Source organism: Paenibacillus thiaminolyticus (assembly GCF_007066085.1).
Lineage (GTDB): Bacteria > Bacillota > Bacilli > Paenibacillales > Paenibacillaceae > Paenibacillus_B > Paenibacillus_B thiaminolyticus.
Window position 1 is genome coordinate 6,179,557 of the sequence record NZ_CP041405.1, and the last position, 57,671, is coordinate 6,237,227.

Below are 57,671 nucleotides of genomic sequence, written 5' to 3' on the forward strand. Positions count from 1 at the left end.
CTCGGATCTCATTACGCGTCGCAAAAAGATTGACGAAGCGTTCTATGAAGAGCTGGAAGAGATTCTGATCGGGGCGGACGTCGGCGTTACGACCGTCATGAACCTGATTGACGATCTGCGCGTCGAAGTGCGCCAGCGCAAAATCGAGGACGCAGCGGAACTGCAGCCCGTCCTGTCCGAGAAGCTGATCGGGCTGCTGCGCGGCGACGAATCGAACAAGCTGACGATGAATCCGAACGGAATGACCGTCATTTTGTTCGTCGGGGTGAACGGCGTCGGCAAGACGACGACGATTGGGAAGCTGGCCTACCGCTTCAAGCAGGAAGGCAAGTCTGTGCTGCTTGCGGCGGGAGATACGTTCCGCGCCGGAGCGATTGAGCAGCTGGAAGTATGGGGACAGCGCGTCGGCGTAGATGTCATCAAGCAGCAGGCCGGCTCGGATCCGGCCGCGGTCATGTATGACGCCGTCCAGGCCGCGAAGCAGCGCAATGTCGATGTGCTGCTGTGTGACACTGCCGGCCGTCTGCAGAACAAGACGAACCTGATGGAAGAGCTGAACAAAATTTTCCGCGTCATCCGCCGCGAGATTCCAGATGCGCCGCATGAAGTGCTCATGGTGCTTGATGCGACGACAGGCCAGAATGCGCTCAGCCAGGCGAAGCTGTTCGGCGAGAAGAGCGGCGTCACCGGCCTTGTGCTCACGAAGCTGGACGGAACCGCCAAAGGCGGCATCGTCATCGCGATCCGCCAGGAACTGAGCCTGCCGGTCAAGCTCGTAGGCTTGGGCGAGAAGATGGAGGACCTGGAGGAATTCGATTCCGAACAGTTCGTTCACGCCCTGTTCGCCGGGCTAATCCAGGAGGCAGAAGAGCAAGAGGCGGAGGAGCAGCAATAAAAATAATGCGCATGCAAGGTGCATAGAGCAAATCAAAGCGATTCCGAAGACGTCCCGGCAAGGGACGTCTTTTTGTGTATCAACAACAGTGACCGTATAACTATTTCAACCCGTAGATGGGCACTCTCTCGCCACATACGCGCACTCTCCCAACGGCCAAGAACGTAAATATGTGCTAAGCCGCTTATGCCACCCATTTAGTCAGGGGAGGTCTACGTGTCATGCCGCTTATGCGTACTCTCCCAATCGGTCAGGAGGGGTATATGTGTCACGCTACTTATGCGCACTCTCCCATTTGTTCAGGAAGGTCTACGTGTCATGCCGCCTATGCGCACTCTCCCGATCAGTCAGGAACGGTATATGTTTCACGCCATTTATGCGTATTCTCCCGATGGGTCAGGAACGGTATATTTGTGATTCCGCTTACGTGAACCCTCCCATTTAGTCAGAAAAGATCTGCGTGGCTTTCCGCCAACGTGGTTCCCCCAAGTCCTCCCCAAAGAGAAAATGCAGCCCTGGACGGAAATCTGAGCCGAAGGGAGATCGCTTCAATGAATATCCGAAGGGCTATTCTGAGTGAATGGGAGAATGGTGAAAAGAGCATTAGAGGTAGGAAACTGCCCAGGCGGCAGGCCGCTGAAATGAGTAGCCGTGGACGGAAATCTGAGCCGAAGGGAGATTACGACGAAGGATATCTGACGGAGCAGTAATGCTGCAAATTTGTAAGATTGGTTGGACGTTAGGCGGAATATGTTGTGATATGATTGGGGGGAAGAATGAGGAAAGCTGGTGCTGGCATTGAGAATATTGCGTGGTCTTGTTAATCTCATTATTATTATTGTACTTTGGGCGATCCTTAAGAATATTTGGGAGCCTGCTGCTTATATATTTGTGCCATTGTTTGCCGTTGTGATGTTCTCCGGGCTGAACAACAGAACGGAGCAGGGCAACGAAGCAGGGCGGCACGATGAACAGGCGGAAGCTCTGAATGAATGGGACGGGCATGGTAATGACGGAGATGAGTACGATGTAGATGAGTACGGTGAGGATGATGATGAAGAGGACGAAGAAGATGAGGAGTATGACGAACTTGTCGAGGATGCTGCGGTCATCGTAGCACAGGCGGGCTATGCTTCCCTGGAACTGTTGGAGGCCGAGCTTGACATTCACGAGGAAGATGCCGAGTACATACTGAATGAATTGGAGGAGTATGGAATTGTTGATGAAGCTTCAAGCGACAGTTCTGTACGGAAGGTGCTCCTGACACCGGCGGGTGTTCAGGCACTCGTGAACTCATGGCATGAGTATGAGGATGATGAGGAGGAATATGAAGGTGACAATGGAGACGACGAGGACGAGGCGGGTTGGCATAGCTTGAGAGATGAACGGGTGAAGAATGCGGCGGCGGTCGTGGTGGACACGGGCTATGCCTCGGCATACCTGCTGCAGTCTCACCTTGCTGTCGATACAGAGCGAGCGACGGAATTGCTTCATATTTTGGAGGCTTGTCATATCGTCGGTCCAGCAGATGGACATCGCACCGAGCGAAGCGTGCTTGTGACTCCTGCGTGGATGGAACGAGAGCTTGGGGAGGTATACGAGGAAAAGGAAGCGAAGAATGGGATAGCAGGATTGCTTCAGCAGCTCGACGCTCTTCATGGCATGGACGCGGCCAAGCTACATATCCGACAGTTGGTTGATGTCCTGTCAGAGATGAACGAGCGGGAGGACCGCGGGTTCGATACCTATGAACTGCGGATGAATATGATTTTTGCGGGTCTGCCAGGCATGGGTCAGATGACGATCGCGCGTATTGTCGGCAAAATCTTATATGAGATGGACATTCTCTATGAGGGGGACGTTGTGGTGGTTCCTTTCTGCGAACTGCTAGGGTCAGATCCGTTCACAACCTCTGCACAGGTTCACGATGCTCTTGAAGGGGCTTCCGGCAACGTTGTTGTCATTCCCGATTTATACCGGCTGTCTGAGCCTGGTGCGCCGGAACAAGGCAGTGAGGCGATCCATGCTCTATTAAGCTATCTGGATCAGTGCAACGAGGAGATCGTTGTCATTTTGAGCGGGGCGCCGAATAGACTTAATAGTTTATTGGACAAATATATCGGGATCCGCACCTTTTTCCCGTATTTGATTCCGTTTTTGCGAACGGCTACGACAGCGGGCGGGAACATTGCGGATGCGACGGACGAACATTTTTACCAGTTTGAACGTCCTTCCTTGTCAGAAGAACGAGTCGTACCCGAGATGCCGGCTTTAGTCTCACCGCCACGGGAGGATGAGGGAACGAAGACTGTTGCTCCGCAATGCGAATCGGTTCAGCAGAATGAAGTAAGACTTGAGCAGGATGGGGTTCCGCATAGCGAGGTAAGACTTGAGCAGGACGGGGTTCGGCAGAACGAGGTAAGACTTGGGCAGGATGGGGTTCGGCAGAACGAGGTAAGACTTGAACCAGATGTGGTTCAGGCAGAACGGTTCGACTGGGAGGCGGAGCTGAGCCGTATCGAAGAGCTGCATGGACAGCGCGCCACGCTGGCAGAGTGGGAGGAGCAGCTCCATGCCTACCACGAGCGTAAGGCCAAAGGCATGTATGCGGATGCCCCTCCGGCCTGCTTCGTGTTCAAGGGGGGCACGGAGTCGGGCAGGGCATCGCTGGCTCAATGGCTGGCTGGCCTGTATAAGCATTATGGCATTGTAGCCCAGGGACATGTCGTAACCGCGGAGCTGCGGGACATACGTTCAATGCAGGAGCTTAATGAACAGCTTCAGAACCGTCTGCAGCAAGCGGAGGGAGGATTGCTTGTCGTCCATATCCACGAACTGGGCTCGGCCGCCGATCGGGTACAAGCGGAGCGGGCAGTGGCGGATGCGCTGATGAAGGCGACCGATAAGATGAACGCAGACAAGGTCATCGTCATTGAAGGGTCAGAAGAAGAAGTGAAGGCGTTCCTCGATGTCAGCTCGGTGCTGCGTATGCGGTTCTCCAAGCAGATCGAGCTGGAGCGGGTTGCTGCTGGCAAGGCTTAATAATCGTATTCAGGTGTAAGAAGGAAGAGCCGTTGAGGACAATATCTCGATGGCTCTTTGGCCTGCCCACGAGTTGCTGAATGCGAGGAGGCCGGCAAGCAAGATACAGTCTGCTCGCTTGATGCTGTACTCCGTTGCATTCTGAATGAAGGTAAAATGAATTTATTTAGTTTGTTGGTCATAGTTCCAATTGACTATATAGCCAAGCCGTTTGGTATAATTAACCGGTAAACATATGGAGGGATCCTTAAAAAGGGGGAGAAACATGAACCGGTTGCGAATGATGAAAAAGATGATGTGCGCCGTGCTCGTCTTGCTGATTATGGCACAAGCGATACCGCTAACGGCAGGAAAGGCCAAAGCGGAAGCGGCGCCGAGCGTGACAGTCCGGAAGGTGGTGACTGGGGACCAGCAGTCGTTTGCGCTGGATACAGATGGGCACTTGTGGGCATGGGGGGCCTACGACAACTTTATGTTCGGCGGCATTTCGATGCCGAAGGTGATGGAGCTGCCGTTCGATGGCACGCGGATTAAAGATATTGCGAGCGGTTATAACTTCGTCTTCGCGCTGCTGGAAGACGGAACTGTCTGGATTCGCGGCGAAGGGAGCAAGTCCAAGCAATTCGAGCAGGTGCCGGGTCTGAACGGCCTTGCATCCATTGATACGACGGCTTACTATGCATATGGGCTGGGAGCGGACGGCAAGCTGTGGCAATGGAGCGGTTATTCGCCTACATACGGCGTGTCCAATCCTCCGCAGGCGAGAACGGATGTCCAGGACATCGTCCAAGTGACGGGTGGATATATCGTCAAGGAGGACGGGACGGTGTGGAATCTTGGGTTTGGAAGCGAAGAGCCGTTGACCCAAGTCCAAGGATTGACTGACGTTGAGCGGATAGCGGTAGGCAATATCGACCAGACCGGTTATGCACTGCGCAAGGACGGCAGCGTATGGGGCTGGGGGAACCGCAAGCTGGACAAGATGAATTTGCCAGCGCTGCAGACCGATTATAAGCGTTTTTTCGAAGCGGTTCCAATCGATGGGCTGGAACACATCAAGGCCATTGCCGCGGGTTATCATCATTTTCTCGCGTTGACTGAGGATGGCACGGTCTGGGCGTGGGGACAAAATGAGAGCGGCCAGCTCGGCAACGGCAGCACGGCCAATAGCGGCGTTCCCGTGCAGGTGAAGGGGCTCCGCAATGTCACTTCGATTTCTAGCGGATATCAGGTTGATCATTCCTTCGCCATACTCGCCGATCAGACGGTATGGAGCTGGGGAGGCAACAATGAGCGCGAGACGGGAACGCAGGAAGAGGCGAAGGCGGTTACCGTTCCGCGGCAAGTGAAGTTCACTCCGGTCGCAGGGAAGGGCGATGAGAAGTTCACGATTACGCAGATTGGACAAGGCGCGACCAGGGTAGATACGGCGGATAGCAACGCTCAAGGCATGATCATTGCCGCCACGAAGACTCAGCTCTTGGTGTCTACGAACTATGGCGAGACGTGGAGCAGGAAGCCGCATCCTGTGAAGGATTCTTTTTATACGGTTAAGCATGCCGGCAGCAACTTCTACTATTGGACGTATAACACGAAGAAGCCGCAGTTGCTGATGTCCCGGGATGGGACGAAATGGAGCCCGGTTGCGGTGGAGGGCCCGGATGGAGCACTTACCGTAAGAAATATTATGCTGCTACATAAGCAATATGTGCTGCTTGCCAGCTATGACGGGCAAGAGAAAACGTATATATTCACTTCCGGAGACGGAATTAGCTGGAAGCAGACCGGCATTTTGCCTGCGGATGAAATTTATGAGGTGGCTTGGAACGGCAAGCGATACACCGCATTTGGCGGAGGCCATCTCTATTACGGTGCGGCGAAGAGCCGCAATCAGTTCGTCGTCATTCCGAGTGAACAGCGGGCGGGAGAACTGATTATTTACACATCCGACGATTTAAAGCAATGGACGCAGCAATCCGGGTCCGTCAAATCGCTGAAGTATACATTCGTAGTGAACGGAAAGCCAAGAAATAACTATTATGTCAGCATGGCTGAGCCGGTAAGCAACGGCACGATAACGCTAATGGATGCCTATGGCAATATGTTGACGTCGAAGGACGGAATTTCGTTCACGCAGCGGCCAGCGGCGAGCGTGTTCAAGAGTATGTACGGAAACGGGCCGATTTTGTCGAACGGCAAGCAATATCTTATCTATATCAGCCGCTGGCGGGATGAAGGCGTGGTTCTCACCTCGACCGACAAGGTGACTTGGACTGAGCGGAAGATTGCGAATATTCCTTTGGCGATGACCGTACTGAAATCAGGCAAGAAATTTATCGGATTCGGGGACGGCGGACTGATCGCCGTATCGAGCGACGGCTTGAATTGGAAGATAAAGCAGGGTCCGGCGCCAACGCAGTTCACCAACGAAATTGTTAAAGCGAATGGCCGTTATGTCGCGGTCGGGTCGGAATTTTTGCACAGTGTGCCGGGGATTCTGACGAGCAAGGACGGGACTGCCTGGACACAGGTGTTGAAGTCGGAACGCAATCAGAGCGGATATCAGGATGACATTCAGTCGGTGGAGTGGAACGGAAAAATATTCGCAGCCGTCGGCGGAGCCTATACGTATACGTCGAGCAACGGGACAATCTGGTCCAAACGTGCTTCCGTCCAAGGAATGAACTTGCAAAAGGTGATCTGGACTGGCAAAACGTTCGTCGCTCTGGGCCGATCGCTGGACCAGAAGCAGTACGCGCTATATACATCCGCGAACGGCGTCAACTGGAAAGCAAGCTACCGCACTTCGAATCCGCTTCTCGATATCGCCGTCCATAACGGGACGGTCGTGGCGGTAGGAGCGAAGAAAAATAAAGCCATGGCAATGAGCAGCAAGGATTTGACGAACTGGAAGGAAGCCTTATTCACGCTTGGCAAGGACAACAAGTCATGGAATGCAATGATGAAGAACTCTTTGTACGATTATGCCGGGGAGTCTACATTTACAAGCGTGCAGTGGGTGAACGGGCAGTTCCTGATTGCGTCCGACAAAATATACGGTTCGAAGGACGGCGTGAACTGGTCGGCCATTACGGGTACCTACGATGAGTATATGCAGGGGAATTCGGTCTGGTCGAGCAGCGGGCGCATTTTGTGGACAGGGCAAGATTACTATTACTACAAAAATAACATTATCGGGGTATCGAAAGATTTAAAGCAGTGGCAGTTCTATCAGTTCGATGAACTAAGCGGACTGAACCATATGATCTGGACCGGGGCCGATCTGCTTGGCTCTGGGCAAGACGGATTGCTGGCAAGAATGAAGCCGAAGAAAAAGTAAATCCGCCCTTCCCGTGCACGGGAACTGGCATGCTGCGATAAGACTGCCAACTGATCATCATCGGCGGGCCGGCGTCTTATGCTTCAACGGCTTGATATTCGCTTCCTAATCTTGTATGCTAAAGGTACCTTATAGGAATGGGGAGCTTTTGATGTCGGTGTTTTGTTCTTAACCAACCGAATTGGATAATGTGAATTCCGTCGTGTGCATGCCGCAACAGAGCCGATCTGTGGCATCTGTTTGTGATGCGCGAATGGAATGTCTCACACGTGTTAAGAACAAAGGCCATCCACTTGAATTCCATCGATTGCGATCAGCCGTGCTCTTGAGCGCGGCTTTTGTTATGCATGGCCAGCCGGCTGGCGTATCCGGGATCCGTGAACGATCCTGGGCAGGACTGAAGCGCGGACGCGATCAGTCTGCACGGATACGTCTGCAGCTGGGCGACAGGCTTGGGAGTATTGCCAGTCCTGTAAACATATGCGGGCAAGGCGCACCCCGTTGCGCAGGCTCCCGAGCAGCAACGATCGCTACGAAGATGATAGGGCAGAAGATGGACGTATGTTCATGTTCTGCCCTTTTTGGCATTGAAGCAGTCATGGCCTTGTTCTATCTTATCAAGCGATGAAGCGAGGTAGACTTTTCCATGAAAACCCTATTCGATACGATCCATGAAAACATACGCCTTGATGAAGGCACGCATGTCATTGAGCAGATGCTTATCGCCTGTTATATGAAGCCGGGCATTGCTACGAAAGAATTGGCCCGGCGCACGATGCTGCCGGTTCCGCTTGCGACGGCCGCCAAGAAGGAGCTTATTCGCGCCGGCCTGCTCCGGCAGGACAGAGGAGTGCGCTGCACGCCTGCAGGCGATGCCTGGGTTGAGCAGGAGTGGGATTATGACGGGCTCGATATCGCCCTGTACCGTGCCTTGCTCAAGGACGATACGGCCTGGCGGACCGTATTGGCCGACTGGTGGAATGAGTGGAGGGGCATTTATGAAGCCCGGCCGCAAGCGGACGTGCAAATCGATCAATCGAAATGCACGATGGAGACCAGTCTGAAGCGAGCGATGCTGTGCTTGCGCGAGCACGCGTTGATCGGCAAGCGAGTGCTCTGTATCGGCGACGATGATCTGGTCAGCATTTCGCTAGGCCTGCTGCTGAAGCGGCTGTTCCCGGGGAGAAGCAGTCTGAGGGGCGGGATTCATGTCGTCGATATCGACGAGCGCTTTTTACAATATATTCACGATGTCGCGAAGCGGGAGCGGCTTCCGATAGTATGCCATCATGCGGATCTCCGCCAGCCGCTGCCGGAGGAGCTGCACGGCCGCTTCGATTGCTTTCTCACGGATCCGCCGTATACGATGCAGGGCATGAGCTTGTTCCTGTCCAGGGGCATCAGTGCCCTCAAGCGGAAAATAGGGCTCCCTATATTCCTGTCATTCGCGCATAAGCCACCCGGCTTCACGCTGGCGATGCAGCAGGAGTTCATTCGCATGGGGGTGATGGCGCAGGAGATTATCCCGCATTTCAATGAATATGAAGGAGCGCAAATGATTGGCGGCCGCGGGCAAATGATCGTGCTGAAGTCGACGGAGCGGACCGCTCCGGGCCAAGAGGAACGCTATGAAGGAGCGATATACACCGGTGAATTTAGGCGGACGGAGCGTCTGTACCGCTGCAAGCAGTGCTTCGGTACGGTTAGGGTCGGCCAGGATTTGGAGATTGGCACGATTGAACAGTTGAAGCAGCGCGGCTGCTCCCGCTGCGGGGGCTTCATCTTCGAGCTTGTGGAAAAAAAGCAGTGCGGGAGGGAGCCGCACCGCCCGCAGCCCATCAGCGGCAACACGGATAGTTGAACGCGGAGAAAAAAGAACACCGGTCTGCCCGGGCAAGGGCAGACCGGTGTCCCTATGAGGCTCACACGCCGACGGTGTCCCGTTGCCGGACCGCACATGGCTGGTCCGGCGACGAGGCGGCGCCGGATAAGGCGGCGCACTCCCTGAACGCGAAATGCCTGCACCCTTGACAGCGTGCCATACTGATGCGCGTCAGGGCGTAGTCGATGGCGGCGCCCGTCCGATCGAAGAAATGGTCGGCCCCGATACGATCGGCCAGTCCGGTCCGGGACAGCAGCGTCTGCGGCTGGTCATGGATGCCGGTCACGAGCACGATGCCGCCTTGATGCTGCACGCGGCCGACGAGAGCCGACAGATTCGATTCGGCGGTGGTATCCATGTACGGGACGCGGCCCATGCGCAAAATCAGCACGAGCGGGGTGTCTGCGGACTGATCCGCCAGCGACTGCTCGAATGACTGGGCCGCTCCGAAGAATAGCGGACCTTCGACCGTGAACATGCTGATTTGCGGACAATGCCGGCCGTCCTTCACGATTCGGGAAGAGACCTTGGCCTTCCGGTCGGCCGGATCGGGCAGCACTTTGGCGACCTTGACGCCTTCGCTCATCCGCTTCACGAACAGCACGACGGCCAGCACGAGCCCGGCCTGCACCGCCACTGTCAGGTTGAAGAAGACGGTCAGCAGGAAGGTGACGGCCAATATGAGCGAATCAGCGGTTCGGGTCCGCAAAATATGCAGAAAAGCTTTGCGCTCGCTCATGTTCCAGGCGACGACCATCAGAATCGGCGCCATAGCGGCAAGCGGAATATTCGAGGCATACGGCGCGAAGAACAGCAGCACCAGCAGCACGACAAGCGCATGCACGACCCCTGACACGGGAGAGACGGCTCCGTTCCGGATATTGGTCGCCGTCCGGGCGATCGCTCCGGTCGCGGGAATGCCGCCGAACAACGGCGTGATCATGTTGGCGATGCCCTGCCCGACGAGCTCGCGGTTGCTCTTGTGCCGATCGCCCGTCATGCCGTCGGCGACGACAGCTGACAGGAGCGATTCAATGCCGCCGAGCATCGCGATAACGAAGGCGGGCTGCAGCAGATGGACGACGCGATCCCAACTGATTGCCGGCACCCGGAATTCGGGCAAGCCGGCCGGAATGTCACCGAAGGTTGAGCCGATCGTTGCCACTTGGCCAGGGAAGAACCAGGCGGCAGCCAAGCTGGAGATGAGCAGTCCGATCAGCGATCCGGGAATGCGGGGCAGCCATCTCGGCGTAATTAGCAGAACGGCAAGGCAGAGAGCGGCGGTCACAACGCTATATAAATTGAGCGACGGCAGCTGCAGGACAAGGGCGCGCATGTCGGCGATGAAGCCGCCCTGCTTGTCAACGTGCACACCGAGAAAATCAGCGATCTGCCCCGTAAAGATGATGACCGCGATCCCGGAGGTGAAGCCGATCGTGACCGGCCGCGGGATGAAGCGGATGACGGCTCCGAAGCGGAACAGACCCATCAGCACCAGCATGAGTCCAGCCATGAAGCCGGCGATGAGCAGGTTTTCGTATCCATATTGCAGGACGATGGCGAACAAAATCGGAATGAACGCGCCCGTCGGCCCCCCGATCTGGAAGCGCGAACCGCCTAGCAGCGAAATAAGCAGGCCCGCTACGATCGTCGTATAGAGCCCGTACTCCGGCTTGACGCCCGAAGCAATGGCAAACGCCATCCCTAGCGGAATGGCGACAATGCCGACAATGCTTCCAGAAATCATATCTTTCTTCAGTGACTGCACGGTATATCCGGCATAACGTCCGCGCAACAACGGTTTCATTCACTTTCCCACCATTTCTAAATATCTGATTATTTGAATATACAAAAAATCATATATTTCATTTCCGCTTCTGTCAAAGCCGGTGTAGCGCCGTGTATGGCGGCCAGAAAGGGAAAAGAGAGGAAACCCGAGTCCGTTACTCGAATCCCTCTCTTTTATGAAGATTCTTGCTTTTTGATGTTTTGCAGCATCGAAATCGAGTTGACAAGATGATTGTCGAAGATGCGCTTCGCCACCTGGAGCAGATCCTTAATCATCGGATCGCGCAGAGAATAAATAACCGAGGTTCCATCCTTAACGCCGTAGACGACGTTCTTGCCGCGCAGGACGGCCAACTGCTGCGAGACAGCCGATCCTTCGATGCCGAGGATCGACTGGATTTCGTTCACCGTCTTGTCTCCCTCGCATAGAACCTCCAATATTTTGATTCTCAAGGGGTGTGCCAACGCTTTGAAAAACTCGGCTTTGAACTGTTGAATGTCCGGATACATGGCGTACTCCCTTTGTCATGGAAAGAGTAGATATAGAATAGTGTACCACAAAACGGACGCTTCTGGAAAATGGAGGCCCAGGTGCGGGCGGCTTCCTCAGGAAGAGAGCGGAGGAGACTCATGGCCCTCTGCCGCCGCATGCTTCTTCTTCAAAATGAACCCGGTGCTCGCCGAGAGCAAGTACATTGTCCCGCCAACGATGTATACCGCCTGCGGTCCCCACATATCGGCCACCGTCCCGGCGAACAGCACCGACACCCCGAACAGGACATAGGTAATCGTGCTCTGCGCCGCGAATACACTCGGCTGCTCGGCGAGCGGGGTGTATTGTTGGACATAGGTCCGCTGGGCGATATCGCGCAGCTGGTACAACGGGCCCATCAGCAGGACGATGGCCAGTGCGATGAAGGCTTGCGTATTGAACGCGTAGCCGTAGGCGAACAGACTCACGCCGAAGGAGCCGACAATAATGGCGCTCACGAGATGGCGGTGGATAAGGGCAGACAGCTTGAGCGTAATCAGCCCGCCGATAATGGTGCCTGCATAGTAGGCGGCATTAATATAGCCCCACCACGCTTCATCCTTCTGCAGCACTTCCTGCGCGAAGACGAGTGTGACGCCGCCAATCCAGATGCCGCCTGCGATTCCTTCGATGATATCCATCCACGTAATGATCCGCATCTGCGGATGGGTGAACAGAAAGGTCCAGCCGGCCAGCATGGAGCGGGATGCTGTGGCCTTCCGTTCGATCTGTTCCTGATGGGACAGGCGGACGAGGAAGAGGCAGCCGAGGAGCAGCAGCCCGGAGGACAGCTGCAGCACAAGCGAGTGGCCGAGCTTGGCGACGAGAATGCCGCCGGCGGTCCAGCCGAGCAGCGACAGCATCTGCATACTGGTGGAGACGAGGCTGTTCGCCTGCACGCGCTTGTCCTCTTCGACAAGGCGCGGATAGAGCGCATTGGCCGCGGCGGATGCGCAGCCTTCAACATAGCCGATTAGCACGATGCCGCCGAACGCATAGCCGAGAAATGCCGGCGCAGGCAGAATTGATGATAAAGGCGCCAGAGAGAAGGCGACAAGTCCGGACAGCGCGCATTGGAGCAGCAGGAAGAGCCGCGTCACGTTGGCGACCGTCAGCTTCGTGTACCAGAACGGCAGCGAGAAGCTGCTCGACAGCACGGCGATGGAGCGGACGAAGGAGACCGCTCCGGCGAAGGCCGCCGAGCCGGTTAATTGGTATACGGCGGCGATCAAAGTCATCATATAGAGCGAGCCGGCCAGATTGGCAAACGATCGGCTCGATAATAGCGAGTAAAAGGAACGATTCAAGCAAACACCTCATTGCATCGGCGGTTCGCACGGAAGCTGGGGACCGGCCTTGGCGAATACCTCGTTAAAGTAATTTTTTCCTATTATACCATGTTGGAATAAGAATGCTACTTATTTTTTTATAATAATTATTCTACTTTACTGGCCTCTCTCCGTTTTTTTCTATGAACTGTCTTTCCTTTATTCGATGTTCCTGATATATTAAACCATAAATCATAATATAATTTTGAAAAAAAATTTCAGAATGCATTTGCTTGAAGCGATCAGATCATCTGAATAGTATGCCTGCTCGAGGACATCACCAACAGGAGGGAAATACGATGATATTGAACGAAGTGCGGCAAGAGCTGCTTCGGCTGCTTGGCCCGGAACGCTTCCGCGACGATATGGAAGCGCTTATCACGCATTCGTATGATGCGACACCGATGCTTCAGACGATGCCGGATGCGGTCGTCTACCCGGAATCAACGCAGGACGTGCAGCATATTCTCCGGCTGGCGAATGAGCACCGCATTCCGATTGTTCCGCGGGGAGCGGCCAGCAATCTTTGCGGCGGCACGGTACCGGTATCCGGAGGCATCGTCGTGGCGATGACCCGGATGAACCAGCTGCTGGAGCTCGACACCGACAATCTGACGGCCACGTTCCAGCCGGGGCTGAATACGAAGCAGTTCCACCGCGAGGTGGAGAGGAAGGGGCTGTTCTATCCGCCCGATCCGAGCAGTATGGTGATCTCGACCTTGGGCGGCAACATTATGGAGGGCGCCGGCGGCTTGCGCGGCTTGAAGTACGGCACGACCAAGGACTATGTCATCGGTCTGGAGGCGGTTCTTCCTTCCGGTGAGGTCATCCGGACGGGCGGCAAGCTGTACAAGGACGTTGCCGGCTACGATTTGACGAAGCTGCTCGTCGGGTCCGAAGGGACGCTCGCCATCGTAACGGAGGCGACGGTGAAGCTTATCCCTGCACCCAAAGTGAGACAGACGATGCTGGTTGCTTTTGAAGACATTTATGCGGCCGCGCGCTCCGTCTCGCGGATTGTGGGCGCCGGCATCATTCCCGCGACGCTGGAGTTCATGGATCAGCCGACGATACGGGTCGTGGAGGAATACAATCATATCGGCCTGCCGACGGATATGGAAGCGGTGCTCTTGATTGAGCAGGACGGGCAGGAGCAGCTTGGCGTCGGGAAGGATATGGAGGCCATCGCCTCGATATGCCGGGAGGAAGGAGCGGCCCGCATCGATATGGCGCGGGATGAGCATGAGGCGGAGCAACTGATGAAGGCGAGGCGCAGCGCGCTGTCGACCTTGGCGCGCATCCGGCCGACAACGATATTGGAGGATGCGACGGTGCCCCGTTCCCGCATCGCGGATATGGTTTTGGCCATTAATCGGATCGCGGCCGAATACGAGCTGAATATTTGCACGTTCGGTCATGCCGGGGACGGAAATTTACATCCAACCTGTACGACAGATGCGAGAGACAGCGCGGAGATCGAACGGGTGGAGCAGGCGTTCGCCGATATTTTCGAGGAGGCGATTCGGCTTGGCGGCACAATCACCGGCGAGCACGGCGTCGGCACGGTCAAGGCGCCATATCTGGAATGGAAGGTCGGAGAGGCGGGCATCGCCGTCATGAAAGGCATTAAGCAGACGTTCGATCCGAACGGCATCATGAATCCGGGCAAAATCTTCGCCAAGCCCGCACGCAAAAGGCTGGTGATTGCACGATGAGCACCGGCAGCATGACCAACAGCGAGAACAATAAGGTGAATAATAGTATGCAAAACAGCATGCATAGCAGCATGAACGGCAGCATGAACGGCATCCGGGACAAAGAAAGCGGGAAAGGTACGGCGGGCGCTCTGCAGCAGCAGCTGGTTCAGGCGCTCGATTACGAGCAGCTGATGAACTGCATGCGCTGCGGATTTTGCCAGCCGTCCTGTCCGACGTTCCGGGAGACCGGCCTGGAGGCCGCTTCTCCGCGCGGGCGTATCGCCCTCATGAAGGCGGTGGCGGACGGGCTGATGGAGCCGGACGCCGCGTTCAAGCAGCAGATGGATCTGTGCCTGGGCTGCCGTGCCTGCGAGCCGGTATGCCCCTCCGACGTCAAATATGGCCAGCTGCTGGAGCAGACGCGGGAAGTTTTGTTCGAGCATACGGACCCGCAGCCCGGAGCGGTACCGCTGCGCCGCCTGCATAAGCTGGCGAAGCCGGTCTTCAAGCGCCACAACCGCTTGCGGCTGATGAGCACGATACTGCAAGCGTACCAGCGCTCCGGTCTGCAGCGGCTGGCGCGGCGGGGCCGCATGCTGCGCTGGCTTCCGCAGCATATGCAGACGATGGAGCGGATTATGCCCCGGGTCGACAGCCGCGGCGTCGTGAAGCGGACCGGCGGGCGCCGGTTCCCTGCGAAGGGCGAACGCATCGGCACGGTCGGGCTGTTCCGCGGCTGCATTATGGACGTTCTGTTCACGGAGACGAATGTCAAGACGGTTCGTCTGTTGACGGAGTCCGGCTATGATGTCGTCATTCCGGAGGAGCAGTCCTGCTGCGGCGCCTTGTTCTCCCATAGCGGCAACCGGAGGACGGCGCTGGAGTTCGCCATGCAGAATGTGAAGGCGTTCCGGGAAGCGGGCGTGGATTACATCGCTATCAATGCAGGCGGCTGCGGGGCGACGCTGATCGAATATGATCATTTATTGGCGGATGAAGCGGAATGGGCTGAGCCGGCGCGCCAGTTTTCCAAGCAAGTGAAGGATATTAGCGAGCTGCTCCTGCGCTCGGGCCGCTGGAACGATCTGGCGGTACCGGCCAAGCGATCCCCGGCTGCGGATTCTAGCTCTTCCATCACGGTCACGTATCAAGATTCATGCCATCTCCGCAATGTGATGCGGGCCGGCGACAGTCCGCGCCGCTTGCTGTGCATGATTCCGGATACGAAGTTCGTAGAGCTGGAAGGGGCGGAGATCTGCTGCGGTTCGGCAGGCATTTATAATCTGGTGCAGCCGCAGATGGCGAACGATATTCTCGATGCCCGAATGGACGCGGTGGACCAGACGCAGGCATCCGTTATCTTGACAAGCAACCCGGGCTGTCTGCTGCAGATGAAGGCGGGAGTGGAACGGGAGCAAGCCCATGACCGGATTCAAGTTATGCATATCATCGATTATTTTGCGGAAAAAGTGTTGAAATAATATTTTATATTTTTATAGGCGGGAGGAATGTAGATGAATGTCATTCCATTGCAGGCCGAGTGGCTGGGTCCGATGCTTGACTTATGGAACCGGGAATTGGGCGGGCATTTTCCGATGCGGGAAGAGCTGCTTCGACAAAATACGTTTGAAGATGTCAATGTCTATGTGCCGGGCTCATGGCTGGCTCACAGCCCGGATGGAACGCTGCTTGGCTTCGTCGTAGCGAAGACATGGCGGGAAGAAGATCGCGGCATGAAGCTAGGGGAAGGCGGGGGCTGGATTCAGGCCTTGGTCGTTCGTTCCGAGGCGAGGGGCCGGGGGCTGGGAAGCCGGCTGCTGGCGCTGGCGGAAGAAGCGCTGCAAGCGGCCGGGGCGGATAAGGTCTTTATGGGACGGGATCCGTGGCATTATTTCCCCGGAGTTCCGGCAGCGCTCGCATCAGCCCGCCCATGGCTGGAGTGGAGAGGCTACCGCTTTTTATATGAAGTGCATGATCTGTATGCAAGTGTTACGGATGAACCAGCCCTTCGGCCGGCCTATTCGGGGGGCGCGCAGGCGAGATTGCTGGAATGTAGCGATCGGGAAGAAATGCTGCGTTTTTTCCATAGATGCTTCCCCGGCCGCTGGTATTATGAGGCGCTGTGCTATTGGGAGCGCGGAGGGCAAGGCCGGGAATTCCTTGGCCTGTTCACGGAGAGCGGAGAGATGATCGGCTTCTGCCGCGTCAATGACGAAGCTTCCCCGTATATCGCGCAGAATACGTATTGGGCTCCGCTCGTCCCGGAGCCGCTCGGCGGAATCGGTCCGCTCGGCGTGGACAGCCGTTATCGCGGCAAAGGCTACGGGCTGGCCCTGGTAGAGGAAGGCATCGCCGAATTGGAGGCGCGCGGGATGAAGCATCTCGTCATCGACTGGACGGAGCTCGTTGATTTTTATGCCAAGCTAGGCTTTCAGCCGTGGAAGAGCTACGATTTGATGGCGAAGTCGTGGAGCAGAGATGCGTAGAGGCGGGCGCTCCTGATGGGACAAGAAGCGGAAGCGGCCAGCAAGTGATCGCTCCAGGCGATGCATGGCAGCATGCCCGGCCACTCCAGCATTCCTGGGCATGTGGCGGTCGGGCGGGCCCGCGGGCGGCCCGTCCCTTTGCCAGCCGCACTATGAGATTATTTTCACTTGAGACTTATCTGGGGCGGACCTGATCTCGATTGCGCACGCGGCCTTCGATCGCCGCAGCTTCGCCCTGCCGTACAGATACGAATGGCATTTGGCCGTCCCGCACGGTAAGATAGAAGACATCAGGATGCGATAGCAGGCACGGACAAGCATCCGAACGCGTGTCCGCGCGGAACGAAAGGAACGAAGGGGGAACCAACCATGTTTGCTTCACCGACGAAAGGCGGCCTGATCATGCTGTCCGATATGCTGGGCAAGCTGCCTCCGTCCGAGAAGAAAATCGCGTCGTATATTTTGGCGCATCCCGAAGAGGCGATCTCGCTGACCGCTTCCGAGCTGGGAGAGAAATGCCATGCCAGCAGCGCCGCCGTCATCCGCTTATGCAAATCGCTGAAGTTAAAGGGCTTCCAGGAATTGAAGCTGCGCATCGTCGGAGATTTGAATAAGTCGGAGAGCGAAGGGTACCGCGACATTAGGCCGAATGAGCGGGTCGACACGGTATTGGCGACCATGACGAACAACAGCATTCAGGCGCTGCGGGAGACATCTGAGCTTGTCAATCTTCACGATATGGCCGCGGTGGCCGAGCTGTTGATCCGGGCGCGGAACATTCTTTTCTTCGGCGTGGGGGCATCGTCGATTATCGGCATGGATGCGCAGCAGAAATTTCTCCGGATTAACAAGCCGGCCACCGCGTTTACGGACCTGCATGTGGCTGCGATGAATATCGCGAACATGACGGAGGAAGATGTCGTGTTCGGCATTTCCTATTCCGGAGAGACCCTGGAAGTGGTTGATCTGCTGAAGCTGGCCAATGCGAAAGGCTGCCAGACGGTCAGCCTGACCCGCTACGGAGATTCGCCGGCCGCGGCGGAAGCGGGCATCAACCTGTATATCTCGGCGACGAAGGAAGCGACATTCCGCAGCGCCGCGACGTCTTCCCGGCTTGCCCAGCTGCACATCATCGATGTGCTGTTCATGTGCGTCGCCTCCCATCAATATGAAGAGACCGTGCAATACTTGGATCAGACGCGGGAAGCGATTCGCTTCATCAAAGATCGCCACGGTTAATTTCAAGGACAATCCGATACTCCGGGCAACGGCCCCTCCCGTGACTTCATGCCGCAGGAGGGGCTGCGCGATCCGGGGCTTCCGCACCGCCGCCGACCGCCTGCATATAATGTAATCCGCCCAGATGATGCTGGCGGCAGGCAGAACACGGCAAGGAGGGAACCCGAATGATGGATCGGCCGTCGCTGATGAAGCGAAGAGACGAAAGGGCGAGCGCTTATTCGCACGGCATCGGAATGATATGCAGTCTCGGCGCGTTGGCTCTGCTGATGGAGGCGGGGATAATCCATGGGACGGTATGGCATATCGTCAGCGCGGGCGTGTATGGGCTGACGCTCGTGATGATGTTCTCCATATCGACGTTCATGCACAGCGCCCCCGAAGGGAAGCGCAAGGCATGGCTGACGATGGCGGATCATATGTCCATTTATGTATTCATTGGCGGGAACTACACGCCGTTTCTGCTTGTGTACATGCGGAATGAATTCGGCTGGCAGCTGCTGGGGGCCATCTGGGGGACGGCGATTGCTGGCATTATTTTGAAGCGATACTATACGGGACGGTACATGTGGCTCTCGACGATCGGTTATCTCGCGATGGGCTGGCTCATCGTCGTGGCCTGGCCGGAACTGTCTGCCGTTCTGTCGCCGGCCGGTCTTGTCCTGCTCGTAGGCGGAGGAATCAGCTATTCGGCGGGGATCGTATTTTTCGTATGGAGAAAGCTTCCCTATCACCATGCAATCTGGCATCTGTTCGTGCTGGCGGGAGCGGGACTGCATTTCGTATGCATTTACCGTTATGTTATGCTCGGATGACATATAAGGAGGTGCGCCATGCCCCGCAGGAATGCAGCCGGCATGACGCCTCTCTCCATAGCGAATATTACAGATGGCGCTCGGCGTAAATGCGCATGGCGTCGCGCAGCGTCTCCGCCAGAGCGGGATGAAATCTGTCGTACAGCTTGCGGAAATCGGCGTGGTCCACGTACAATTCACCCAGGCCGGTATAGACCTCCCGCGTTGGGGTGTAGAAGCGGTTCACCCATTGGAAGTGCTCGGCGATAACCTCCTGAATTGGGTCGCTGTCCGGCGAACAGCCCTCGCGAATGTGGGCGGCGATGCGCTCGTGTATACGCTCGGATTCGTGCTGCACGTCCTGCCAGTCGCTGCGCGACCAGGCGTTAGTGCGCGCCTCGCTCTCCCGGATATGGCGCTCGGCGCCCGCCCCGTATTTCTCCTTCAACTCCTCTACATACTTCTCTTGCCTGCTTCGGTCAAATCCGTCGAACCATTGCTCTGCGTTCATGGCTTGTTCTCCTTCCGTCTCGTGTATCGTGCGATCCAGCGTGGCGACCAGACGCTGCAGCCGATCGATTCGCCCGATCAGCAACTGGCGGTGCTGCTGGAGGGCTGCCTTCTGATCGAAGGTATCCGAGTGCATCAAGGCCTGAATGTCCGTCAAGGGGAGGTCCAGCTCTCGGAAAAACAAAATATGCTGCAGCTGCCGCAGCTGATCGTCTTCATAATAACGGTAGCCGTTCTCTCCGATATAGGCCGGCTTCAGCAATCCGATCTGATCGTAATACCGCAATGTCCGGATCGTGACGCCAGACAGCTTCGATACTTCATTCACGGTGTAGGCCATCCATTCATCGCCCCCTTCATGCCTGCGTCTTCGAGTTCAAGTGTTCAAGCAACCTTCTTGGTGCCGAAGCCCCGCTTTTTTGAACACGCTCATTATAAAGGGTGACGTAACGTTACGGTCAATATGCAAAAAAGAAATATTCGAATGTTAAGGTCGAACCCTTGACATGGCCACCGGATTCGGATATGATTAGGAACGTTGATGGGCTGTAAAGGTTTTTTCCTTGACGAAAGGAGTGGCCCGGATGAACGAGGAACATGTTCTGGAGAAGACGAACCGCGTTAATATGTTGTTCGATTTCTACGAACCTCTCTTGACGGAGAAGCAGCAGACGTTCCTGAAATGTTATTTTCAAGACGATTTTTCACTAGGCGAGATCGCCGCTGAATTCGGCATTAGCCGCCAGGCGGTATATGAACATATTAAGCGGGCGGAGCAGACGCTCGGCTCCTATGAGAGCAAGCTTGGATTGGTAGCGAAGTATGAACGCCGGAAGCAGCTGCTGGATGCGCTGCGCGACGAATTGAATGAGATAATGGGTATGCCCGACCCGCAGCGTGCGGAACTGCAGAAGATTATCCGTGAACTGCAGGCGTTGGATTAAGGGAACGGGGTGAATAGGAATGGCATTTGAAGGACTAACGAGCCGGCTGCAGAATGTGTTCGGCAAGCTGCGCGGCAAGGGAAAAGTAACCGAGGACGACGTCAATGAAGCGATGCGCGAGGTGCGCCTCGCGCTGCTGGAGGCCGATGTTAACTTCAAGGTCGTCAAGGAATTCATCACTAAGGTGAAGGAGAAGGCGGTCGGCCAGGAAGTGATGAAGAGCTTCACGCCGGGCATGGTCATCGTTGACATCGTTAACAAGGAACTGACCGAGCTGATGGGCGGGACGGCCGCCAAGCTGGCCAAGGCGAACAAGCCGCCGACGGTCATCATGATGGCCGGCTTGCAAGGCGCCGGGAAGACGACGACGTCCGGGAAGCTGGCGAAGCTGCTGCAGAAGCAGAACCATAAGCCGCTGCTGGTTGCGGCCGACATTTATCGGCCAGCCGCCATCAAGCAGCTGGAGGTGCTGGGCGCGCAGATCAATGTGCCGGTCTTCTCCCTGGGCGATCAGGTCAGCCCGGTAGAGATTGCGCGCCAGGCGATGGAGCATGCGCGCGCCAATCACCTGGACTATGTCATCGTCGATACGGCGGGCCGCTTGCATATCGATGAAGCGCTGATGGAGGAACTAAAGCAGATTCACGAGACGGTGAATCCGGACGAAGTTCTGCTCGTCGTCGATGCGATGACCGGTCAGGATGCGGTCAATGTCGCGGAGAGCTTCAACCAGCAGCTGGCGCTTACCGGCGTCGTGCTGACGAAGCTGGATGGCGATACGCGCGGCGGTGCGGCGCTGTCGGTCAAGGCCGTGACAGGCTGTCCGATCAAGTTCGCCGCTCTCGGCGAGAAGATCGATGCGCTTGAGCCGTTCCATCCGGAGCGGATGGCGTCCCGGATTCTCGGCATGGGGGACATGCTGTCGCTCATCGAGAAGGCGCAGGCGAATATCGATGCGGACAAGGCGAAGGAAATGGAGATGAAGATGCGCAATGCCGCATTTACATTTGACGATTTCCTTGAGCAGATGCAGCAAGTGAAGCAGCTTGGGCCAATTGATCAGATTTTGGACATGATTCCGGGCATGAACAAGATGAAGCAGACGGCCAATCTGAAGGTGGATGAGCGCCAGATGGGCCGGATCGAGGCGATTGTGCGCTCGATGACGAATGAGGAGCGGCAAGATCCCGATCTAATCAATCACAGCCGCCGCAAGCGGATTGCTGCCGGCAGCGGAACATCGCTAGCCGATGTCAACCGGCTGATTAAGCAGTTCGACGAGATGCGCCGGATGATGAAGCAGTTCACCGAGATGATGGGGCCGAAAGGTCCGAAGATGATGAAGAATTTGAAGAGCAAGGCCGGCAAAGGAATGAGATTTCCTTTCCGCTGATGCATAGGGCCGGTTCCCCATAACGAGCCGAATTCCGTTAAGGAGGTGAAAGTCGTGGCAGTACGTATCCGTCTGAAACGTATCGGTGCTCACAAAGCTCCGTTCTATCGTGTCGTTGTATCTGACTCCCGCTCTCCGCGTGATGGTCGATTCATCGAGGAAATTGGTTACTACAATCCGGTAGCTCAACCGGCAGTCGTTAACATCGACGAAGAAAAAGCGTTGAAATGGCTGCAAACAGGGGCACAAGCTTCTGACACCGTTCGCAACTTGCTTAGCCAAGCTGGCGTCATGAAGAAGTTCCATGAGCAAAAATACCAGAAGTAATCTAACCGTTCGGAGGGTCGCGAATGGAAGAGTTAGTGTATGTTATCGCACGCGCTTTGGTCGATCATCCGGAGGAGGTCCGTGTGAAGGCCGTGGAGAAAGACCATATCATCGTATATGAGCTTCACGTCCATCCTGACGATGTCGGGAAGGTTATCGGGAAGCAAGGTCGCATTGCCAAGGCGCTTCGCACGGTCGTCACATCGGCAGCCGTTACGATTCCGAAACGGGTTGCCGTAGACATTATTTCTTAATCATGACGAAACGGGTTAGGATGAGATCCTAACCCTTTTTCGTATAGATGAAGCAATTGTGATACACTTATAATGCATGTTCAAAAATAATTCTTGTGAACTACCTTTAGGCAGACCCGTAATAGCAGGAGGATCGAGACGTGATGTCTGAACAATTGTATACCGTCGGCAAGCTGGTCAATACCCAGGGCATTCGCGGCGATGTCAAAATATTGGCGAGCACCGACTTCCCGGAAGAGCGGTTCGCTTCGGGCAGCGAGCTGATTCTGCAGCACCCTGAGACGAAGGAGTCGCTTACGGTCACCGTGGAACGCGCGCGGCCGCAGAAAAATGTCTACATTGTAAAATTTAAAAATTTCGACAACATCAATGACGTGGAACGCTATAAGGGCTGGAATCTCTATGTTACCGCCGAACAGCAGAAGGAACTGCCGGAGAATGAATACTACCACCATGAGATTATCGGCTGCCGTGTCGTAACCGATGAGGAGACAGAGCTGGGCGTGATTAGCGAGATTCTGGCGCCGGGCGCGAATGATGTCTGGGTCGTTCAGCCCGCGAAGGGCAAGCCAATTCTGCTTCCGGCTATTCCGGATGTCATCCTCGATGTCGATATTCCCGGCAAGCTGGTGAAGGTCCATCTGATGGAGGGGCTTCTGTAATGCGGATTGATGTATTGACGATCTTCCCGGAGATGTGCGAGGGCGTATTCCGTTCCAGCATATTGGGGAAGGCGCAGGAAAAAGGGCTCGTCACCTTGAATGCAGTCAATTTCCGGGACTATTCCGAGAACAAACATCAGACCGTGGACGATTACCCTTACGGCGGCGGCGGGGGCATGGTGCTCAAGCCGGAGCCGATCTTCGCGGCCGTCGAAGCCATGATCGCGCAGCAGACGGAGGCGGAGCGGATACAGCTTCGGGAGGAAGGGCACACCCCGGCGGCGGACGACTCGGATGTCCCGAGTGTTCCAAATAGTACTGACGGGCTCAATGGCCCGAACAGACTGGAGCGGAAGCGGCCGCGGGTCATCTTGATGTGTCCGCAGGGCGAGCCGTTCACCCAGGCAAAGGCGGAGGAACTGGCGCAGGAATCGCATCTCATTTTGGTCTGCGGCCACTATGAAGGCTACGATGAGCGAATCCGCGAGCACCTCGTTACCGACGAGTTGTCGATTGGCGATTATGTACTGACTGGCGGCGAGCTGCCCGCGATGGTCGTTACCGACTCAGTCGTGCGGTTGCTCCCGGGCGTGCTGGGCAATGAATCATCAGCGGTGACAGATTCGTTCAGCACCGGCCTGTTAGAATATCCGCATTATACGCGGCCGGCCGATTTCCGCGGCTGGACAGTGCCGGATGTGCTCTTAAGCGGCCACCATGCGAAGGTGGAGCAGTGGCGCAAAGAGCAGTCTCTGCGGCGCACCGTGGAACGGCGTCCGGATCTGCTCGAGTCCATCGAGCTCAATGAGACAGATCGCAAGCTGCTGGAGCGCATCATCGCGGAACGGCAAGCGAATGAAGCAACTAAGGATTAGCGCAGAAGAGCACTTCCCCGGGATGCAATGTCATTAAGATAAGGCGTGGAAACCATAATCAAGCACAAGAGCAGGTTATCGAAAAGATAGCCCGCTCTTTTTTTGAAAGAAAATCAAGACTTAACAGGTAGATGGATATGTGTGGCGAAGACCCTTGAAACACGAGGAGGCCACGTCCATGAATGAGTATGCGAATTCGCTAAAAAAAACGCTGACATCCCTCATACGAGAAATGGCAGCCGCACCAGCTCCTTATGTCAAAAACCCTGAAAAAGATTTTACCCGAAAGAAAAAGCTGCCCTTTGAAACGGTGATGCAACTCCTGATCTCCATGGGGGGCAACAGCATATATAAGGAACTTTGGAATCACAAGGCTATGACGTAAACACCGCAACCACTTCCGCTTTTGTCCAACAGAGGAATAAAGTGCTGCCGTCTGCTGTGGAATTCTTGTTTCACGCATTTACGCAATCGGTTACGGATATCAAGGACTACCGAGGGTATCGGCTACTTGCCGTTGACGGTTCGGATTTGCATATCGCAACTGACTCTGCGGACACGGACACCTATTTTCAAAGTCAACCGAACACGAAAGGCTATAACCTTCTGCATTTGAACGCTGCCTATGACTTGTGCAACAGACTGTACGTGGATGCCATTGTTCAGCCACGAAGGTTGTGCAACGAGGGAAGGGCGCTGGCTGCTATGGTTCACCGTTCTCCAATCAAGGGCAAAACCATTGTGATTGCCGATAGAGGTTATGAAAGTTACAACAATTTCGCGCATCTTGAACGCAAAGGGTGGAACTATGTCATACGGGTAAAGGATTTGGATTCCAATGGTATTCTTTCGGGCTTGCGTTTGCCCTCTAGCGGAGAGTTTGATAGGAACGTTCATCTGACACTCACCAAAAAACAAACCAAAGAGGTCAAGGCTAATCCCGAGATTTACAAGTTCGTTCCTTCCACGTCTACCTTTGATTTTTTGGATTTGCATGAGAACTTGTTTTATCCGATTTCCTTTCGGGTGGTTCGTTTCGTCCTGCCGAGTGGCGCTTTTGAGACCGTCATTACGAATCTTACCGCCACGGATTTCCCACCGGGTGAAATCATGTCAATGTATAACATGCGATGGGGCATTGAAACCTCATTCCGGGCATTAAAGTACACTGTCGGTCTGACGAATTTTCATGCAAAGAAACGAGAGTCCATCACCCAGGAGATATTCGCAAGAATGATCCTGTACAATTTCGCTGAAATGATGACCTCGCACGTCGTCATTTCCCAAATGGAGAAACGGCACCCCTATCAAGTTAACTTCACGGTTGCCGTTCACGTGTGTAGACACTTCCTGCGCTCAAGGGACGATGAACCCCCGCCTGATGTTGAAGCGCTGATTCGCAAAAACATTTTGCCGATTCGACCCATTCGCCCAGGGCAGCAGAATACGCGCAAAATACGCTACAAATCAGTGGTTAGCTTCGTCTATAGAGTAGCATAATTTGTTTCATATGAACATTTTTTTAAGCGGATCTTCCCTCCGCTTTGTTTGCCGTGCACTTTTTTCCTTGCTTGTATAAAAAAAGAAACGGCACAGGGTCTTTCCCATGCCGTTTTAGATTCCTATGTTTTCGGCTCTTGTCTTTGAGCTAAACTTAATGACATTGCCCCGGGATGTGCTCTTTTTGCATAATATTGGATTCAGGAGTGCAGCATGCAGGAAAAGCCCGTGAACCAAGGCATAGGCCGTAGTTCATGGGCTAGGGTGTGGGAGTAAAAATTGCGGCTCGTCCGTCTTAAGCCACGAATTTCTGCAGCAGATCAATCAACGGAGGAATAACCGCCCCAAGGAATTCCAATACTGCGATGAAGATTGTCATATCAATCACTCCCCGATAATTTCCAAGAAACAGTAACGTTCCTTGTACTTTCTATATCGGCAAACTGTCTCTATTTTTGAACAATTGTTACGGGGGAAATGAAAAAAATTGCGTTGAGAGAGTTGCGGCTGGAGTAGATCCGCGTGTATTTGGATGGAAGGAGGCTGTGCAAGCGCTTAAGAACGGTTTTGGTCTGTACGATAAGCGGTTATTCAATTAATCTATTTCGTAAAAGAGGGCCATAAATGATGAGAAGAAGAAGATGGGGCTTGTGGATCACTTTACTTATCGTGAGTCTTATTGTTATCTACGTATATTTGAAAGGCTTTACTCTATTATTGCTTCCAAAAGGGGAGTTAATTGCCGCTTCGGATTCCCCCGGTAACACGTATACACTGAACGTTTACCTGGTAAATGCAGGTGGCGCTACCGGAGGCTTTGCTATTCGGGGGGAGTTGCTAAACAATAAGAAGGGAACTCATAAAAACATTTACTGGCAATATCGAGAGGAAAAAGCAAAGGTTGAATGGATTGATGAAGCAATCTAATCATTAATGGAAAGAAGTTAAATGTAGAGCAGGACATCTATGATTACAGATATGACGAGAAGCAATAGCTACCGAGATTTGACGGACTGAAGTTCGAAGGATGAAAAACAGATTTTCTTTCTTCGAAGTTTGCGAATACATTGGCCAATGAGGACCATAAATCATGAAGAAAAGAAGATGGGGTCTTTGGATCTCTTTATTTGTCGTATGTTTCATAGCTATTTATATATACCTCAGCAGTTTTACTCTACTGATATTACCACAAGGCGACTTCATTGTGACTTCCACCTCGCCTGACAATACGTATACGCTGAACGCCTATCTCATCGATACGGGAGGGGCTCTCGGAGCATTTGCCATTCGCGGTGAACTGTTGAACAACCTAAAAGGAACCCGTAAAAATATATATTGGGATTACCGCGTAGAAAAGGCAAATATGCGATGGCTCGATGACACTCATCTTGTCATCAACGGGAAGACATTGAATGTTGAGAAAGAAACCTACGATTTCAGAAAATACAGAAAACAACCTCCCAAGTAGTTACATAGCGCAAAAGACAGACCGCTGGAGAACGTCTCCAGCGGTCTTCTTTTACTCGGCATCCTCCAGCGTTAGCTCGATAACGGTATTGAAGTCGTCCGGCAACTGGGCCGTTGGAATATTGACGAACAGATAATCCGGGTAGTCGACCGCATTCCACGGCGTCTGAATGTTGACCTCGGCTCCGTCGGCGAGCAAGCGCGCTTCCTTCACGCGTCCATTCAAGCCTTGCAGCGCGATCGGCCCGATTCCCCGGTCCAAAATATGAGCGTACAGCTTATTGCCTTTTTGCGTGTACCGTCCCCATTCCGGCTTGCTCAACGCAGCTGCTCCACAGCCGTAAATGCTGTCGCCGTTCGCGCGCATCCAGGCTCCGACTTCGCCCAGCACGTCAAGCGATAGCTGCGGTATCTCGCCCTTCGCATTCGGCCCGACATTCAACAGCATGTTCCCGTTCTTGCTCACGCATTCGACGAGGCCGCGGACCACCTGCTTCGGTGTCTTGTAGTCGCGGTCATGCGCGTGGTAGCCCCAATGATGATTCAGCGTAATGCACGCCTCCCACGGAAGCGGCTTCCCGTCTTCGTTGACGATCCCATGCGGCGGAAGCAGCTGCTCCGGCGAAGCGAAGTCGCCCGCATAGATTTCCGGCTCGCGGGCCTTGATGTTGCCGCCCAACCGATTGTCAATCAACACATTCGGCTGCAACTCGCGAATCATCTTCACCAGCTCGGTCGCCTTCCATTTTTCCCCGGTCATATCCTCGTAAGAGAAATCGAACCAGAGCACGTCGATCGTCCCATAGTTGGTTAGCAGCTCCTTCACCTGGCCGTGCATATAGTCAAGATAGCGGTTGAAGTCCTGCGGGCGGTCCTTGAATTCCGCGTTGTCCCGCATCGGATGCTGGCGATCGCCATAGGCCGGATAGTCCGGATGATGCCAGTCGATAATCGAGTAATAGAAGCCGACCTTGAGTCCTTCGGCCCGGAAAGCGTCTGCATATTCGCGAATCAGATCGCGGCCCGCCGGCGTATTCGTCGCTTTATAGTCAGTCAAGGCGCTGTCGAACAGACAGAAGCCGTCATGGTGCTTGGTCGTCATGACCGCATATTTCATGCCTGCGGCTTTGGCGGCCTTGGCCCATGCCTTCGGATCATAATTCACCGGATTGAAGCTGTTGAAATATTTCTCATAATCCTCGACCGGGATGCGCTCGAAGCTGCGAACCCATTCGCCCCGGGCGGGAATCGCATATAATCCCCAATGGATAAACATGCCGAAGCGATCGTGATTGAACCATTGTATACGCTGCTCGCGTGCGGTTAACGTCATCGTTGTTCTCTCCTTTGCCTTCATTTGTCCCCATTGTACGATGGAGCGGTTATAATGAAGATAGAGAGAATTCATTCGTTTTTGGACAAAATTAAGATTATGGAATGGAGCATGCGAGCATGGGGAAGCCGGAGCTGCTGCAGCGCTATCTGGCCAATGTGCGGCTGAGCGTGACCGACGCATACTACGCGAAATGCAATCCCGGCTGGCGCGAAACCGACTTCGTGCCGGAGTTCAACCGGATGTATCTGATACGAGACGGAGAAGGGCGAATCGAGATCGATGGAACCGCATATTATCCCGGGCCTGGCCACATGGTCATTATGCCCGCCCGCGTTATCCAGTCCTATGGAACGATAAGCGCCGATACATACGAGAAATATTGGTGCCACTTCACGGCCCTGATCGGCGAGCGCCATTTGTTCCAGTCGATGCGGATTCCGTATTGCCTTACGCTGCCGGATGACGTGTTCCGTGAGGCGGAGAGACATTTCCACCGGCTCATTCGGTGTCATGCGCGCGGAGATTGGACGGCGGATCTGAACAAGCAGGCGATGCTGATCGAGCTGCTCAGCCTGTATTTCCGGACGGCAGGGCTGGAACGCATCGATCTGCCTTCGTCCCAGGCGCTGGACAAGTTGAATGTGGCCCTGCAGATGATGCACGAGCATCTGTCGGAGCGGCTGAATGTGCAGCAGCTGGCGGAGCGGGTCCATTTTCACCCGAATTACTTCATTACCTTATTCCGGGAGCATATGGGAGAGTCGCCGGTTCAATATATGAATCGGATGAAAATCGAGCGGGCGAAGCACTTGCTGCTGACGACGGCGTTGACGGTGACCGAAGTGGCCGAAGCGGTTGGCCTGGATGTATATTATTTCTCTCGTTTGTTCAAAAATAGTACCGGATTCAATCCAACGTCGTTCAAAGCGGCGCATAAGACGGAGGCGAAGTGAGAGATGATGGCGGATACAGAGAGCAAGATGCGGCTGTTTATCGGCGTGCCGCTGGGCGAGTCTGCCAGCGCCGCCCTCGACAACTGGGCGAAGCAAGCGCGGCGCCAGTGGACATTTTCCCGCTGGGTTCATCCGGCGGACTACCATATCACGCTGCAATTCCTCGGTGATACCCCGGAGTCGAAGCTGGCCCCGCTGCTGGAAGACCTGAACCGGACGGCGGCGCACAGCGGGCCGTTCCGGCTGGCCTTGAGCGAATGGGGCACGTTCGGGCTTCCTGCCTCGCCGCGGGTACTGTGGGCGGCCGTCGCCGGAGATATCGATAGGCTTCATGAACTGCATCATCAGGTTCTGAAGACGACGGCTCCGCTAGGCTTCCTGCCGGAAGCGAGGCCATACCGGCCCCATATTACGTTGGCCCGCAAGTATATGGGAACGGCGGCATGGGACCCGGGCATGCTGGAGGCGGAGACGAGCGTCGCGGCAGCGGAATGGACGGCGGACCGGTTCTGCCTGTTCCGAACACATATGCAGGCTACGCCGATGTACGAGCGGTTGGGCGAGTTCCGGCTATCCGGTACTTCCGGTTCATAAAAAAGGGCTTGTTTTCACCCGCAGGACGTCCGGGGAAAACGGGCCCTTTTTCACATATATTTACGGGTTTACCACCTTTATAATAAAAAAGACCTGTCCTATCGGCATTTTCGTCATGAACAGGCCTTTTCTTGTCTTCGTTTGCGAGGACAGTACAGACAGGAGGGATGAGACACATTTTGAACAAGCGCATATACGCCGTTAACTGTCGGGAAATGCTGTTATCGTACCGGTATGACGACGCTGTGCTCTGCCGCCGTTACTGCTAAATGGATAGGAGGAGAGACTCATGAACAGATTCGCATCTCGTGCAGGTCTGCTGCTGCTTATCGTATCGGCCGCCCTGTTGGCCGGCTTCAAGCAAGCGGACGAACCGCAGCAGGCGACATGGGTATGGCAGGCCGAGCGTATCGTGTCGGAACCGGATCAATTATTGTCTTTTGCCAAAACTAATCAGATTGATGTGATGTTTTTGCATATCCACCCGGATGTTCCGGACTCGGCATATCGCCAATTCATTCGGCAGGCCGCCAAGGAAGGCATTGAAGTGCATGCGCTGGCGGGCGATCCGACATGGGCGCTGCCGGAGTACCGCGGGCGGATGCTGGATTTTCTGCAGAAAATTCAACGTTACAACGCACAGGCTGCGGAAGATGAGCGGTTCCGGGGAATCCACCTGGACATTGAGCCGTATGTGCTCCCGCAATGGCAAGAGGACGCGAATGAGATCATTCATGCGTGGATGGACAACCTTGACGTCTTCCTCGAGGCGGGACGGAAGGAAGGCAGCCTCGAATTCGGCGTGGACATCCCGGTATGGTTCGACGGATACGCCGGAACCGACCCGTCAGATGCTTCCTTGGCGGAAGCGGTCATGAAGCGGTTTGATTACACGACGCTGATGGCGTACCGTCACGAGCTGGAAGGAGATAATGGCATCCTGGCCCTCATTCGCGAGGAGATGGCTATCGGGGATCGGCTCGGCACGAAGGTATTGGTCGGGATCAACGCCAAGCCGATGCCGGGAGAAGAGCATACGAGCTTCGCCTATCAGGGGGCGGCGGCCATGAACGACGCTTTGAAGCAGATTGGCGCATCCTTGGCCGGGCATCCTTCCTATGGAGGAACGGCCGTGCACGATTACCGCTATTGGAATGACCTGCTGGCGCAGCAGCCGAATGTGCCCGATCCGACAGAGCCGGAACCGAAGCCGGATCCTGGCCCGGAGCCTGACCCGGAGCCCGATCCGGAACCGAACCCTGACCCGGGACAGCCTGAACCCGCTCCGGATCCCGACTGGATCCCGGACGCCTCGCCGATTGAACGCGTCAAGCCGATTGTAGGCACCTATATTTGGCGGGCTGAGATGGCGATTCACCAGCCGGATGAGATCATCGCCTTTGCCCGGGACAAAGGGATCAACCTCCTGTACGTCCGGCTGGACCTGGAGCAGCCGTACGAAGTCTACCGTTCGCTTGTGAAGAAGGCGCATGAGGCGGGTATCGAGATGCATGCCATGGGCGGCCATCCCGGCTGGGCGCTGGAGGATAATGCGCCGCGCATTCGCAGGCTGATCGACTACGTGAAGAAGTATAACCGCGCCGCGGAAGCGGATGAACGGTTCCACGGCATCCATCTGGATGTGGAGCCGTACGTGCTCCCGGATTGGCCGAGCCGCAAGGACGAGGTGCTGCGCCAGTGGACGGCCAACATGAAGATGTTCGTAGAGGAGACGAAGCGGAACTCGAGCCTCGAGACGAGCATCGATTTGGCCGTGTGGCTCGATCGGACGCTCCTGCCTGAAGAGCCGGAGCTGTCGGTCAGCGAATGGATGATCCAGACGATGGATCATGTGTCGCTGATGGCGTTCCGCAACACGGCAGACGGCTCGAACGGCATTGCGGCCGTTGTCCGCGATGAGATGCGCATGGCCGATCGGCACGGGAAGCCGCTCATCGTCACCGTCGAGATGAAGCAGAGCCCGGAGGGCGGCCATATTTCATTTTTCGACAAAGGCAGCGCCGAGATGGAGAAGCAGCTCTCCCATCTTCCTGGACTGTTGGGCGAGTTTACCGCCTATATCGGCAACGCGGTGCATGCCTATGATTATTGGAAGGAAGCCAAGCCTTGATGCGGCTTCTCTAGGCCGCTTGTGTCCGTTAATCTGGTCAAGCTCCAAGCAAGACCACTTTCCCTTCAGGGTATGGTATCCTTGATGGAGAAAGTGGTCTTTTGTATGTGCGGCCCGAAGCCGTATTCAGGCTCGCGTGAAAGCGATGCTGGCTTGAAGTGGATGAGCATACAGAGCTGCAGCATGTGCTATTGTTCGGGGACAATGGTTCCGGCGATAAAGTGGGTTTCCTGACGACGTACAACTGGGCGCTTGTCGAAATATGGCATGATATAACCTGTCGCTTCATTACCGCGAGGAACAAAGCTTTGAGGCGTTCGTGCGACGTTTGTTCGACCTGAACCAATAAGCTTGCCTGCGACAGCACGCAAAAAATCGCTTGCTTTCAAGCGCAGTGCATCACAATGGCAATGGTGCGCTGTTTTATTTAAGGGAAAACGGATCATACTGAATAATGACGTCATATGCTGGATAATACTCTTTTTCACGGGCAGACTGAACATAAGAGGAATACATAAATTATTTTCTTGTAATCGGTTAGCCGGTATGCTAGAATTATTTCTGTTGTTTGGAATACGGTGGTCCTCTATATTCGATGAGGTTGAGCGCATGGCGCTCCCGAGATGTATGAACACCTGTGTGGAAGGAGGGAGTCCAAGATGAATATCGTTCAAGCGATTACGCAAGACCAACTTCGCAAGGATATTCCTAGCTTTCGTCCCGGCGATACTTTGAAAGTATATGTAAAAGTTATCGAGGGATCTCGCGAGCGTATCCAGTTGTTCGAAGGTGTGGTCATTAAGCGTCGTGGCGGCGGAATCAGCGAAACATTCACCGTTCGTAAGATTTCTTACGGCGTAGGTGTTGAGCGTACGTTCCCGCTTCATACGCCTAAAATCGATAGAATCGAAGTGGCTCGCCGTGGTAAAGTGCGTCGTGCGAAGCTTTATTATCTTCGCAAACTTCGCGGTAAAGCAGCGAGAATCAAAGAAATCCGTTAAGGAACCGGGGGCTTGCTCAGCTGCAAGCCCCTTTTGCTATTTTATTCCACGTAAGTGGCCGAAGCTTGCATGTTCGCCTGCCGATAGCGTATGATATGACTGCATAGCAGCAATTCGAGGAAAGCGGGGCACTGCCGATGGATCAACACGACCAAATGATGCAACCGAATGCGGCGGAAGAGCCGCCAACCAAAAAGACGCAAGCGAAAAACGAGCTTCTTGAGTGGGTGAAAGCGATTGCGATCGCCGTTGTGCTCGTCGTCATCGTGCGATGGCTGTTATTTGCTCCGTTTATCGTAGACGGCCCTTCCATGGAACCGAATTTTTGGACGGGCGAGCGACTTATTGTGAATAAAGTCTTGTATGATTTCCGCGAGCCGAAGCGCGGGGAAGTGGTCGTCTTCCACGTACCGGAGGAGAATCGCGATTTGATTAAGCGGGTTATCGGCGTGGCCGGGGATACGATTGAATACCGCGGCGATGATCTGTACGTCAATGGCAATAAGGTCGAGGAACCTTACATACAAGAAGCGCTGGACGAAGCCCATAAAAATGGCGAGGTGTACAATGACCGCGATTTCCCGAATGATCTGATTCAAAAGAACACGGTGCCGGAAGGGCATATTTTCGTGATGGGAGATCACCGGAACAATAGCACGGACAGCCGCATGCTTGGATTTATTTCGTTGAAGGACGTCATCGGAAGAGCGGATGTCATTTTCTGGCCGCTCTCGCATGCGAAATTTGTACAACACCACTAGGCAGGCAGAGACTGAATCATCAGGAGGTGGATGCCGATGACTATCCAATGGTTCCCCGGGCATATGACACGCGCCCGGCGGCAGATCCAGGAGAAGCTCAAGCTTATTGATGTCGCCATCGAACTATTGGACGCGCGGTTGCCCATGTCCAGCCGCAATCCGATGATTGGCGACATTTTGCAACATAAGCCGCGGCTCATTTTATTGAACAAGGCGGATCTAGCTGATCCGGAGATGAATGCGCGTTGGCTCCAGGCGTTCCGCGGTGAAGGCCATGCCGCGCTCGCTATCGACGCCTCGACAGGCACGAACGTCGCGCAGATACCCGGTGAAGCCCGGAAGCTGCTGGAGGAGAAGATTCAGCGCCAGCTCGCCAAGGGGATGAAGCCGCGCCCGGTGCGAGCGCTTATCGTCGGTATACCGAATGTAGGCAAATCGACGCTCATCAACAAGCTGGCTGGCCGCAGCGTAGCCGCGACCGGCGATCGGCCTGGCGTCACCAAGGGACAGCAGTGGATCAAGGTCGGCTCCGAGATGGAGCTCCTCGATACGCCTGGCATTTTGTGGCCCAAGTTCGAGGACCAGGAAGTCGGCTATCGGCTCGCGGCGACCGGAGCGATCAAGGATGAAATATTGAATGTGGAAGATATCGCGTTCTATGCGATCAAGCAACTGGCTGACCAGTACGGGGATCGCCTCAATGAACGCTACGGCCTCGATATTCCGCCGCAAGGCGGTCTGGAGCAGGATGAGATTGTTGGGATAATGGAAGCGATTGGCCGCAAGCGCGGATGCCTGATGGCCGGCGGGCGCGTCAATCTGGAGAAAGCCTCAAGCCTCATCCTGCGCGATCTGCGCGGGGGCAAGCTGGGCCGGATAACGCTTGAGGAGCCGTACTCCTTCCTCGTCAATGGGAACGGGAACTGAACGGAAAGCGCCGCATGCGCCGATTTATCGGACGCACGGCGTTTTTTTGATCCGCGATACGATGTCGTGTCGCCCGCTTCCTTTTCCCGTGTGGCCAATTGCGAAGAAGGTGGAGTGTAGTCGTAGGCAGCTCTTCTCCCATCGAATCAGGGAACAAGTGCGTGTAGAGCTTCTTATGCACAATCTCCCATCGAATCAGGGAACAAGTGCGTGTAGAGCTTCTTATGTACAATCTCCCACCGAGTCAGGGAACATGTGCGTGTATGTACGATTTCCTGTCGGGTCAGAGAACAAGTGCGTGTGGAGCTTCTTATGCACAATCTCCCATCGGGTCAGGAAACGCATGTGGCCCTTATTAGCATTCTCCGCTTAGGTTAGAAATAGGAAAGCTAGCAGCGCTTTTTATACAATTCCAGTCGGAGTTTCGGCTAATAGTTTTGAATATATGAAAGAAGCGCCGCTTTAGAAAATCTGACGGAAAGGGAGAATGGGCGAAAGGATGGGAGAGGGCAAGAAGTAACCTGACTCGTTGGGAGATTGGTCAAAAGAACAGCTGGGGGATGTGGCCGATCACCAGCGCTCGAAGGGGAGTCACCTGCATGGAAAGGGAGACGAGCAAGTTCGAATTCGGGAGAGGTATTATTCCATTAACAGAACATATGTCGTTATTTGGCGTATAGATAGATGTCAGATACAAATCGTAACGGGTTAGTCCGCTCAACGGTGCGGATGGTAGGCAAGTTGAGGAAAAACCAGGCGAGTGAAATGCAGGAAGAGGGGAAGATAATGGGTCAGCGCAAGACAGTGGGTGCAGAAGCTGAAGTGATCGATCTGACCGCATGGGAGAAGCGGTTATGGGAGGAAGGGCTTCAGTATGTGGCCGGCATTGATGAGGTCGGACGAGGATGCCTGTTCGGCGATGTGGTCGCGGCGGCCGTCATACTGCCCGCGGGTATCGCGATTGAAGGGATAAATGATTCGAAGAAGCTATCGGCGAAAAAACGGGAGGCGCTCTACGAAGAAATAACGGAATGCGCGATCGCTTGGTCTGTTGCGCAAGTCGACGCGTCTACCATTGATCGCATTAATATTAAGCAGGCTTCGCGCCTAGCCATGAAGCAGGCCGTTGAGGGGCTCGGCATCCGTCCCGATATGCTGCTGATCGACGCGGAGCGCATCGATTCCCCGCTGCCGCAGGAAGCGATTGTGAAAGGGGATGCGAACAGTCAATCTATTGCAGCCGCCTCGATTGTCGCCAAGGTAACGCGCGATCGGCTGTGTGCGGGTTTGTGGGATGAGCTCTACCCCGATTATGGCATTGCCGTACATAAAGGATATGCAACGAAGCAGCATCGCGAGCAGTTGGAACGGCTTGGTCCGTCGCCGATGCACCGCAAGTCGTTCCTGAAGTCGCTCTTCCCGGAGGAAGAGCAGTTGAGCCTGTTCTAAGCATGTACGGGCCCAATGGTCTCTGGCCCGGCTCATATTCCGGCCTCCTTCTGCCGATATAGAAGTATATTGTTCTTGAGGAACGGGGGTTGGCCAGTGAATATTTCGCAGATGGTGCGCGGCTTGGTTGGGGAGGCGAGACCCGGCGAGCAGCGGACATTGGAATTGAAAAGCGGCCAGGTGGTGCGCGGTACCGTCGCTAGTGTGGCCGAGAACGGACGCGAGGCGGTCATTCAGATTAATGGGGTGCCTGTGCGCGCTGTGCTGGATGCGCCAATGCGCCCGGGGCAGACGGCGTGGCTCCAAGTGCAAGGCCAGCAGGCGGACGGTATGATTATGCTGAAGGCGGCCGACGGTCCAGCATTTACTCAACTGCCCTCGATAGAGGAAGCGTTGAAGCAATCCGGCCTTCCGGACGAGGGCTGGGCGCGAAGACTGCTTCATGAACTGCAGAAGGGCGGTGTGCCGCTAACGAAGGATCTTGCATCGCGGCTAGCGCAGGCATTGGCGGCCAAGCCGCAGGGAGTTCCAGCCGAGCAGTGGATGCAGGCGGCGGGCCTTGCATTGCGCCGCCAGCTGCCGTTGAGCGGCGAGACGCTGCGTGGCCTGCAGCAGGCGATGTTCGGCAAGCCGCTCAATGATTTGCTTGCCGGCTTTCAGCGTGCGGGCGAGGCTGCGCTTGCCAGGAGCGCAGGAGGACCGGCGGGAGGGGCAGCTCCTTGGGCGGTGCCGCTTCGGGAAGCGCAGGCGCTGGTGCGCGACATATTGGCGTCGCTGCCGCGTATGGATTCCGTTTCCGGCGGTGCGCCAAGCAGCCAAGCGCCAGCTCCAGCTGTCGCGGGAGGGAACCTTACGGCGACGGCTGCTGCTTCGACTGCGGGGCAACCCGCCACAGGCGGCTCGCCGGCTGGGAACGCCGCCGCGAATGCGGGCAGCGGCCCCGCTGCCGGGACGGCTGCCACAGGTGCTCCGCTAGCGGCGCCCGCAGCGGCTGGGCCTACGGCCCCAACGGCCGCTACGGCGGGCGAAGGCGGAGCTGCTGCCGGTGCGGCCGGCCAGACATCCGCCGCGGGTGGGGGCGCCTGGATTGGGCGCCTTCTGCAGCTGCTCGGCGTGCCGCATGAGCAGCAGCTGCACCGCGCGGCCGTCCTGGAGATGACGGCCGCAGGCAGCGGAGCGCCGCAAGGTGACGGCGTCCCGGGTGGCGGCGCGTCGGCGGAGAGCACCGCCGTCCGGCCGCAGCCCGGCCAAGCCGCGCCGCCAGCGGCTGGCGTGGCGGCGCAGGCCCCGGCGATGCCGGGAACGCCTGGACCGCCGGAGGCGGCAGCGCGCCCTCAAGCGCCGCAAGTGCCCGCGCCGGGCGGCACGCAGGAGCAGGCTCCGGCCGCCGAGACCGCCGGAGCTGCAGTACGTGCCGCGGCCGCCACAGCGCCGGAAGCGGCTCAGGCGCCGCCGCAGCAGAGCGCGGCGCAGACGACTGCCGCGCCGGCGGAGTCCCTGAAGAGCGCGCTGCTTCAGCTCCTCCAAAGCGAGGCGCTGCCGCCGGCTGTTCGCGAGGCGGCCCAGCAGCTGGTCCATCAGATTACGGGCCAGCAATTGCTGCTGACAAGCGACCGGCAAGCGCCGTTCACGCATGTCACCTTGTTCGTGCCGCTCGTGACGCCGGACGGTCAGCAGACGGCCGCTGTCCACATTCAATCGCGGCAGAGCCGCCGAGGAGAGCTGGAGTCGGACAACTGCCGCCTCTGGTTCGATCTGAACATGAAGGCGCTGGGCCGGACGCTCGTCGACGTTCAGGTCGTGGAGCGAGCCGTGGCGCTTCATATTCATCAGGCGGATGAGGGCATCGGCGAATGGATGGGCGAGTTCCGCGGCGAGGTGGAGGAAGCGATGAACCGGATCGGTTATCAGTTATCGGCCTTCCGCATTTTGCCGATGCCGGACACGAAGGTGGACGAGCCGAAGAACCGGCCCGAGATTGATATGGACGATTATGCGCTTCAGCCGTATAAAGGGGTAGATATCAAAGTATGAAAGACCCGGAAGCAGCATCCCGGACAACCGGGCGTTATGAACGGAAGACGGCGGTCGCGCTGTCCTACAAGCCGGAGCAGCATGAGGCGCCGGTTATCGTCGCCAAAGGGCAGGGACAGCTGGCCGAACAGATATTGGAGAAGGCGAAGGAAAGCGGCGTGCCGATCCAGGAGGACGCTTCCTTGGTGGAGGTGCTCTCCAAGCTGGACATCGACCAGCAGATTCCGGCCGAACTGTATCATCTGGTCGCCGAAGTGCTGACCTTCATCTACCGGACCGATCAACGGGCGGAGAAAGGGTGGAATCGTCATGAATGAGTTCCGCCGCGGCGCGGAGAGCTTCAAGCAGGATAAGCGGACCGAGAAAAATAAGCAGATCGTGAAAAAACGGAGCGGGGGCCTCAACCGGAAGGAGAAGGGGGCTGCCGCGGAACGGATGGCAGCCGAGCGGCTTCAAGCGCTCGGCTATCGCATTATACACAGGAATTGGCGCTGCCGCACGGGCGAGATTGACATCATCGCACGGGACGGCAACTGCTGGGTTTTTGTTGAGGTTCGCAGTCGATACGGCCTTGCCGGAGCGGAGGGGGCGGCCGAAGCGATAGATTGGCGGAAGCAGCACAAGGTAAGAGCCGTGGCCGAAGTGTACGTGAACCGTTATCGGCTCCATGAAGCGGAGATCCGCTTCGACGCTGTTGCGGTTGCCCTGGATGGCCACCCCTCCAATCCCCCGGATATTACCGTGTTTCGGAATGCATTTTGAGGCGTTTAGCGGAGCTGCTGCGTCATCATTAATCTCTGAATTAGTCAAACACTGATTGCGATAAAAGGGTTGTAATGGAATATTTCAATGCATATCCAATTGGTAAAATACCGATATGACATCATGTTAATCGACATCTCCTTGCTTATTTCCTCAATTAAGCTTTTTACTACGGTGTAATTCCCTATTAAAATTTCTCATAAAATTAAAGTACTAACTAAAAGTGCTGTGTTGCTAGCTATCTGATCATAAATGTCTAGAAAAGCTCCATAAGAATTTGCGGTAATGAGCCAAAAAATTCCGTTGTTTGAATAGAGGTAACCGGAAATGAAAAAACGTAAATTTGTTTAGAGCACTGTTATTCGGTATATTTTAATACACATTGAGATTTTTATTTGATGGTGTTTTTGATGTAAAAGATATAATAGCTCCTTTTTATTCTTTTCTGTATAAATGAGTACTACTACAAAAAAAAGAAAACTGAAAATAAATAAAGTGACATATAATGTGCATATTTAATATGACTTATATGGAAAAATACATTGGGAGGGGATATCGACACGTGCATATGAGATCTATTCTAGGAAGGGCGGTAATGCCTATGTTCCGATCATTTGCACTATGTAATACTACTACCTGATCTTCAGGCTTTTACTGGGCCCAATAAAGATGAGTTGAAAAGAAGGAACAAAAGCGGATGTTGAAATACTCAAAAGTGGAAACCAACTAGAGCGTGTCTTCAAACTATAAGCTCACATTAAAACATGGTAAACTTAACCTATGAGAAGACGATACGAAATACGCGATGATCAATGGGACCAAATTAAAGATTTACTTCCACCAGAGCGAAAACGTCAAGGTGGACGTATTGCCAAGGACAACCGAATGATGTTGAATGCCATGCTTGGGGTCGCTAGAAGCGGAGCGCCATGGCGAGACCTCCCTAAACATTACGGCTCATGGAAAACGGTGTACACTCGTTTCCGTCGCTGGCAGATGGCGGGAATATGGGATGAAATTCTAAAGCATGTTTCCGTAGCCCCTGATTTTGAAAATATCATGATCGATGCTACCATCGTCCGCGTCCACCAACATGGAGCGGGCGCAAAAGGGGACAGCAATTCCAGGCCATCCGGCGCTCCAGAGGCGGAATAACGACCAAAATTCCTGCAATCGTAGATGCGCTAGGAAATCCGTTACGCTTTGAGTTGACCGCTGGCAACTGCCACGACTGTGTTAAAGGCTATGAAATGCTTCAAGATATGGATCTGACCGGCAAGACGGTGATTGCCGATCGAGGTTATGACATGAATCGCATTTTGGAACTGATCGAGAAGCAGCACGCCACCGCTGTCATTCCGAGTCGGAAACATCGAAAAATTCAACGAACGTGCGATTGGTGGCTTTACAAAGAGCGCCACCTGGTTGAATGTTTATTCAACAAACTTAAACACTATCGCAGACTGGCCACTCGTTACGATAAGCTAACCTGCACATTTGCAGCCTTTTTATCGTTGGCTTCTATTTTGTTATGGTTAAATTAGGTTTGAAGACACGCTCTAGATAAAGAGAGACTAAAAAGGAATTTCAAAATAATACAACGTTGATGCTCAGGAGAAATCAGACAAAACCTTGATAAGTGATGCATTTTCGCTGTTAGCCACACCTACAGCATCTGCGCTGGATTGTAATGCCAGTAGCGAAACATGTTCATAGGTTTCAATACCATACTGTGCAGCTGCTGGTCTTGCAGGATTTTGGCCTGGTGTGGCGTGTAGTGTCGTTATGTAATTGATATGCAGTAAATATGACTAAGAACTTGTGTTCAAAGAGTTTGTCGCCGCTCGCTTCCCTTTGAGGGGATGAGAGCGGCGTTTTTTATTTTCCGCGCTCCTCGCGGAATGCGGCATAGAGAGGGAGGGTTGCGTTAGAAGTTACGCCTCCTTGCGCCGATCGAGCGAGCGGTATTGAATCGCTTCCGCGACATGGGCGGCACCGATTGAATCCCGTTCCTCCAGGTCGGCAATCGTCCGCGCGAGCTTCAAGAGCCGATCGTGGGCCCGCAGGCTTAATCCCAATTGATCATAAGCCTGCTGCAGCAGTTGCTCCGCTTCCGGCGATATCGCGCAGTGCCGGCGCAGCAGGGAGCCGGACAGCTCGCTGTTGAAGCGCAGCTTCAGGCCGGCGTAACGCTGCGCTTGGCGCTGGTGAGCTTGAAGTACCAAGGAACGCATCTCAGCGGAAGACAAAGAGGGCCCTTTCCATTCCATGACCGATGAGCGAGGCACCTCGACCTGCATATCGATCCGGTCGAGCAGCGGCCCGGACAATTTGGCGCGATACTGGGCCAGCCGCATCGGGGTGCAGCGGCAATCGCCCTCGGAAGACGAGCTATACCCGCAGGGACACGGGTTCATGGAGGCGGCTAGCATGAAATGGGCGGGGAAACGGTAGACCGCCCGCGCCCGTCCGATCGTGACATGCCGCTCCTCCAGAGGCTGCCGCAGCACCTCCAAGGCCTGCCGTGGGAATTCGGGGAGCTCGTCGAGGAAGAGCACGCCATGATGAGCCAGACTGACCTCACCTGGCTTCGGAATCGAGCCACCGCCGATCAGGCCGGCGGAAGAGATGGAGTGATGCGGCGCCCGGAAGGGGCGCTCCCGCATCAGCCCGCCGCCCGCCCGGTCCCATTTGCCGGATACGCTGTACAGCTTCGACACCTCCAAGGCTTCGTCGTCACTGAGCGGAGGCAGAATTGTCGGGAGGCGGCGGATGAGCATCGTCTTCCCGGTGCCCGGCGGTCCCGTCAGCACTATATTGTGCATGCCGGCTGCAGCCACGACGAGGGCACGCTTTGCATGAAGCTGTCCAAATACATCAGCGTAGTCTTCCGCCCGATTCGATAGTACGTCCTCCCCTTGTCCCTGACGCGGCGTTCCCGAATCAGCCCCGGCAGACCAAGGGGCGAGGTCCTCCAGCCGGAGCAGCTCATGCAGATGGCGCAGCGGATAAATGTCCAGCCCCTCGACGAGAGCGGCTTCCTCCGCATTGTCGGAAGGGACGAGCATCCGCTTGAAACCTTGCTTGCGCGCTTCATCGGCCAGCGACAAAATACCCGGAACCGGCCGGGTCGATCCATCCAGCGCCAACTCCCCGACCAGCAGCATGTCGCGCAGCGGATCGGATGGCAGCTGACCGCTCGTGCACAGAAGCCCTGCCGCGATCGCCATATCGAAGGACGTTCCTTCCTTGCGTACGTCGGCCGGCGCAAGGTTGACCGTGATTCGGGCAAGCGGGAACTTCCAGCCGCTGTAGCGGACGGCCGCGCGGACCCGCTCGACCGATTCGCGGACTGCCGCATCGGGCAGACCGACAAGATTCACGTTCGGCAACCCTGGCGAGATGTCGATTTCGACCTGGATAAGCCGCCCGTCGACACCGGATATCGATGCACTCCACAATTTTCCATACATGTAAAAACACCTCTCCTTCCTTCATCGTGGCCGCATAGGCCGGATGCAGGGGAAAGGTGCTTCCTTATCGTCCCTAAATATATTAATATTATAGGAGTATGACAGCTCCTCCGTCAATGGATATGAGATTCATCTCATTAATAGATGATAATGATATCAAAAAAATGTACTTTCTGCTCGAATTAGAGAGGAAAGCGTTTTAGAAACATGATACAATATTGGAGGACTGTATATATTTTCCGCGGAAGAACGCATTTTCGAAAGGATGGAAGCGGTTCCGCGTTCACGGCTGCGCCAGGAGACGGAGTACAGCAGATTCTATCAGCTGATACGGTCTATCATGTCTATCATGTCTATCATGCTACATACTACCGGCTCCAATGGCTACGCGTTGCTACACGGCCGAAGAGGCTAACGATGGGTTAGGGGGATGCACAATGAATATTCATGAGTACCAAGGCAAGGAAGTATTGAAGCAATACGGCGTTGCGGTTCCGAACGGCAAGGTTGCTTTTACGGCAGATGAAGCCGTTGAAGCGGCGAAGGAGCTCGGAACGTCCGTTGTCGTGGTGAAAGCTCAGATTCATGCAGGCGGTCGAGGCAAGGCAGGCGGCGTCAAGATTGCGAAGAACCTGGACGAGGTACGCGCATACGCGTCGGAACTGCTCGGCAAAGTGTTGGTAACGCATCAGACAGGCCCGGAAGGCAAGGAAATCAAGCGCCTGCTCATCGAGCAAGGCTGTGACATCAAGAAAGAATATTATGTCGGCGTCGTCGTTGACCGCGCAACAGGCCGCGTCGTGATGATGGCTTCGGAGGAAGGCGGCACCGAGATCGAGGAGGTGGCAGAGAAGACTCCGGAGAAAATTTTCAAAGAAGTCATCGACCCGGCTGTCGGCCTGCAAGTGTTCCAGGCGCGCCGCCTCGCATATGCGATCAATATTCCGGCAGAATTGGTCAACAAATCTGTCAAATTCATGCTGGCGCTCTATCAGGCATTCGTTGACAAGGATTGCTCCATCGCGGAGATTAATCCGTTGGTCGTCACCGGCGATGGACAAGTGATGGCGCTTGACGCGAAGCTGAATTTCGACTCTAACGCGCTGTTCCGCCACAAGGACATTCAAGAGCTGCGCGATCTCGACGAAGAGGACGAGAAGGAAATTCAAGCATCCAAGTTCGACTTGAGCTACATCGCGCTGGACGGCAATATCGGCTGCATGGTGAACGGCGCAGGGCTTGCGATGGCGACGATGGATATTATCAAATATTACGGCGGCGAACCGGCCAACTTCCTTGATGTAGGCGGCGGAGCCACGACAGAAAAGGTAACGGAGGCATTCAAGATCATTTTGTCGGATGACCAAGTACAAGGTATCTTCGTCAACATCTTCGGCGGCATTATGCGCTGCGACGTCATTGCGAACGGCGTCGTGGAAGCTGCGAAACAAATCGGACTGGATCGTCCGCTCGTCGTCCGTCTGGAAGGGACGAACGTCGATCTCGGCAAGCGCATCCTGAACGAGTCGGGATTGAACATTGTCGCGGCGGACTCGATGGCGGATGGAGCGCAGAAAATTGTCGCTTTGGTTCAATAATTTTGTCGACGAGGAGATGAATGAGCGATGAGCATCTTAATTAATAAAGATACGAAGGTTATTACGCAAGGGATTACGGGCTCGACGGGAATGTTCCATACGAAGGGAGCCCTGGAATACGGAACCAATATGGTGGGCGGCGTAACGCCGGGCAAAGGCGGAACGAAGATCGATATCGAGCTCGACAACGGGCAAACCGTCTCGCTCCCGATCTTCAATTCGGTCATCGAAGCGAAGCGTGAGACCGGTGCGACGGTCAGCGTCATTTACGTGCCGCCGGCGTTCGCGGCAGACTCGATTATGGAAGCCGTCGATGCGGATCTCGATCTGGTTATCTGCATCACGGAAGGCATTCCGGTACTCGACATGGTCAAGGTAAAACGCTATATGGAAGGCAAGCGGACACGCCTTGTCGGTCCGAACTGTCCGGGCGTCATTACGCCTGGCGAATGCAAGATCGGCATCATGCCGGGCTACATCCATACTCCGGGGCATGTCGGGGTCGTATCCCGGAGCGGAACGTTGACCTACGAAGCGGTTCATCAATTGACGACACGCGGCATCGGCCAGTCGACAGCTGTCGGTATCGGTGGAGACCCGGTCAAAGGATCGGAATTCATCGATGTGCTTCATATGTTTAACGAAGATCCGGACACGTATGCGGTCATTATGATTGGCGAGATCGGCGGTACTGCCGAGGAAGAAGCAGCCGAGTGGATCCAGGCCAATATGAAGAAGCCAGTCGTCGGCTTCATCGGAGGAGCTACTGCGCCTCCGGGCAAGCGGATGGGCCATGCTGGCGCGATTATTTCTGGAGGCAAGGGGACGGCTGCCGAGAAGACAGCCAAGCTGGAGGCCTGCGGCATCAAGGTTGCGCCGACGCCAGCGGAAATGGGCAGCACACTCGTATCCGTGCTGGAAGAACGCGGCCTGCTTGAGCAATGCACGACACAGCCGCAGACACAAGCTTAACCAATGCCTTAACCACAGTTACATTTATCAATATATATATTGAAGCGATAGGTAAGCAACCTTTCTGCCAACTCGAACGATTTCGAGCGGAGGAAGGTTGCTTTGCTTTTTTATATTCTCGGAAGACTTCACCCGGCTTGTGTTGTCAGGAGATACACCGAGGTACCCAAAAATCCTGTAAAACTGCAGTTTTTTGTTGGAGGTGTCAAAGCCGTCATCGCATTCCTGCAAAAGTGCAGGAATTTTAGCAATATTACTCAAATATGTGAGATAAATATAGGAAAAGATGCGCTTTTGCAGGAATTTGGCTAAATATACCCTCGAATGGTGTAAATTGCTGTAGATATGCAGGACTTTCTTCAATTTGACGAACTGTGCGACTGCGCCACCTGAAGCCAAAGTGATGATTGCCACCTGAAGAGATTTCGCGAACAGCCCTACCTGGACCGACCCGGGCGGACTCTGCGCATAGCACCACCGTGATGGACCGAGTGGATCAGGTGCACTCGCCGCCTGAATCGACCGAGTGAACTGCGCGTACAGCACCACCGTGACGGACCAAGTGGGCTAGTTGAACTCGCCGCATGAATCGATCGAGTGGACTGCGCGAACTGCACCGTTCGAATCGACCGGGCGGACTACACGAACCGCGCAGCGGAACGAACTAGTTCATCCGGATATGCGAGTCCCAGGATGCGAATCCCGGACACATGAGCCGTAGTCAACAATGGCTGTGCATGAATTGTCTAATAATCTCTTTTTACCCAGTTATTGAAAAGAAAGCATAGTTCATGCTTGCATTCTGATCTTATCTCAAGCAAAATAAGGGAAGCGGACAGCGCGCTTCCCGGATAGTGAAGGAGAGTTGCTGAAATGGGCAATTGGACGGAACGGGAGCTCGTGTTTGCGTTAAATGAAATCATTGGTATCGGCTGGCATACGATTCGCGCGTTAGGGGAACGCGTCGGATTTACCGGGTTGGCAGATTGGCTGAACCGTCCGGCATCGGATTGGGCAGAATTAGGGATAAAGCCCTCGATGGCGAGGAAGCTTGCGGCAGGCTTCCGGGCAGACAGGCTGGAAGAAAGGCTGGAGCTGGCAAAGACCGCTAAGATTGAGTGGATTACCCGCTGGGATGAATACTATCCTCCGCTGCTGCAGGAGATTCCTCAGCCGCCTTGGATATTGTACGGGAAAGGGGATTGGACCGTTCTGTCCTCCGATGCGATCGCCATTGTAGGAACGCGCAATCCTACCGTCTATGGCAAGAAGGTCGCCCTTCAATTGGCCGAGCAGTTGGGATGCGCCGGGTTCCTTATCGTCAGCGGATTGGCCAGAGGCATCGATGCTTGCAGTCATGAAGGCGCTCTCATCCAGGGGCGGACCGCTGCAGTGATGGGTACGGCCTTCGATCGCATCTATCCGTATGAGAATGCGAACTTGGCGAGGCGAATCGCCGAATCCGGCATTGTCCTCACGGAATACCCGCTTGGCACCCCGTCTCATCCCGGCTTGTTCCCCCGGCGCAACCGCATTATTGCCGGCCTGACGCTCGGCACGGTCGTCGTGGAGGCTGCCATGGGCAGCGGGGCGCTTATCACCGCTGATTTTGCGACGGAATCGTTCAGGGAAGTTTTTGTCGTGCCGGGGCCCGTTACTTCGCCCAAATCGGCAGGCCCGCTCTTTCTCATGAGGAATGGGGCCAGACCGATTGCGCATGCCGAAGATATAATGGAAGAATTGAAGGCGCGGTTGACAACAGTCACTTTGCCGTACAATAATGGAACGGTCGGCTTCACCGAGAGCGAACCGCTCACCGAGGAGGAGCGCCGGATATGCGAACTGATTCGCCTGGAAGGCAGTACATTTGAGGAACTGCTCCTTGCGAGCGGTCTCCCATTTGCGGAGCTGCATCGAATTTTGTTATCCTTACAATTAAAACAGAGAGTTCGGGAGGCCCAGGGAGCCGTATACCATTCGATATGGATATAAAGAGGAGATTGGAGAGGAGGGTGCGCCTATGGCGGATTCATTAGTCATTGTCGAGTCGCCTGCGAAGGCGAAGACAATCGGGAAATATTTAGGCAGTAAATATATCGTCAAAGCGTCTATGGGACATGTGCGTGATTTGCCCAAAAGCCAGATGGGCGTTGAAATAGAGCAAGATTTCGCCCCGAAGTACATCACGATTCGCGGCAAGGGCAGCGTGCTCAAAGAATTGAAAGATGCAAGAAAGAAAGTGAAAAAAGTGTATCTCGCGGCTGACCCCGATCGCGAAGGTGAAGCGATCGCTTGGCATCTGGCGCATGCGCTTGAACTGGATGAGACGGAAGCCTGCCGCGTCGTGTTCAATGAGATTACGAAGCAGGCCGTGAAGGATGCGTTCAAATCACCGCGTCAAATCAATATGGACCTTGTTCATGCCCAGCAAGCGCGACGCATTCTCGACCGGCTGGTCGGGTACAAGATCAGCCCTCTTTTATGGAAGAAGGTGAAGAAAGGACTGTCAGCAGGACGGGTGCAGTCGGTGTCCGTGAAGCTGATTATTGACCGTGAGAATGAAATCGACGCCTTCATCCCGGAAGAGTACTGGACGATAACCGCTAAGCTGGAAGCGGGCAAGTCCAAGTTCGAAGCCAAGTTCTACGGCATGAATGGCGTGAAGATGGAGCTGGCGAACGAGGCCCAAGTGAATGAAGTGCTGGCAGCGCTGCAGAAGCAGGCCTTTGTCGTCTCCGAGGTGAAGGAGAAGGAGCGGCTTCGCCATCCGTCCGCTCCCTTTACGACGAGCTCGCTGCAGCAGGAAGCGGCCCGGAAGCTGAATTTCCGCGCGGCTAAGACGATGTCCGTTGCGCAGCAGCTGTATGAAGGGGTGGACCTGGGCAAGGAAGGCACGGTCGGTCTCATCACCTATATGCGTACAGACTCGACGCGGATATCGCCGACGGCTCAAGAGGAAGCTAAGGAATATATCGGCTCTCAGTTCGGAGCGGAATATGTGCCGGAGACGCCGCGGCAATATGCCAAGAAGGCTGCCAATGCGCAGGATGCGCACGAGGCGGTTCGCCCTACGTCGGTGCTGCGCAGTCCGGATCAGATGAAGCCGTTCCTCAGCCGCGATCAGCATCGCCTCTACAAGCTAGTATGGGAACGGTTCGTGGCGAGCCAGATGACATCCGCCGTCATGGATACGATGACGGTCGATCTGCAGGCGGGAGACGTTACGTTCCGCGCCAACGGTTCTAAGGTGCGCTTTCCCGGATTCATGAAGGTCTATGTGGAAGGGAACGACGACGGTACGGTCGAGGATGACAAATTGCTTCCTCCGCTCAAGACGGGCGATAAGCTCAAGCAGGAAGCGATCGAACCGAAGCAGCATTTCACTCAGCCGCCGCCGCGGTATACCGAGGCGAGACTGGTGAAGACGCTGGAGGAGCTGGGCATCGGAAGACCGAGCACCTATGCGCCGACGCTGGAGACGATCCAGAAGCGAGGGTATGTAGCGATCGAGGAGAAGAAATTCGTTCCGACCGAGCTGGGCGAACTGGTCATCCAGCTGATGGAGGAGTTTTTCCCCGAGATTCTGGATGCTGAATTCACCGCCCATATGGAGGAAGATCTCGACCATGTGGAAGATGGGCAGCAGGACTGGGTGAAGGTGCTCAGCGATTTCTATGAATCGTTCGAGAAGCGGCTTCAGGTTGCCGAGGAAGAAATGAAGGAAGTTGAAATCGAGGACGAAGTGTCCGATGAAATATGCGAGAAGTGCGGACGTCATTTTGTGTACAAGATGGGCCGCTTCGGTAAATTTTTGGCCTGCTCCGGATTTCCGGACTGCCGCAACACGCGTCCGATTGTGAAGGATACGGGCGTAGCCTGTCCGAAGTGCAAGGAAGGCAAGCTGGTAGAGCGCCGCAGCAAGAAGGGACGCGTATTCTACGGTTGCGATCGTTACCCGGATTGCGATTATGTGATGTGGGATCGGCCATCGGTCAAGCCATGTCCGTCCTGCGGCAGCTTAATGGTCGAGAAGCGGAGCAAGCAAGGAACGAAGCTGCAGTGCACGCAGTGCGATCATCATGAAATGTTGCAGGACAACGAGGATGATTAATCGTGGGCAAGCATACGATGAAATAAAGGGATACTGCAGCAGGTGCAGGCAACCGAGGGGGATGTAAGACAGATGGATAAGCCGAGAGTAACCGTTATTGGCGCGGGCTTGGCCGGCAGCGAGGCGGCATGGCAGGCTGCGCAGCAGGGCGTGGCGGTGACGCTCTATGAGATGCGGCCGGTGAAGCAGACGCCGGCCCATCATACAGGCCAGTTCGCGGAGCTGGTATGCAGCAATTCCTTGCGCGCGAACGGACTAAGCAACGCGGTCGGCGTATTAAAGGAAGAGATGCGGCTTATGAATTCGCTTATTATGCAAGCGGCGGATAAGCATGCGGTTCCGGCCGGAGGCGCGTTGGCCGTCGATCGGGACGAATTTTCCGGGGAGATTACAAGGCTGCTGGGCGAACATCCTCTCGTCGATGTCCGCAATGAGGAAGTGACGGCCATACCGGAGGACGGGATTACCGTCATCGCTACCGGGCCACTGACATCGCCGGCACTGTCCGACCAGATTAAGGCGCTCATGGATGAGGAGTATTTTTATTTCTACGATGCGGCTGCGCCGATCGTGGAGAAGGATTCCATCGACATGAGCAAGGTGTTCCTGGCTTCCCGCTATGACAAGGGAGAAGCGGCGTATTTGAACTGCCCGATGAACGAGGAAGAGTTCAATGCGTTCTACGAGGCGCTTGTTACGGCCGAGACAGCGGAATTGAAGGAGTTCGAGAAGGAGATTTATTTCGAGGGCTGCATGCCGATTGAGATCATGATGCGCCGCGGGAAGCAGACGGCGCTGTTCGGGCCGATGAAGCCCGTCGGGTTGACGGATCCGCGCACAGGCAAGACGCCGTATGCGGTCATCCAGCTCCGTCAGGACAATGCTGCGGGTACGCTCTATAATATGGTGGGCTTCCAGACCCATCTTAAATGGGGCGAGCAGAAGCGGGTGTTCCAGATGATTCCGGGCTTGGAGAATGCGGAATTCGTCCGCTACGGCGTTATGCACCGCAATACCTTCATCAATTCGCCGAAGCTCCTGGAAGCGACCTATCAATTCAAGGGCCGTCCGTCGCTTTTCTTTGCAGGGCAGATGACCGGGGTGGAGGGTTATGTCGAATCGGCTGCTTCGGGACTGCTGGCTGGCTTGAATGCGGCCCGTTATGCCAGAGGGAACGAACCGGTCCTGCTTCCGGAGGATACGGCGCTCGGAAGCATGGCGCGGTATATTACGACAGCCGATTTCAAGCATTTCCAGCCGATGAACGCCAATTTCGGCCTCTTCCCGCCGCTCGGGCAGCGGATCCGCAACAAAAAAGAGAAGAACGAAGCGCTGGCCCACCGCGCTCTCCATTCTTTGAAGGCGTACCGGGACGAAGCGGGTCTGTTCAACACATAACAGCTTGTGCAGCGGAAAGGAAGCGGCTCGCCACGGAATGGTGCCGTTTCCTTTTCATTTATTGATTCTTTGGTCCTAGCCGATGAATAATAGACAGGAGGTTGAGCTTCAGTGGAATATCAATTTCATGCCACGACCATCTGCGCCGTAAGACATAACGGGCAGGCCGCGATTGCGGGAGACGGTCAAGTAACCTTTGGGAACAACATGATTATGAAGCAGCATGCGCGCAAGGTGCGGCGTCTGTACCGCGGCCAGGTGCTGGCGGGATTCGCCGGATCGGTTGCCGATGCCATCACGCTGTTCGAGAAGTTCGAGGGCAAGCTGGAGGAGCATCATGGCAACCTGCAGCGAGCGGCTGTCGAATTGGCGAAGGATTGGCGTCAAGATAAGGTGCTTCGCAAGCTGGAAGCGCTGATGATTGTGATGGACGCGCAGCATGTGCTGCTCATTTCGGGCGGTGGAGAAATCATCGAGCCGGATGACGAAGTGATTGCCATCGGCTCCGGAGGATCGTTCGCGCTGGCGGCGGCCCGTGCCCTCAAGCGGCATTCGACGCATCTATCGGCGCGTGAGATGGCTGAAGCCGCCCTGCATATTGCGGCAGAAATTTGCGTATTTACGAATGATAATCTCGTTGTTGAAGAGCTGTAACGGAATAAGGGAGCTACGATAGATACGGGTGGAGGGATAAGATGAATCAACAAGCATGGACACCACGGCAGATAGTCACGGAACTGGATAAGTATATCGTCGGACAGAAAATGGCCAAACGGTCCGTAGCTGTCGCGCTTCGCAACCGCTACCGGCGCAGCCTGCTGGATGAGTCGATCCAGGATGAGATCGTCCCCAAAAACATTCTAATGATCGGACCGACGGGCGTAGGGAAGACCGAGATTGCCCGCCGTCTGGCGAAGCTCGTCAATGCTCCGTTCGTGAAGGTGGAAGCGACCAAATTTACGGAAGTCGGCTATGTCGGACGCGATGTCGAATCGATGGTCCGCGATCTGGTGGAGACGGCGATCCGCATGGTGAAGCTGGAGCGTACCGAGAAAGTCAAAGATAAAGCGGAAGAGATGGCGAATGAGCGAATCGTAGAAATATTGGCCCCTAGCTCCAAGGAAAGCAAATCGCAGCGCAATCCGTTCGAAATGCTGTTCGGCCAAAACCAGTCCCATGCGCAGCAGGAGGAGAAGGAGCCGGAGCCCGGATTGCAGGAAAAGCGGAGAAAGGTGCGGTTCGACCTGCTATCAGGCAATCTGGAGAATGACACGATCGAGATCGACGTCGAAGACGCGGCGCCGAACATGCTCGATTTCCTGTCCGGTCCGGGTAATGAGCAGATGGGCATGAATATGCAGGAGATGTTCGGCAGCCTCATTCCGAAGCGGATGAAGAAGCGCAAGCTCACGATCAAGGAAGCTAGGAAGGTGTTGACGCAGGAAGAGGCCGCGAAGCTCATCGACATGGATGACGTCATTCAGGAATCGATTCGCCGTGCCGAGCAGTCGGGCATCATCTTTATCGATGAGATTGACAAGATTGCCTCTAGCGGGCGCGGATCGGGGCCTGACGTGTCCCGTGAGGGCGTTCAGCGCGATATTTTGCCGATTGTAGAGGGTTCCACCATCATGACGAAGTACGGGCCTGTGAAGACGGACTACGTGCTTTTCATTGCTGCTGGAGCGTTCCATATCGCGAAGCCGTCCGATCTAATTCCCGAGCTGCAGGGACGTTTCCCGATTCGTGTCGAATTAACCAGCTTGTCGCTGAACGACTTTGTCTCGATCCTGACGGAACCGAAGAATGCAATTACGAAGCAGTATGTCGAATTGTTGAAGACGGAAAACATCCAGATCGAATTCACGGATGAAGCGATACGGGAAATTGCCCGCATTGCGGCCGATGTCAATCAAAATACGGAAAATATCGGAGCCCGGCGCCTGCATACCATCATGGAGAAGCTGCTGGAGGATCTGTCGTTCGAAGCGCCAGAGCTGACGCTCGATCAATTCCGGATTACGCCCGAGTATGTGCGGGAGAAGCTGTCTGATATCGCGCAAAACCGCGACCTTAGCCAATATATCCTATAAAAATCATGCGAAATTTCCCCTTTTTGGGACTACAGCCAACGAGGGGATCCTTTCGACAAAGTATTTGAAAAAAGCCCTGACTTTTAGTCCAAAGATAGGGCTTTTTTCTTATTGTGTTATAACCCAAAGTTTAAGATGATAAGTATGGCGTTAATTATCTTCTTCTGTCAAAAAATGATGATTACTCAACATTTTCATTGAATAATCAGCTAGATTTATTGGATTATGGAAATCCCCTCCCATAGTTCGACAGGATCATGCAAAAGAACTAAGTTTTTTGTCGAAAGAGAAGGAGAAACGTCGCAAGCAGAGAATATGTGATCAAGAGAATGTGAGCATATGAATTTTTAACTAATCAGGAGGGATGATTGTGAACTTGTTGAGCGGCGTACATATGCAACGACTGGAGGGCGCGATGCAAGCTTCCACGGCTCGGCATAATGTGATCAACGCGAACGTGGCGAATGTCGATACGCCGTACTATAAACGCTCCGAAGTGCAGTTCGAGTCGCTGCTTCGTGATCAGATGACCGGCGGGAGTCTTGTCGGTCGCCGCACTGATCCGCGGCATTTCTATATCGGACCTTCGAACGGGGTGCCAGCTCCGCAGGTCGTGCAGGATGAGAGCACGGTGATGGGGAATAACCGCAACAATGTGGACATTGACCGGGAAATGGCGCTTCAGGCCGAAAATCAATTGAACTATTATACGCTTATTCAACAGTTGAACCATAACATCAACATGCTTCGAACCGGTATGGATGTAAGGAGGTAACGGTAACGTATGAATATTTCTAACAGCTTCAACATCAGCTCGTCCGGACTCACGGCCCAGCGCCTGAGGATGGACGTCATCTCCTCGAATATTGCGAATATGGAATCGACGCGCGCACAATATGTCAACGGGAAATTCGTTCCGTATACGCGCAAGGTTGTCGTCATGTCGCCGATGGAGTCTTCCTTCCAGCAGACCTTGCAAGAAGCGATGCAGGGCCAGGGCAAAGCCAATGGGGTTAAGGTGGCCCAGATTAAGGAAGATACCTCAACACCGTATAAAATCGTCTACAATCCGTCCCACCCGGACGCGGACGAGCAAGGAAATGTCTACATGCCAAATGTCGACATCATGAAGGAAATGGTCGACATGATCTCTGCCACCCGCTCTTATGAAGCGAACGTAACGGCGCTGAATGCGTCCAAATCCATGATTATGAAGGCATTGGAGATTGGCAAAGGCTAGTCCAAGCCTGCTTGCTAACAAGAGCCGTTCATTGCCACAGGGGGAAAACAAATGATACAAAATACGATGATTCCATTGAGCATGACATCTCCGGCGACATTACCGGCGGCGACATCTCCAACGACGAAAGCCGACACACCGGCTGAAGTAACCAAGGCATTCAGTCATTTTCTTACGAATGCACTTCAGCAAGTTGATGCACAAGAGAAGCAAGTCCATGAGATGGGCGACAAGTTTATATTGGGCGAAGTTGATGTCGATCAGCTTCAGATTGCCTCCGAACGTGCGCTGCTCAGCCTGCAATTGACGACGCAAATACGCAACAAGGTCATCGAAGCGTATCAAGATATTATGCGCATGCAAATGTAACAGCGGTAGTGTCTTACATCGTTCTGGAGGGTGACGTGAAGTGAATGAAACCATTGGCCGGTATCGGGACCGAATAACCCAATACTGGAATCAATTCAGTAAAAAGCAGAAAATCCTTCTGCTGTCCACGATCGCATTTGTAATCTTGGCTATTGTTATTTTAACGGCACAGCTGACAAAAACCGAGTATGAGCTTGCTTTTGAAAATCTTAACGCCAATGATGCTGCCGGCATCATTGAATATCTGAATTCGAACCGGATCCCGTACGAACTCAGCGGCGACGGCACCAAAATATCCGTACCCAGCGCCTCGGCAGCAAAAGTTAAGGTCGACATCGGGGCTCAGGGCATCGTCAAGAACGGTTCCATTGGCTTCGAATCGTTCGGCGCCGACGGACTGATGGGCGGAATGACGGACAACGTATTCGATGTTCGTTACAAGAACGCCCTGAACGGCGAAATCGAAAGATTGCTGCGTCTAATGAACGGTGTGCAAGATGCCAAGGCCATTATTAATCTTCCGAAGGAGACGGTCTTCGCAACACCGGAGCAGGAACAGGCGTCGGCTTCTATTGTGTTGAAATTTAAGCCCGGATATCAGCCGAATCAGGCGGCGGTTGACGGATACTTCAATCTGGTCAAGACCGCGGTACCCAACTTGGCGATTGACGATATCACCATCTCGAGCGATGAAGGGCCCATGTTCGCTTCCGACTCGCAAGGCGGCGCGTCCAAGAGCATCTTCGGCGAGGTGGATGAGCAGCTCAAGATTCAGCGTAAGTATGAGAATGATATCCGCATGAAAATACAAGAATTCCTTGGCGCCTATGTGCCGGCGGACAAAGTAAGCGTATTGGTATCCGCAAAGCTGAATTTCGATAAAGTACAAAAGCAGGAAGATCTTGTCACCCCGGTTAATACGGAGGAGATGAAAGGAATCGAAATCAGCGTCCAGGAGCTGCAGGAATCCTACAACGGCAAAGGCGCGCAAAACGGCGGCGTCGCAGGCGTCGGAGACGGCGAAGTGCCGAACTATCCTTCCGCTTCGGGAAGCGGGGATACGACATCCGAGAAAAGCCAGCGGACGATCAATTATGATGTGAACCGTATCAAAAATCTGATTGAGTCCAGTCCGTATGCCGTAAAAGATCTAACCATACACGCAGCGGTTGACGCGAACAATATGGAGCCTGCCCAAATCGATGCGATTGAAAAGGTGCTTCGTTCGATCGTCGCTGCACAGTTAAAAGATTCAGGTGCTACATATACAGACGAAGAATTGACACAAAAAGTTTCAGTTATTACCCAAAATGGTGCTAAAGATGGGGGAACAGCCACTGCCAGCACGGTTCCGAACTGGGTATGGTATGGCGCGGGTGCGCTTGCATTACTAGTTGTCGTAGGCGGAATTGCCTATGCGGTCGTCCGCCGCCGCAGAAAAGCGGAAGAAGTCTTTGCAGACGAACTGTCTCCGCTGCCTACTCATGTTGAGCTTCCATCCATTGATTTAGAGAATCTGACAGGCGAGCATCAGGTGCGCAAGCAATTGGAAATGCTGGCGAAGAAAAAGCCGGAAGAGTTTGTGAAATTGCTGCGTACGTGGCTCGTTGACGAATCGAGGTGAGCAACGTGACAAGAGGAAGCGGAGGCTTGACCGGCAGACAGAAAGCGGCGATTTTGCTCATCACGCTCGGACCTGAGGTGTCAGCCCAAATCTTTAAGCACTTGCGGGATGAGGAAATCGAACAATTAACGCTGGAAATTGCGAATGTGCGCAAGGTGGATGCAGTGGAAAAAGAGTCGGTCATGAGCGAGTTCCATCAAATCTGCCTGGCGCAGGAGTACATATCCCAGGGCGGCATCGGTTACGCCAAGGAAATTCTCGAGAAGGCGTTGGGCTCGCAGAAAGCGGTCGATATTATCAACCGCCTGACCGCTACACTGCAGGTCAGACCGTTTGACTTTGCGCGCAAGGCGGAGGCGTCGCAGATTTTCAACTTTATTCAGAATGAAAATGCGCAAACCATCGCTCTCGTGCTTTCTTATTTGCAGACGGAGCAGGCGTCGACGATCCTGTCTTCCCTTCCGCCGGAGAAGCAGGCCGAGGTGGCGCGCAGAGTTGCCTTGATGGACAGCACGTCCCCGGAAGTGATCAGCCAGGTCGAGCGCGTGCTGGAACAGAAGCTGTCGTCGACCGTGACTCAGGATTATACAAGCGCGGGCGGTATCGAGTCGGTCGTCAAGATTTTGAACGGCGTAGACCGCGGTACCGAGCGCACGATTCTGGATTCCTTGGAAATTCAGGATCCGGAGCTGGCGGAAGAAATCAAGAAGAGAATGTTCGTATTCGAAGATATCGTCAATATCGACAACCGTTCTATCCAACGCATCATTCGGGATATTGATAATGCCGACCTGCAGCTTGCGCTCAAAGTGGCAAGCGAGGAAGTGCGCGAAGCGATTTTCCGCAACATGTCCAAGCGGATGGCCGATACGTTCAAGGAAGAAATGGAGTTTATGGGACCGGTTCGGCTGCGCGACGTGGAAGAGGCGCAGACGCGGATCGTGTCGACGATTCGCCGCTTAGAAGAGTCGGGTGAGATTATCATCGCACGCGGCGGAGGAGATGATATCGTTGTCTAATGTCATCAAATCGACTCAATATGTTCCACTGGAGCAAATGCGATTGATTGAAGCGGTGCGGCGTCATCAGCAGCAGCGGACCGAAGAGCAGGCTGCGGCAGCGCCGGAGCCATTGACCCGGGAGACGCTGCTGAGCCAAGATGAACAGCTGGCCGAGCTGAGACAATCGATTCTCGATGATGCGCAATCATTCGCCGAGGAACATCTCCGGCAAGCGACCGATGAGGCGGAGCGGATGAAGGAAGAAGCGCAAAGCCAGATAGAAGCATGGTGGGAAGAACGGCGCCAGCAGGACGAGCAGTTGATCGAATCTACGCGGAACGAGAGCTATGAGACTGGATATCGGGAAGGCATGGAGCGCGCGGAGCAAGAGATTAAGGAAGCGTACGAGCGCACAATCGCGGAAGCCGAGGCAGTGCTGCGCCAGGCCTATCAGGCGAAGGAACAGTTAATCCAAGAGGCGGAGCCGTTCGTTGTCTCTCTCAGCTGTGCAGTTGCAGAGAAGATCATTCAGAAGCAGCTGTCCGTCGAACCGGAAATTGTGCTGGAACTGGCCCGGAAGACCTTGTCCCGGAAGCGGGAAAGCGGAACGATCACGCTATGTGTCTCACCCGAGCAGTTCGCCTATGTGCATGCGGCAAGGGAAGAGCTCAGTCTGGCGGTCGATTCGCAAGCAGAACTGCAGATTATCCCGGACTCCAGCGTGAACGACGGGGGCTGTGTCGTCCGGTCTGCGCTCGGCAGCATCGATGCGCGGATTGACACCCAGTTGACGGAGATTAAAAAAGCGCTGATGCAGGTAGCGATGCAGCATGAGGAGCAGAGTGGCCATGACGCATGAGTTGAGATGGAACACGGAGAAATATGTCGA

Annotated in this window: 51 protein-coding genes (2 of these 51 only partly in view); 44 read left to right on the top strand and 7 right to left on the bottom strand. The window is 54.8% G+C overall.

The window, feature by feature from the left end; translation table 11 throughout:
- From ftsY to FLT43_RS27185, 4 genes are all read left to right on the top strand, one after another.
- Positions 1-895, top strand: the 3' portion of a protein-coding gene (gene ftsY, locus FLT43_RS27170; protein WP_087443011.1) for a signal recognition particle-docking protein FtsY. Its footprint begins 110 nt before the window's first position; 895 of the gene's 1,005 nt are visible here — the last part of the coding sequence; its start codon lies off the left edge, out of view; its stop codon occupies positions 893-895.
- Between the two features lie 789 nt (positions 896-1,684).
- Positions 1,685-3,937 (top strand): DNA translocase FtsK, encoded by a 2,253-nt coding sequence (locus FLT43_RS27175; RefSeq protein ID WP_087443012.1) that lies wholly within the window; start codon positions 1,685-1,687, stop codon positions 3,935-3,937.
- A 265-nt stretch (positions 3,938-4,202) separates the two neighbouring features.
- Positions 4,203-7,277: an RCC1 domain-containing protein gene (locus tag FLT43_RS27180; RefSeq protein ID WP_164776571.1), complete on the top strand. Its 3,075-nt coding sequence runs from the start codon at positions 4,203-4,205 to the stop codon at positions 7,275-7,277.
- Between the two features lie 646 nt (positions 7,278-7,923).
- Positions 7,924-9,138: a bis-aminopropyl spermidine synthase family protein gene (locus FLT43_RS27185; protein ID WP_087443014.1), complete on the top strand. Its 1,215-nt coding sequence runs from the start codon at positions 7,924-7,926 to the stop codon at positions 9,136-9,138.
- A gap of 61 nt (positions 9,139-9,199) precedes the next feature.
- Here FLT43_RS27185 and FLT43_RS27190 read toward each other — a convergent pair whose 3' ends face one another.
- The 3 genes from FLT43_RS27190 to FLT43_RS27200 all read right to left on the bottom strand — a co-directional run bounded on the left by FLT43_RS27190 (position 9,200) and on the right by FLT43_RS27200 (position 12,786).
- Entirely contained in the window at positions 9,200-10,966 is a 1,767-nt protein-coding gene (locus tag FLT43_RS27190) for a SulP family inorganic anion transporter (protein WP_087443015.1), read from the bottom strand.
- A gap of 155 nt (positions 10,967-11,121) precedes the next feature.
- Entirely contained in the window at positions 11,122-11,457 is a 336-nt protein-coding gene (locus FLT43_RS27195) for an ArsR/SmtB family transcription factor (RefSeq protein ID WP_006676633.1), read from the bottom strand.
- 96 nt (positions 11,458-11,553) lie between these two features.
- Positions 11,554-12,786, bottom strand: coding sequence for an MFS transporter (locus FLT43_RS27200; RefSeq protein ID WP_087443016.1), 1,233 nt, complete (start codon positions 12,784-12,786; stop codon positions 11,554-11,556).
- A 320-nt stretch (positions 12,787-13,106) separates the two neighbouring features.
- Between FLT43_RS27200 and FLT43_RS27205 the strand changes: the two genes are divergently transcribed.
- From FLT43_RS27205 to trhA, 5 genes are all read left to right on the top strand, one after another.
- Complete coding sequence (locus FLT43_RS27205) at positions 13,107-14,522, top strand: FAD-binding oxidoreductase (protein WP_087443017.1); 1,416 nt, start codon at positions 13,107-13,109, stop codon at positions 14,520-14,522.
- A 71-nt stretch (positions 14,523-14,593) separates the two neighbouring features.
- The gene (locus FLT43_RS27210; RefSeq protein ID WP_087443038.1) at positions 14,594-15,985 is read left to right on the top strand and encodes a (Fe-S)-binding protein; all 1,392 of its coding nucleotides are present in this window, start codon (positions 14,594-14,596) and stop codon (positions 15,983-15,985) included.
- A 33-nt stretch (positions 15,986-16,018) separates the two neighbouring features.
- Positions 16,019-16,990, top strand: a complete 972-nt coding sequence (locus tag FLT43_RS27215) for a GNAT family N-acetyltransferase (protein ID WP_087443018.1) — start codon at positions 16,019-16,021, stop codon at positions 16,988-16,990.
- A 369-nt stretch (positions 16,991-17,359) separates the two neighbouring features.
- The gene (locus FLT43_RS27220) at positions 17,360-18,229 is read left to right on the top strand and encodes a MurR/RpiR family transcriptional regulator (protein WP_087443019.1); all 870 of its coding nucleotides are present in this window, start codon (positions 17,360-17,362) and stop codon (positions 18,227-18,229) included.
- Positions 18,230-18,396: 167 nt separating this feature from the next.
- The gene (gene trhA / locus FLT43_RS27225) at positions 18,397-19,044 is read left to right on the top strand and encodes a PAQR family membrane homeostasis protein TrhA (protein ID WP_087443020.1); all 648 of its coding nucleotides are present in this window, start codon (positions 18,397-18,399) and stop codon (positions 19,042-19,044) included.
- 67 nt (positions 19,045-19,111) lie between these two features.
- Here trhA and FLT43_RS27230 read toward each other — a convergent pair whose 3' ends face one another.
- Complete coding sequence (locus FLT43_RS27230; protein ID WP_087443021.1) at positions 19,112-19,873, bottom strand: MerR family transcriptional regulator; 762 nt, start codon at positions 19,871-19,873, stop codon at positions 19,112-19,114.
- 244 nt (positions 19,874-20,117) lie between these two features.
- Here FLT43_RS27230 and FLT43_RS27235 point away from each other — a divergent pair, with 244 nt between their 5' ends.
- The 10 genes from FLT43_RS27235 to FLT43_RS27275 all read left to right on the top strand — a co-directional run bounded on the left by FLT43_RS27235 (position 20,118) and on the right by FLT43_RS27275 (position 26,956).
- Positions 20,118-20,477: a putative DNA-binding protein gene (locus FLT43_RS27235; protein ID WP_087443022.1), complete on the top strand. Its 360-nt coding sequence runs from the start codon at positions 20,118-20,120 to the stop codon at positions 20,475-20,477.
- Between the two features lie 19 nt (positions 20,478-20,496).
- Positions 20,497-21,870 carry a signal recognition particle protein gene (gene ffh / locus FLT43_RS27240; RefSeq protein ID WP_087443023.1) on the top strand — a complete coding sequence of 458 codons (1,374 nt, stop codon included), beginning with the start codon at positions 20,497-20,499 and terminating at the stop codon, positions 21,868-21,870.
- Between the two features lie 54 nt (positions 21,871-21,924).
- Positions 21,925-22,197, top strand: coding sequence for a 30S ribosomal protein S16 (gene rpsP / locus FLT43_RS27245; RefSeq protein WP_006676643.1), 273 nt, complete (start codon positions 21,925-21,927; stop codon positions 22,195-22,197).
- Positions 22,198-22,220: 23 nt separating this feature from the next.
- Entirely contained in the window at positions 22,221-22,451 is a 231-nt protein-coding gene (locus tag FLT43_RS27250; RefSeq protein WP_087443024.1) for a KH domain-containing protein, read from the top strand.
- Between the two features lie 143 nt (positions 22,452-22,594).
- Positions 22,595-23,113: a ribosome maturation factor RimM gene (gene rimM / locus FLT43_RS27255; protein ID WP_087443025.1), complete on the top strand. Its 519-nt coding sequence runs from the start codon at positions 22,595-22,597 to the stop codon at positions 23,111-23,113.
- Complete coding sequence (gene trmD / locus FLT43_RS27260; protein ID WP_087443026.1) at positions 23,113-23,988, top strand: tRNA (guanosine(37)-N1)-methyltransferase TrmD; 876 nt, start codon at positions 23,113-23,115, stop codon at positions 23,986-23,988. The genes rimM and trmD overlap by 1 nt, the downstream gene beginning before the upstream one ends.
- 178 nt (positions 23,989-24,166) lie before the next feature.
- Positions 24,167-24,373: a hypothetical protein gene (locus FLT43_RS29815; protein WP_221936168.1), complete on the top strand. Its 207-nt coding sequence runs from the start codon at positions 24,167-24,169 to the stop codon at positions 24,371-24,373.
- The gene (locus FLT43_RS27265; protein ID WP_221936169.1) at positions 24,349-25,488 is read left to right on the top strand and encodes an IS4 family transposase; all 1,140 of its coding nucleotides are present in this window, start codon (positions 24,349-24,351) and stop codon (positions 25,486-25,488) included. The genes FLT43_RS29815 and FLT43_RS27265 overlap by 25 nt, the downstream gene beginning before the upstream one ends.
- A gap of 624 nt (positions 25,489-26,112) precedes the next feature.
- Positions 26,113-26,415 carry a DUF5412 family protein gene (locus FLT43_RS27270; protein ID WP_244194102.1) on the top strand — a complete coding sequence of 101 codons (303 nt, stop codon included), beginning with the start codon at positions 26,113-26,115 and terminating at the stop codon, positions 26,413-26,415.
- 163 nt (positions 26,416-26,578) lie between these two features.
- Entirely contained in the window at positions 26,579-26,956 is a 378-nt protein-coding gene (locus FLT43_RS27275) for a DUF5412 domain-containing protein (protein WP_087441468.1), read from the top strand.
- Between the two features lie 51 nt (positions 26,957-27,007).
- Here FLT43_RS27275 and FLT43_RS27280 read toward each other — a convergent pair whose 3' ends face one another.
- Positions 27,008-28,312: an alpha-L-fucosidase gene (locus FLT43_RS27280; protein WP_326051888.1), complete on the bottom strand. Its 1,305-nt coding sequence runs from the start codon at positions 28,310-28,312 to the stop codon at positions 27,008-27,010.
- Between the two features lie 95 nt (positions 28,313-28,407).
- Here FLT43_RS27280 and FLT43_RS27285 point away from each other — a divergent pair, with 95 nt between their 5' ends.
- The 3 genes from FLT43_RS27285 (at position 28,408) to FLT43_RS29525 (ending at position 31,969) form a co-directional block, all read left to right on the top strand.
- The gene (locus FLT43_RS27285) at positions 28,408-29,244 is read left to right on the top strand and encodes a helix-turn-helix domain-containing protein (RefSeq protein WP_087441466.1); all 837 of its coding nucleotides are present in this window, start codon (positions 28,408-28,410) and stop codon (positions 29,242-29,244) included.
- A gap of 3 nt (positions 29,245-29,247) precedes the next feature.
- Positions 29,248-29,838, top strand: coding sequence for an RNA 2',3'-cyclic phosphodiesterase (gene thpR / locus FLT43_RS27290; protein WP_087441465.1), 591 nt, complete (start codon positions 29,248-29,250; stop codon positions 29,836-29,838).
- 289 nt (positions 29,839-30,127) lie between these two features.
- A complete protein-coding gene (locus FLT43_RS29525; protein WP_087441464.1) occupies positions 30,128-31,969 on the top strand; it encodes an SGNH/GDSL hydrolase family protein in 1,842 nt (613 codons plus the stop codon).
- Between the two features lie 188 nt (positions 31,970-32,157).
- Here the strand turns inward: FLT43_RS29525 and FLT43_RS27300 are convergent, their stop codons facing one another.
- Positions 32,158-32,433, bottom strand: coding sequence for a hypothetical protein (locus FLT43_RS27300; protein WP_127510993.1), 276 nt, complete (start codon positions 32,431-32,433; stop codon positions 32,158-32,160).
- A gap of 195 nt (positions 32,434-32,628) precedes the next feature.
- Here FLT43_RS27300 and rplS point away from each other — a divergent pair, with 195 nt between their 5' ends.
- From rplS to FLT43_RS27340, 8 genes are all read left to right on the top strand, one after another.
- Positions 32,629-32,970 (top strand): 50S ribosomal protein L19, encoded by a 342-nt coding sequence (gene rplS / locus FLT43_RS27305; RefSeq protein WP_087441463.1) that lies wholly within the window; start codon positions 32,629-32,631, stop codon positions 32,968-32,970.
- Positions 32,971-33,107: 137 nt separating this feature from the next.
- Positions 33,108-33,731: a signal peptidase I gene (gene lepB / locus FLT43_RS27310; protein ID WP_087441462.1), complete on the top strand. Its 624-nt coding sequence runs from the start codon at positions 33,108-33,110 to the stop codon at positions 33,729-33,731.
- A gap of 36 nt (positions 33,732-33,767) precedes the next feature.
- Entirely contained in the window at positions 33,768-34,658 is an 891-nt protein-coding gene (gene ylqF, locus FLT43_RS27315; RefSeq protein WP_087441461.1) for a ribosome biogenesis GTPase YlqF, read from the top strand.
- 765 nt (positions 34,659-35,423) lie between these two features.
- On the top strand, positions 35,424-36,107 hold the full coding sequence (locus FLT43_RS27320) for a ribonuclease HII (protein WP_115057777.1): 684 nt from the start codon (positions 35,424-35,426) through the stop codon (positions 36,105-36,107).
- Between the two features lie 96 nt (positions 36,108-36,203).
- Positions 36,204-38,141: a DNA ligase gene (locus FLT43_RS27325; RefSeq protein WP_087441459.1), complete on the top strand. Its 1,938-nt coding sequence runs from the start codon at positions 36,204-36,206 to the stop codon at positions 38,139-38,141.
- Complete coding sequence (locus FLT43_RS27330) at positions 38,138-38,458, top strand: EscU/YscU/HrcU family type III secretion system export apparatus switch protein (RefSeq protein WP_087441458.1); 321 nt, start codon at positions 38,138-38,140, stop codon at positions 38,456-38,458. Before FLT43_RS27325 ends, FLT43_RS27330 begins: the two co-directional genes overlap by 4 nt.
- Positions 38,451-38,903, top strand: coding sequence for a YraN family protein (locus FLT43_RS27335; protein ID WP_087441457.1), 453 nt, complete (start codon positions 38,451-38,453; stop codon positions 38,901-38,903). Before FLT43_RS27330 ends, FLT43_RS27335 begins: the two co-directional genes overlap by 8 nt.
- Before the next feature lie 780 nt (positions 38,904-39,683).
- Positions 39,684-40,447 (top strand): IS5 family transposase gene (locus tag FLT43_RS27340; protein WP_115057778.1). Its coding sequence is split into 2 segments (ribosomal slippage): positions 39,684-40,014 and positions 40,014-40,447, totalling 765 coding nucleotides; the frame shifts between segments, so codons are not numbered across the junction.
- Between the two features lie 390 nt (positions 40,448-40,837).
- On the opposite strand, the gene FLT43_RS27345 is transcribed toward FLT43_RS27340, so the two are convergent.
- On the bottom strand, positions 40,838-42,376 hold the full coding sequence (locus tag FLT43_RS27345) for a YifB family Mg chelatase-like AAA ATPase (protein ID WP_087441456.1): 1,539 nt from the start codon (positions 42,374-42,376) through the stop codon (positions 40,838-40,840).
- Between the two features lie 437 nt (positions 42,377-42,813).
- Between FLT43_RS27345 and sucC the strand changes: the two genes are divergently transcribed.
- The 14 genes from sucC to fliI form a co-directional block, all read left to right on the top strand.
- The gene (sucC, locus tag FLT43_RS27350; RefSeq protein ID WP_087441455.1) at positions 42,814-43,974 is read left to right on the top strand and encodes an ADP-forming succinate--CoA ligase subunit beta; all 1,161 of its coding nucleotides are present in this window, start codon (positions 42,814-42,816) and stop codon (positions 43,972-43,974) included.
- Positions 43,975-44,001: 27 nt separating this feature from the next.
- On the top strand, positions 44,002-44,946 hold the full coding sequence (gene sucD / locus FLT43_RS27355; protein ID WP_087441454.1) for a succinate--CoA ligase subunit alpha: 945 nt from the start codon (positions 44,002-44,004) through the stop codon (positions 44,944-44,946).
- 873 nt (positions 44,947-45,819) lie between these two features.
- Positions 45,820-46,938, top strand: a complete 1,119-nt coding sequence (dprA, locus tag FLT43_RS27360) for a DNA-processing protein DprA (RefSeq protein WP_087441452.1) — start codon at positions 45,820-45,822, stop codon at positions 46,936-46,938.
- A 28-nt stretch (positions 46,939-46,966) separates the two neighbouring features.
- Positions 46,967-49,057: a type I DNA topoisomerase gene (topA, locus tag FLT43_RS27365; protein WP_087441451.1), complete on the top strand. Its 2,091-nt coding sequence runs from the start codon at positions 46,967-46,969 to the stop codon at positions 49,055-49,057.
- A 42-nt stretch (positions 49,058-49,099) separates the two neighbouring features.
- The gene (gene trmFO, locus FLT43_RS27370) at positions 49,100-50,455 is read left to right on the top strand and encodes an FADH(2)-oxidizing methylenetetrahydrofolate--tRNA-(uracil(54)-C(5))-methyltransferase TrmFO (protein WP_255321555.1); all 1,356 of its coding nucleotides are present in this window, start codon (positions 49,100-49,102) and stop codon (positions 50,453-50,455) included.
- A 111-nt stretch (positions 50,456-50,566) separates the two neighbouring features.
- On the top strand, positions 50,567-51,109 hold the full coding sequence (gene hslV / locus FLT43_RS27375) for an ATP-dependent protease subunit HslV (protein WP_006286690.1): 543 nt from the start codon (positions 50,567-50,569) through the stop codon (positions 51,107-51,109).
- A gap of 41 nt (positions 51,110-51,150) precedes the next feature.
- Positions 51,151-52,548 (top strand): ATP-dependent protease ATPase subunit HslU, encoded by a 1,398-nt coding sequence (hslU, locus tag FLT43_RS27380; protein ID WP_087441449.1) that lies wholly within the window; start codon positions 51,151-51,153, stop codon positions 52,546-52,548.
- Between the two features lie 370 nt (positions 52,549-52,918).
- A complete protein-coding gene (flgB, locus tag FLT43_RS27385) occupies positions 52,919-53,323 on the top strand; it encodes a flagellar basal body rod protein FlgB (RefSeq protein ID WP_087441475.1) in 405 nt (134 codons plus the stop codon).
- A 9-nt stretch (positions 53,324-53,332) separates the two neighbouring features.
- Positions 53,333-53,788 (top strand): flagellar basal body rod protein FlgC, encoded by a 456-nt coding sequence (gene flgC / locus FLT43_RS27390; RefSeq protein ID WP_087441448.1) that lies wholly within the window; start codon positions 53,333-53,335, stop codon positions 53,786-53,788.
- Between the two features lie 51 nt (positions 53,789-53,839).
- Positions 53,840-54,157, top strand: a complete 318-nt coding sequence (fliE, locus tag FLT43_RS27395; RefSeq protein ID WP_087441447.1) for a flagellar hook-basal body complex protein FliE — start codon at positions 53,840-53,842, stop codon at positions 54,155-54,157.
- 40 nt (positions 54,158-54,197) lie between these two features.
- On the top strand, positions 54,198-55,781 hold the full coding sequence (gene fliF / locus FLT43_RS27400) for a flagellar basal-body MS-ring/collar protein FliF (protein WP_087441446.1): 1,584 nt from the start codon (positions 54,198-54,200) through the stop codon (positions 55,779-55,781).
- Between the two features lie 5 nt (positions 55,782-55,786).
- Positions 55,787-56,800 carry a flagellar motor switch protein FliG gene (fliG, locus tag FLT43_RS27405; RefSeq protein ID WP_087441445.1) on the top strand — a complete coding sequence of 338 codons (1,014 nt, stop codon included), beginning with the start codon at positions 55,787-55,789 and terminating at the stop codon, positions 56,798-56,800.
- The gene (locus FLT43_RS27410; protein ID WP_087441444.1) at positions 56,793-57,641 is read left to right on the top strand and encodes a FliH/SctL family protein; all 849 of its coding nucleotides are present in this window, start codon (positions 56,793-56,795) and stop codon (positions 57,639-57,641) included. Before fliG ends, FLT43_RS27410 begins: the two co-directional genes overlap by 8 nt.
- Positions 57,631-57,671, top strand: the start of a protein-coding gene (gene fliI, locus FLT43_RS27415) for a flagellar protein export ATPase FliI (RefSeq protein ID WP_087441443.1). Its footprint extends 1,288 nt past the window's final position; 41 of the gene's 1,329 nt are visible here — the first part of the coding sequence; it begins with the start codon at positions 57,631-57,633; the stop codon falls past the right edge of the window. The genes FLT43_RS27410 and fliI overlap by 11 nt, the downstream gene beginning before the upstream one ends.

What these genes read in the sequence shown, in the direction of transcription:
- FLT43_RS27180 (WP_164776571.1), top strand. Translation starts at nt 4,203, where the DNA reads ATGAACCGGTTGCGAATGATGAAAAAGATGATGTGCGCCGTGCTCGTC.
- FLT43_RS27185 (WP_087443014.1), top strand. Translation starts at nt 7,924, where the DNA reads ATGAAAACCCTATTCGATACGATCCATGAAAACATACGCCTTGATGAA.
- FLT43_RS27190 (WP_087443015.1), bottom strand. Translation starts at nt 10,966, where the DNA reads ATGAAACCGTTGTTGCGCGGACGTTATGCCGGATATACCGTGCAGTCA.
- FLT43_RS27195 (WP_006676633.1), bottom strand. Translation starts at nt 11,457, where the DNA reads ATGTATCCGGACATTCAACAGTTCAAAGCCGAGTTTTTCAAAGCGTTG.
- FLT43_RS27205 (WP_087443017.1), top strand. Translation starts at nt 13,107, where the DNA reads ATGATATTGAACGAAGTGCGGCAAGAGCTGCTTCGGCTGCTTGGCCCG.
- FLT43_RS27210 (WP_087443038.1), top strand. Translation starts at nt 14,594, where the DNA reads ATGAACGGCAGCATGAACGGCATCCGGGACAAAGAAAGCGGGAAAGGT.
- FLT43_RS27215 (WP_087443018.1), top strand. Translation starts at nt 16,019, where the DNA reads ATGAATGTCATTCCATTGCAGGCCGAGTGGCTGGGTCCGATGCTTGAC.
- FLT43_RS27220 (WP_087443019.1), top strand. Translation starts at nt 17,360, where the DNA reads ATGTTTGCTTCACCGACGAAAGGCGGCCTGATCATGCTGTCCGATATG.
- trhA (WP_087443020.1), top strand. Translation starts at nt 18,397, where the DNA reads ATGATGGATCGGCCGTCGCTGATGAAGCGAAGAGACGAAAGGGCGAGC.
- FLT43_RS27230 (WP_087443021.1), bottom strand. Translation starts at nt 19,873, where the DNA reads ATGGCCTACACCGTGAATGAAGTATCGAAGCTGTCTGGCGTCACGATC.
- FLT43_RS27235 (WP_087443022.1), top strand. Translation starts at nt 20,118, where the DNA reads ATGAACGAGGAACATGTTCTGGAGAAGACGAACCGCGTTAATATGTTG.
- ffh (WP_087443023.1), top strand. Translation starts at nt 20,497, where the DNA reads ATGGCATTTGAAGGACTAACGAGCCGGCTGCAGAATGTGTTCGGCAAG.
- FLT43_RS27250 (WP_087443024.1), top strand. Translation starts at nt 22,221, where the DNA reads ATGGAAGAGTTAGTGTATGTTATCGCACGCGCTTTGGTCGATCATCCG.
- rimM (WP_087443025.1), top strand. Translation starts at nt 22,595, where the DNA reads ATGTCTGAACAATTGTATACCGTCGGCAAGCTGGTCAATACCCAGGGC.
- trmD (WP_087443026.1), top strand. Translation starts at nt 23,113, where the DNA reads ATGCGGATTGATGTATTGACGATCTTCCCGGAGATGTGCGAGGGCGTA.
- FLT43_RS29815 (WP_221936168.1), top strand. Translation starts at nt 24,167, where the DNA reads ATGAATGAGTATGCGAATTCGCTAAAAAAAACGCTGACATCCCTCATA.
- FLT43_RS27270 (WP_244194102.1), top strand. Translation starts at nt 26,113, where the DNA reads ATGATGAGAAGAAGAAGATGGGGCTTGTGGATCACTTTACTTATCGTG.
- FLT43_RS27275 (WP_087441468.1), top strand. Translation starts at nt 26,579, where the DNA reads ATGAAGAAAAGAAGATGGGGTCTTTGGATCTCTTTATTTGTCGTATGT.
- FLT43_RS27280 (WP_326051888.1), bottom strand. Translation starts at nt 28,312, where the DNA reads ATGAAGGCAAAGGAGAGAACAACGATGACGTTAACCGCACGCGAGCAG.
- FLT43_RS27285 (WP_087441466.1), top strand. Translation starts at nt 28,408, where the DNA reads ATGGGGAAGCCGGAGCTGCTGCAGCGCTATCTGGCCAATGTGCGGCTG.
- thpR (WP_087441465.1), top strand. Translation starts at nt 29,248, where the DNA reads ATGATGGCGGATACAGAGAGCAAGATGCGGCTGTTTATCGGCGTGCCG.
- FLT43_RS29525 (WP_087441464.1), top strand. Translation starts at nt 30,128, where the DNA reads ATGAACAGATTCGCATCTCGTGCAGGTCTGCTGCTGCTTATCGTATCG.
- FLT43_RS27300 (WP_127510993.1), bottom strand. Translation starts at nt 32,433, where the DNA reads ATGACGTCATTATTCAGTATGATCCGTTTTCCCTTAAATAAAACAGCG.
- rplS (WP_087441463.1), top strand. Translation starts at nt 32,629, where the DNA reads ATGAATATCGTTCAAGCGATTACGCAAGACCAACTTCGCAAGGATATT.
- lepB (WP_087441462.1), top strand. Translation starts at nt 33,108, where the DNA reads ATGGATCAACACGACCAAATGATGCAACCGAATGCGGCGGAAGAGCCG.
- ylqF (WP_087441461.1), top strand. Translation starts at nt 33,768, where the DNA reads ATGACTATCCAATGGTTCCCCGGGCATATGACACGCGCCCGGCGGCAG.
- FLT43_RS27320 (WP_115057777.1), top strand. Translation starts at nt 35,424, where the DNA reads ATGCAGGAAGAGGGGAAGATAATGGGTCAGCGCAAGACAGTGGGTGCA.
- FLT43_RS27330 (WP_087441458.1), top strand. Translation starts at nt 38,138, where the DNA reads ATGAAAGACCCGGAAGCAGCATCCCGGACAACCGGGCGTTATGAACGG.
- FLT43_RS27335 (WP_087441457.1), top strand. Translation starts at nt 38,451, where the DNA reads ATGAATGAGTTCCGCCGCGGCGCGGAGAGCTTCAAGCAGGATAAGCGG.
- FLT43_RS27345 (WP_087441456.1), bottom strand. Translation starts at nt 42,376, where the DNA reads ATGTATGGAAAATTGTGGAGTGCATCGATATCCGGTGTCGACGGGCGG.
- sucC (WP_087441455.1), top strand. Translation starts at nt 42,814, where the DNA reads ATGAATATTCATGAGTACCAAGGCAAGGAAGTATTGAAGCAATACGGC.
- sucD (WP_087441454.1), top strand. Translation starts at nt 44,002, where the DNA reads ATGAGCATCTTAATTAATAAAGATACGAAGGTTATTACGCAAGGGATT.
- dprA (WP_087441452.1), top strand. Translation starts at nt 45,820, where the DNA reads ATGGGCAATTGGACGGAACGGGAGCTCGTGTTTGCGTTAAATGAAATC.
- topA (WP_087441451.1), top strand. Translation starts at nt 46,967, where the DNA reads ATGGCGGATTCATTAGTCATTGTCGAGTCGCCTGCGAAGGCGAAGACA.
- hslU (WP_087441449.1), top strand. Translation starts at nt 51,151, where the DNA reads ATGAATCAACAAGCATGGACACCACGGCAGATAGTCACGGAACTGGAT.
- flgC (WP_087441448.1), top strand. Translation starts at nt 53,333, where the DNA reads ATGAATATTTCTAACAGCTTCAACATCAGCTCGTCCGGACTCACGGCC.
- fliE (WP_087441447.1), top strand. Translation starts at nt 53,840, where the DNA reads ATGATACAAAATACGATGATTCCATTGAGCATGACATCTCCGGCGACA.